The sequence below is a fragment of the Wolbachia endosymbiont of Kerria lacca genome, from assembly GCF_051602725.1.
In the GTDB taxonomy this organism is placed as follows: domain Bacteria; phylum Pseudomonadota; class Alphaproteobacteria; order Rickettsiales; family Anaplasmataceae; genus Wolbachia.
In genome coordinates, this window is the sequence record NZ_CP192272.1 from 576,713 (window position 1) to 634,383 (window position 57,671).

54 protein-coding genes, 1 tRNA gene and 1 pseudogene (2 of these 56 running past the window's edge) are annotated in these 57,671 nt (G+C 33.7%); 25 read left to right on the forward strand and 31 right to left on the reverse strand.

What is annotated here, in order from left to right; genetic code table 11:
* Positions 1-365 carry the 5' portion of a phosphoribosylglycinamide formyltransferase gene (purN, locus tag ACQ4M0_RS02580; RefSeq protein ID WP_007301943.1) on the reverse strand. 202 nt of this gene lie to the left of the window's left edge, so only the first 365 of its 567 coding nucleotides appear in the window; the start codon lies at positions 363-365; the stop codon falls past the left edge of the window.
* 266 nt (positions 366-631) lie between these two features.
* On the opposite strand from purN, the gene ACQ4M0_RS02585 reads away from it, so the two are divergent.
* On the forward strand, positions 632-1,048 hold the full coding sequence (locus ACQ4M0_RS02585) for a hypothetical protein (protein ID WP_007301944.1): 417 nt from the start codon (positions 632-634) through the stop codon (positions 1,046-1,048).
* On the opposite strand, the gene ACQ4M0_RS02590 is transcribed toward ACQ4M0_RS02585, so the two are convergent.
* Positions 1,041-1,562 (reverse strand): Na+/H+ antiporter subunit E, encoded by a 522-nt coding sequence (locus ACQ4M0_RS02590; RefSeq protein ID WP_006015458.1) that lies wholly within the window; start codon positions 1,560-1,562, stop codon positions 1,041-1,043. The two genes, ACQ4M0_RS02585 and ACQ4M0_RS02590, sit on opposite strands and share 8 nt — an antisense overlap.
* Before the next feature lie 103 nt (positions 1,563-1,665).
* On the opposite strand from ACQ4M0_RS02590, the gene ACQ4M0_RS02595 reads away from it, so the two are divergent.
* From ACQ4M0_RS02595 to lgt, 3 genes are all read left to right on the forward strand, one after another.
* Positions 1,666-2,577, forward strand: coding sequence for an ankyrin repeat domain-containing protein (locus ACQ4M0_RS02595; protein ID WP_007301945.1), 912 nt, complete (start codon positions 1,666-1,668; stop codon positions 2,575-2,577).
* A gap of 88 nt (positions 2,578-2,665) precedes the next feature.
* Positions 2,666-3,115, forward strand: coding sequence for an SsrA-binding protein SmpB (gene smpB / locus ACQ4M0_RS02600; RefSeq protein ID WP_007301946.1), 450 nt, complete (start codon positions 2,666-2,668; stop codon positions 3,113-3,115).
* Between the two features lie 6 nt (positions 3,116-3,121).
* A complete protein-coding gene (gene lgt, locus ACQ4M0_RS02605) occupies positions 3,122-3,913 on the forward strand; it encodes a prolipoprotein diacylglyceryl transferase (RefSeq protein WP_007301947.1) in 792 nt (263 codons plus the stop codon).
* 214 nt (positions 3,914-4,127) lie between these two features.
* Here lgt and ACQ4M0_RS02610 read toward each other — a convergent pair whose 3' ends face one another.
* The 5 genes from ACQ4M0_RS02610 to ACQ4M0_RS02630 form a co-directional block, all read right to left on the reverse strand.
* Positions 4,128-4,670, reverse strand: a complete 543-nt coding sequence (locus ACQ4M0_RS02610) for a hypothetical protein (RefSeq protein ID WP_007301948.1) — start codon at positions 4,668-4,670, stop codon at positions 4,128-4,130.
* Between the two features lie 84 nt (positions 4,671-4,754).
* Entirely contained in the window at positions 4,755-5,282 is a 528-nt protein-coding gene (locus ACQ4M0_RS02615) for a phospholipase D family protein (protein ID WP_007301949.1), read from the reverse strand.
* Between the two features lie 40 nt (positions 5,283-5,322).
* A complete protein-coding gene (locus tag ACQ4M0_RS02620) occupies positions 5,323-6,810 on the reverse strand; it encodes a UbiD family decarboxylase (RefSeq protein WP_438456622.1) in 1,488 nt (495 codons plus the stop codon).
* A gap of 47 nt (positions 6,811-6,857) precedes the next feature.
* Entirely contained in the window at positions 6,858-8,435 is a 1,578-nt protein-coding gene (locus ACQ4M0_RS02625; protein ID WP_438456623.1) for a DUF3857 domain-containing protein, read from the reverse strand.
* A complete protein-coding gene (locus tag ACQ4M0_RS02630) occupies positions 8,432-8,707 on the reverse strand; it encodes a hypothetical protein (RefSeq protein ID WP_438456624.1) in 276 nt (91 codons plus the stop codon). The genes ACQ4M0_RS02625 and ACQ4M0_RS02630 overlap by 4 nt, the downstream gene beginning before the upstream one ends.
* Before the next feature lie 372 nt (positions 8,708-9,079).
* Between ACQ4M0_RS02630 and ACQ4M0_RS02635 the strand changes: the two genes are divergently transcribed.
* The 3 genes from ACQ4M0_RS02635 to ACQ4M0_RS02645 all read left to right on the forward strand — a co-directional run bounded on the left by ACQ4M0_RS02635 (position 9,080) and on the right by ACQ4M0_RS02645 (position 12,260).
* Positions 9,080-9,820, forward strand: coding sequence for a DsbA family protein (locus tag ACQ4M0_RS02635; RefSeq protein WP_052264650.1), 741 nt, complete (start codon positions 9,080-9,082; stop codon positions 9,818-9,820).
* A 191-nt stretch (positions 9,821-10,011) separates the two neighbouring features.
* Positions 10,012-11,613, forward strand: coding sequence for a hypothetical protein (locus ACQ4M0_RS02640; RefSeq protein WP_438456625.1), 1,602 nt, complete (start codon positions 10,012-10,014; stop codon positions 11,611-11,613).
* Positions 11,614-11,666: 53 nt separating this feature from the next.
* Entirely contained in the window at positions 11,667-12,260 is a 594-nt protein-coding gene (locus ACQ4M0_RS02645; RefSeq protein WP_213863777.1) for a TIGR02217 family protein, read from the forward strand.
* A 73-nt stretch (positions 12,261-12,333) separates the two neighbouring features.
* Here the strand turns inward: ACQ4M0_RS02645 and ACQ4M0_RS02650 are convergent, their stop codons facing one another.
* The 3 genes from ACQ4M0_RS02650 to ACQ4M0_RS02660 all read right to left on the reverse strand — a co-directional run bounded on the left by ACQ4M0_RS02650 (position 12,334) and on the right by ACQ4M0_RS02660 (position 15,954).
* Complete coding sequence (locus ACQ4M0_RS02650; RefSeq protein ID WP_438456626.1) at positions 12,334-12,660, reverse strand: hypothetical protein; 327 nt, start codon at positions 12,658-12,660, stop codon at positions 12,334-12,336.
* Positions 12,653-13,096, reverse strand: coding sequence for a hypothetical protein (locus ACQ4M0_RS02655; protein ID WP_438456627.1), 444 nt, complete (start codon positions 13,094-13,096; stop codon positions 12,653-12,655). Before ACQ4M0_RS02655 ends, ACQ4M0_RS02650 begins: the two co-directional genes overlap by 8 nt.
* A 188-nt stretch (positions 13,097-13,284) precedes the next feature.
* A complete protein-coding gene (locus tag ACQ4M0_RS02660; protein WP_438456628.1) occupies positions 13,285-15,954 on the reverse strand; it encodes a 2-oxoglutarate dehydrogenase E1 component in 2,670 nt (889 codons plus the stop codon).
* 392 nt (positions 15,955-16,346) lie between these two features.
* Here ACQ4M0_RS02660 and ACQ4M0_RS02665 point away from each other — a divergent pair, with 392 nt between their 5' ends.
* On the forward strand, positions 16,347-17,714 hold the full coding sequence (locus ACQ4M0_RS02665) for a hypothetical protein (protein WP_438456629.1): 1,368 nt from the start codon (positions 16,347-16,349) through the stop codon (positions 17,712-17,714).
* Between the two features lie 7 nt (positions 17,715-17,721).
* Here the strand turns inward: ACQ4M0_RS02665 and trpS are convergent, their stop codons facing one another.
* The 5 genes from trpS to ACQ4M0_RS02690 form a co-directional block, all read right to left on the reverse strand.
* Complete coding sequence (gene trpS / locus ACQ4M0_RS02670) at positions 17,722-18,720, reverse strand: tryptophan--tRNA ligase (protein WP_438456630.1); 999 nt, start codon at positions 18,718-18,720, stop codon at positions 17,722-17,724.
* A gap of 15 nt (positions 18,721-18,735) precedes the next feature.
* Positions 18,736-19,296, reverse strand: coding sequence for a nucleotide exchange factor GrpE (locus ACQ4M0_RS02675; RefSeq protein ID WP_007301960.1), 561 nt, complete (start codon positions 19,294-19,296; stop codon positions 18,736-18,738).
* A gap of 62 nt (positions 19,297-19,358) precedes the next feature.
* Positions 19,359-20,345: a polyprenyl synthetase family protein gene (locus ACQ4M0_RS02680; RefSeq protein WP_052264648.1), complete on the reverse strand. Its 987-nt coding sequence runs from the start codon at positions 20,343-20,345 to the stop codon at positions 19,359-19,361.
* Between the two features lie 10 nt (positions 20,346-20,355).
* The gene (rpsP, locus tag ACQ4M0_RS02685) at positions 20,356-20,670 is read right to left on the reverse strand and encodes a 30S ribosomal protein S16 (protein ID WP_213863779.1); all 315 of its coding nucleotides are present in this window, start codon (positions 20,668-20,670) and stop codon (positions 20,356-20,358) included.
* A 134-nt stretch (positions 20,671-20,804) separates the two neighbouring features.
* A complete protein-coding gene (locus tag ACQ4M0_RS02690; RefSeq protein ID WP_438456631.1) occupies positions 20,805-22,604 on the reverse strand; it encodes a SurA N-terminal domain-containing protein in 1,800 nt (599 codons plus the stop codon).
* A 189-nt stretch (positions 22,605-22,793) separates the two neighbouring features.
* Between ACQ4M0_RS02690 and ACQ4M0_RS02695 the strand changes: the two are divergent.
* The 3 genes and pseudogenes from ACQ4M0_RS02695 to rho all read left to right on the forward strand — a co-directional run bounded on the left by ACQ4M0_RS02695 (position 22,794) and on the right by rho (position 25,876).
* Positions 22,794-23,566 (forward strand): annotated as a pseudogene (locus tag ACQ4M0_RS02695) (IS5 family transposase).
* Between the two features lie 103 nt (positions 23,567-23,669).
* A complete protein-coding gene (locus tag ACQ4M0_RS02700) occupies positions 23,670-24,275 on the forward strand; it encodes a cell cycle transcriptional regulator TrcR (protein ID WP_438456632.1) in 606 nt (201 codons plus the stop codon).
* A gap of 194 nt (positions 24,276-24,469) precedes the next feature.
* Positions 24,470-25,876: a transcription termination factor Rho gene (rho, locus tag ACQ4M0_RS02705; RefSeq protein WP_213863781.1), complete on the forward strand. Its 1,407-nt coding sequence runs from the start codon at positions 24,470-24,472 to the stop codon at positions 25,874-25,876.
* Positions 25,877-26,141: 265 nt separating this feature from the next.
* Here rho and guaB read toward each other — a convergent pair whose 3' ends face one another.
* Entirely contained in the window at positions 26,142-27,629 is a 1,488-nt protein-coding gene (gene guaB, locus ACQ4M0_RS02710; RefSeq protein WP_438456633.1) for an IMP dehydrogenase, read from the reverse strand.
* 123 nt (positions 27,630-27,752) lie between these two features.
* Positions 27,753-28,547 carry a 16S rRNA (adenine(1518)-N(6)/adenine(1519)-N(6))-dimethyltransferase RsmA gene (gene rsmA / locus ACQ4M0_RS02715; RefSeq protein ID WP_438456634.1) on the reverse strand — a complete coding sequence of 265 codons (795 nt, stop codon included), beginning with the start codon at positions 28,545-28,547 and terminating at the stop codon, positions 27,753-27,755.
* Positions 28,548-28,624: 77 nt separating this feature from the next.
* Between rsmA and ACQ4M0_RS02720 the strand changes: the two genes are divergently transcribed.
* From ACQ4M0_RS02720 to ACQ4M0_RS02735, 4 genes are all read left to right on the forward strand, one after another.
* Positions 28,625-28,697: transfer RNA gene (locus ACQ4M0_RS02720), tRNA-Thr, on the forward strand.
* A 24-nt stretch (positions 28,698-28,721) separates the two neighbouring features.
* Positions 28,722-29,432, forward strand: coding sequence for a triosephosphate isomerase (locus ACQ4M0_RS02725; RefSeq protein ID WP_213863783.1), 711 nt, complete (start codon positions 28,722-28,724; stop codon positions 29,430-29,432).
* Between the two features lie 150 nt (positions 29,433-29,582).
* A complete protein-coding gene (gene murD, locus ACQ4M0_RS02730) occupies positions 29,583-30,938 on the forward strand; it encodes a UDP-N-acetylmuramoyl-L-alanine--D-glutamate ligase (RefSeq protein WP_438456635.1) in 1,356 nt (451 codons plus the stop codon).
* 18 nt (positions 30,939-30,956) lie between these two features.
* The gene (locus tag ACQ4M0_RS02735) at positions 30,957-31,547 is read left to right on the forward strand and encodes a COQ9 family protein (RefSeq protein WP_438456636.1); all 591 of its coding nucleotides are present in this window, start codon (positions 30,957-30,959) and stop codon (positions 31,545-31,547) included.
* A 350-nt stretch (positions 31,548-31,897) separates the two neighbouring features.
* Here the strand turns inward: ACQ4M0_RS02735 and ACQ4M0_RS02740 are convergent, their stop codons facing one another.
* The gene (locus tag ACQ4M0_RS02740; protein WP_438456637.1) at positions 31,898-32,083 is read right to left on the reverse strand and encodes a hypothetical protein; all 186 of its coding nucleotides are present in this window, start codon (positions 32,081-32,083) and stop codon (positions 31,898-31,900) included.
* Between the two features lie 204 nt (positions 32,084-32,287).
* On the opposite strand from ACQ4M0_RS02740, the gene ACQ4M0_RS02745 reads away from it, so the two are divergent.
* From ACQ4M0_RS02745 to ACQ4M0_RS02755, 3 genes are all read left to right on the forward strand, one after another.
* Positions 32,288-33,244: an IS5 family transposase gene (locus ACQ4M0_RS02745; RefSeq protein WP_213863789.1), complete on the forward strand. Its 957-nt coding sequence runs from the start codon at positions 32,288-32,290 to the stop codon at positions 33,242-33,244.
* A 266-nt stretch (positions 33,245-33,510) separates the two neighbouring features.
* Complete coding sequence (locus ACQ4M0_RS02750) at positions 33,511-35,298, forward strand: AAA family ATPase (RefSeq protein ID WP_438456638.1); 1,788 nt, start codon at positions 33,511-33,513, stop codon at positions 35,296-35,298.
* 242 nt (positions 35,299-35,540) lie between these two features.
* Positions 35,541-36,881, forward strand: a complete 1,341-nt coding sequence (locus ACQ4M0_RS02755) for an ankyrin repeat domain-containing protein (protein WP_438456639.1) — start codon at positions 35,541-35,543, stop codon at positions 36,879-36,881.
* Between the two features lie 702 nt (positions 36,882-37,583).
* Here the strand turns inward: ACQ4M0_RS02755 and ACQ4M0_RS02760 are convergent.
* Both ACQ4M0_RS02760 and ACQ4M0_RS02765 read right to left on the reverse strand, forming a co-directional pair.
* Entirely contained in the window at positions 37,584-38,540 is a 957-nt protein-coding gene (locus ACQ4M0_RS02760; RefSeq protein ID WP_213863789.1) for an IS5 family transposase, read from the reverse strand.
* Between the two features lie 353 nt (positions 38,541-38,893).
* Entirely contained in the window at positions 38,894-39,922 is a 1,029-nt protein-coding gene (locus ACQ4M0_RS02765) for a class I SAM-dependent methyltransferase (protein ID WP_026097238.1), read from the reverse strand.
* Between the two features lie 82 nt (positions 39,923-40,004).
* On the opposite strand from ACQ4M0_RS02765, the gene ACQ4M0_RS02770 reads away from it, so the two are divergent.
* Positions 40,005-40,397 (forward strand): hypothetical protein, encoded by a 393-nt coding sequence (locus ACQ4M0_RS02770; RefSeq protein ID WP_007302103.1) that lies wholly within the window; start codon positions 40,005-40,007, stop codon positions 40,395-40,397.
* Entirely contained in the window at positions 40,398-40,679 is a 282-nt protein-coding gene (locus ACQ4M0_RS02775; protein WP_052264858.1) for a DUF2610 domain-containing protein, read from the forward strand.
* Here the strand turns inward: ACQ4M0_RS02775 and dapD are convergent, their stop codons facing one another.
* On the reverse strand, positions 40,680-41,513 hold the full coding sequence (gene dapD / locus ACQ4M0_RS02780) for a 2,3,4,5-tetrahydropyridine-2,6-dicarboxylate N-succinyltransferase (RefSeq protein WP_264378024.1): 834 nt from the start codon (positions 41,511-41,513) through the stop codon (positions 40,680-40,682).
* 38 nt (positions 41,514-41,551) lie between these two features.
* Between dapD and ACQ4M0_RS02785 the strand changes: the two genes are divergently transcribed.
* On the forward strand, positions 41,552-41,962 hold the full coding sequence (locus ACQ4M0_RS02785) for a zinc-ribbon domain-containing protein (protein WP_264374967.1): 411 nt from the start codon (positions 41,552-41,554) through the stop codon (positions 41,960-41,962).
* Between the two features lie 208 nt (positions 41,963-42,170).
* The gene (sdhA, locus tag ACQ4M0_RS02790) at positions 42,171-43,970 is read left to right on the forward strand and encodes a succinate dehydrogenase flavoprotein subunit (RefSeq protein WP_438456640.1); all 1,800 of its coding nucleotides are present in this window, start codon (positions 42,171-42,173) and stop codon (positions 43,968-43,970) included.
* On the opposite strand, the gene ACQ4M0_RS02795 is transcribed toward sdhA, so the two are convergent.
* The 4 genes from ACQ4M0_RS02795 to ACQ4M0_RS02810 all read right to left on the reverse strand — a co-directional run bounded on the left by ACQ4M0_RS02795 (position 43,942) and on the right by ACQ4M0_RS02810 (position 49,891).
* A complete protein-coding gene (locus tag ACQ4M0_RS02795; protein ID WP_438456641.1) occupies positions 43,942-46,278 on the reverse strand; it encodes an ankyrin repeat domain-containing protein in 2,337 nt (778 codons plus the stop codon). The two genes, sdhA and ACQ4M0_RS02795, sit on opposite strands and share 29 nt — an antisense overlap.
* A 244-nt stretch (positions 46,279-46,522) precedes the next feature.
* Positions 46,523-47,131, reverse strand: coding sequence for a guanylate kinase (gene gmk, locus ACQ4M0_RS02800; RefSeq protein WP_007302097.1), 609 nt, complete (start codon positions 47,129-47,131; stop codon positions 46,523-46,525).
* 35 nt (positions 47,132-47,166) lie between these two features.
* Complete coding sequence (locus ACQ4M0_RS02805; RefSeq protein WP_438456642.1) at positions 47,167-48,933, reverse strand: pentapeptide repeat-containing protein; 1,767 nt, start codon at positions 48,931-48,933, stop codon at positions 47,167-47,169.
* Complete coding sequence (locus tag ACQ4M0_RS02810; RefSeq protein ID WP_149168672.1) at positions 48,917-49,891, reverse strand: ankyrin repeat domain-containing protein; 975 nt, start codon at positions 49,889-49,891, stop codon at positions 48,917-48,919. Before ACQ4M0_RS02810 ends, ACQ4M0_RS02805 begins: the two co-directional genes overlap by 17 nt.
* A gap of 195 nt (positions 49,892-50,086) precedes the next feature.
* On the opposite strand from ACQ4M0_RS02810, the gene ACQ4M0_RS02815 reads away from it, so the two are divergent.
* Positions 50,087-50,281 (forward strand): ankyrin repeat domain-containing protein, encoded by a 195-nt coding sequence (locus ACQ4M0_RS02815; protein WP_438456643.1) that lies wholly within the window; start codon positions 50,087-50,089, stop codon positions 50,279-50,281.
* Entirely contained in the window at positions 50,278-51,168 is an 891-nt protein-coding gene (locus ACQ4M0_RS02820; protein WP_438456644.1) for an ankyrin repeat domain-containing protein, read from the forward strand. The genes ACQ4M0_RS02815 and ACQ4M0_RS02820 overlap by 4 nt, the downstream gene beginning before the upstream one ends.
* Before the next feature lie 497 nt (positions 51,169-51,665).
* On the opposite strand, the gene ACQ4M0_RS02825 is transcribed toward ACQ4M0_RS02820, so the two are convergent.
* From ACQ4M0_RS02825 to rpmE, 5 genes are all read right to left on the reverse strand, one after another.
* Positions 51,666-52,553: an aspartate carbamoyltransferase catalytic subunit gene (locus ACQ4M0_RS02825; RefSeq protein ID WP_149168670.1), complete on the reverse strand. Its 888-nt coding sequence runs from the start codon at positions 52,551-52,553 to the stop codon at positions 51,666-51,668.
* Positions 52,554-52,633: 80 nt separating this feature from the next.
* A complete protein-coding gene (locus ACQ4M0_RS02830) occupies positions 52,634-53,650 on the reverse strand; it encodes an extracellular solute-binding protein (RefSeq protein WP_438456645.1) in 1,017 nt (338 codons plus the stop codon).
* Positions 53,651-53,773: 123 nt separating this feature from the next.
* Positions 53,774-55,018: a hypothetical protein gene (locus tag ACQ4M0_RS02835; RefSeq protein WP_438456646.1), complete on the reverse strand. Its 1,245-nt coding sequence runs from the start codon at positions 55,016-55,018 to the stop codon at positions 53,774-53,776.
* A gap of 91 nt (positions 55,019-55,109) precedes the next feature.
* Entirely contained in the window at positions 55,110-55,895 is a 786-nt protein-coding gene (locus ACQ4M0_RS02840) for an NAD kinase (protein WP_096097181.1), read from the reverse strand.
* Between the two features lie 21 nt (positions 55,896-55,916).
* A complete protein-coding gene (gene rpmE / locus ACQ4M0_RS02845; protein ID WP_052264949.1) occupies positions 55,917-56,129 on the reverse strand; it encodes a 50S ribosomal protein L31 in 213 nt (70 codons plus the stop codon).
* A 125-nt stretch (positions 56,130-56,254) separates the two neighbouring features.
* Between rpmE and fabD the strand changes: the two genes are divergently transcribed.
* Positions 56,255-57,220, forward strand: a complete 966-nt coding sequence (gene fabD, locus ACQ4M0_RS02850) for an ACP S-malonyltransferase (RefSeq protein WP_264376965.1) — start codon at positions 56,255-56,257, stop codon at positions 57,218-57,220.
* A 242-nt stretch (positions 57,221-57,462) separates the two neighbouring features.
* Here fabD and ACQ4M0_RS02855 read toward each other — a convergent pair whose 3' ends face one another.
* Positions 57,463-57,671 carry the 3' portion of an IS5 family transposase gene (locus ACQ4M0_RS02855; RefSeq protein ID WP_213863789.1) on the reverse strand. Its footprint extends 748 nt past the window's final position, so the window shows 209 of its 957 coding nt (coding positions 749-957); its start codon lies beyond the right edge, outside the window; it ends in the stop codon at positions 57,463-57,465.

Genomic DNA, 57,671 nt, shown 5'->3' on the forward strand with positions numbered 1-57,671 from the left:
GCTTGCTCCTGAGCATTTAGGCCCTTAAATGACGGAAGTAAAGAGGGATGAATATTTATAACTTTGTTATGCCATTTATTCAGGAAATTGGCCTTTATAATTCTCATAAACCCTGCAAGGCAAATTAAATCAACCTTATGTTGAACAAGTATTTCATGAATTTTATCAGTATCAAGTGGCTTATCTTCAACAACAAACGCTGAAACTCCTGCTTGCTTTGCTATTTTAAGGCCTCCAGCTTCACTATTATTTGTGATAACACACACAGTTTCAGCAGGGAAATTCTGATCTTGACATGCTTCTATTAAAGCCTGCATGTTTGATCCTCTACCTGAAATTAGTATTCCGAGTTTTATCTTTTTCATTTTAGTGCAGCCGTAAGAATGGATATTAATAAAATAGCTCAAAAGGAAAGTTTATTTTAGAATAAATACTATTGTGTAGCAATATTTTACACTGCTGAATAACATGGAATTAAAGAAATCATTCAGTTTGAAGTAACTTTAACATTTCATTTTAGGAATATTATACAATTTATGGTAAATAAATGCATATTTTTATGGCTGCGTTATTATTTATTTAACAAAGTATTAGTATAATTTACTACACTGAATTAAATGGAGAAAATTCAATGAATAAATTACCAAGCAATGCAAAAACAAGCAAGTCTCAGGTTACTCAGTGGGAGGTAATAAAAAATTGTGAATATTCTGATAATTGTTTATCAAAAGTAGTAACTTTATACGTCATTAAAATGGCAGAATTATCAGATATTTATACGAGTAATGAACCTGAAATTAATACTATACTTACAAGAATAAGCATAACAAGTGAAAATGCATTTTTAAATAAGGTTGTTGATATTGAAATTATGGAGGGCATTTTTCCGTACAAATTCAACAGCAAGAAGAAAAATAACATATCAAGGCTAGAAGATTTGTACAATTATTTATGTTCTACTGTTATTGATAGCCTTCCAAAAGAAATGCTTGAAAGCCTAAGAAGAGAATACAGAGACGCTGTTAACTTATTTAAAGCAATTACTTAACTAGGTGTAACATTTTTAAGACTTTACCTTCTATTTCAGAAATGCCACTTTCAAGATCTTTATCTATCAAACATATGGTAGATAAATATGTTTTCTGCTTCTTTTCAACATTGATAGTTAAAGTTCCAGGAGTAATCGTAACCGAGTTAGCAAATAATGCAATGGTCTTATCATTATGTCCTATGCATTCTCTTACAATAACAATTGGCTCAACTGTAGATTTGAATCGTAGCACCTTTTTTGTTACATAAATACTTGAAAAAATAATTTGGTAAATTAGCCAAGGTATATAACTTATAAGCTGATAAAGTGACAGCCTACCACTATCATTTAGAATTTGACTAAGGGCACTTTCAGCATCAATTAACCTTTTAAAGATAATCAATGTGAACACAGAAGAAAATACTCCACAGAGAATAAAAAAAGGCTCAAAATAACCAGACAATGTAATCCATAGAGAAGACAAAATCACAAATGATAGAGAAAAAAACTTAATATTTTGCCTGACTTTCATGATTTGGAGTATAACTTAAATGATTTTTTAGAAAAATAAAAAGTTCTTGATTTTTGTGTCAAAGAACATAATAACCAAGTTATTTTAATAAGTAGTGGAGATTATGACGCTTGATGATTTTCTAAAAATGCTTGAAGAAATAAATGATACTTCAGGTTTAAGCAAGAACAACATAGTTGAACGAATAAAAATAAAATTAGAAAGAATTGATTTACGGAGGTGGGAAGATAGTGGATTTAATATCAATCATATATTCACTACACATAGTGATCTAGATCCTGTAGAAACTACATTGTTGCATTTTGCTGCTAAGAGTGGCTATGAGAACATAGTAATAGCTCTAATTGAATATGGAGCATATGTTGATGCATGGGACAGCGATGGATGCACTCCTTTACATTTTGCTGCTGAATGGAACCACAAAGGCATATTAGATATTTTAATTGAAAGTGGAGCAAATGTTAATGCGTGGGACAATGATGTATGTACACCTTTACATCTTGCTGCCGAAGGTGGGAATGAAAGTGTAGTAAGAGCTCTAATTGCATGTGGAGCAGATGTTAACGCGCAGAACAATGATGGACACACTCCTCTACATTTTGCTACTAAGAGTGGCTATGAGAACATAGTAATAGCTCTAATTGAACACGGAGCATACGTCGATGCGTGGGATAATTATAGAAGCACTCCCTTGCATTTTGCTGCTGAAAGTGATAATGAAAACATAGTAAGAACTCTGATTGAACATGGAGCATGTGTTAATGTGTGGGATAGTTGTGGACGCACTCCTTTACATTTTGCTAGCGATCATGAAAGTATAAGAGATATTTTAATTGAAAGTGGGGCATATGTTAGTAAACAGAACAATAATAGATATGCTCCTTTACACTTTGCTATTGAATGGGGCTGCAAAGATGTGATAAGTTCTTTGTCAGGTAATGCTAGTCCTAGGGCTGAAATGGCAGTAGGAAGAGTGGAACAAATTACACTTGCAGGAAGATTGGAGCTTTTTTAACCAAACTTGCATTTACTGAGATAATTGTTTTGTTATGAATTAAACCAAAAGTTCTGTAATATATTGAAGCTTAAAGATATCTTTAGATATGGAAGTTATTGCAGAAAATAGAAAAGCAAGGTTTGAATACTTTATCTTAGAAGAATTTGAAGCAGGTATGATCCTCTTAAGTAGTGAAGTGAAATCACTAAGGGAAAGAAAAGCAAACATTTCTGATGCTTACGTTACTGAAAAAAAAGGTGAAATATGGCTAAACAATATGCATATCGCAGAGTATAAAGCTGCAAACCAAAAGAATCACAAGCCAAAAAGAGAACGAAAATTGCTTTTGCATAAAAAAGAGATAAATAAGCTAATTGGTCAAATCAAAACCTCTGGAATAACTGTTGTGCCACTTTCTATCTATTTTAATGATAAAGGGTTGGCAAAAACTAAAATTGCCATTGTGAAAGGAAAAAAACTCTATGATAAGAGAGCAACCATAAAGCAGAGAGAGTGGGAACGTGAGAAAAGTAGATTGTCTAAGAATAATTTGTAGTAAAATATGTCTTTAAGTCCAGTTATTTTTAGCATCGGTCCTGTTTCTATATATTGGTACTCTTTAGCATATGTTTTGGGTATAGTTTTTGCATATTGGTATTTACATAAGCTAGACAATCAAAAAATATTTACTAAGAATTTTTACGATTCGTTATTAACAGCCGTTATTATAGGCATTATCCTTGGAGGTAGGCTTGGGTACGTATTGATATATGATCCAGTTCTCTATATAAGCAATCCTATCGAAATACTAAAGACCTGGGAAGGAGGTATGTCATTTCATGGCGGTGCTATAGGAGTTTTGCTTGCAGTAATAATCTCCTGTAGAAGACATAACATTCCTATATTTTACACACTGGATCTAATTTCTTGTGGAGTTCCGATAGGTTTACTTCTAGGCCGCATAGGTAATTTTATAAATGGAGAGTTATTTGGCAGGGTTACAACTATGCCGTGGGGTATGGTATTTCCAGAAAGTGGTGATAATTTATTGCGCCATCCAAGCCAACTTTATGAGGCATTTTTTGAAGGAGCGCTACTTTTCGTAGTTGTAAATTCACTATTTTACTTGAACAAAATGAGATTGTATTATGGTGCAACAACTGGAGTTGCAGTTATGTTGTATGGAGTAGCACGTTTTATGGTTGAATTTTTCCGCGAGCCAGACTATCAAATTGGCTATTTATGGTTCAATTTAACTATGGGACAGTTGCTTTCTATACCTATGATTTTGTTGGGAATGCTTATATATTTAGGTGCGTTGAATTTTAGGTTTAATACAAAATCTATTCAATAGACAAGAGGTAAGTTGAATAAAAAAATATAGTAGAAGTTTATCTACTACATAGCATGTACAACTGTACGAACTTTTCGTGTTGCAGAGAATAAACGTGAGGGCACAAACCTTTTGTTGCATAGCTATGAAACAAACTTAGTAGCTACTGACCAAATTCATTATTAAGTAGATATTCATTTTTCAACAAAATCCCCTTGATTTAGAAGCTACTCTATTAAAACATATTTTTAAACTTTTGCCAAAACCCTGGTTTATTATCATTAACCTTTGTGAAGGCTATGTTTAAACTGTATCTTGGATCGTTTGGCACATCATATCTAATATTCAGTATTGAAACTTCGTTTTTATTATGAACAGAAACATCGTCATATGATAACTTTGTCGTGTAGCACTTTATATGCTTTTGCTTATCATATACTATATCACCTGATTCCCCTTCTAGTTCTACAAATTTAGTTTTTTTCTGACATTCTTTTATTTTTATTAGATCCTTGTCTAGTGATATTGAAACCGGTAGTGTATTACCAGCATACTCTTTAGCTAAAAGCTCACTTTGAGGATACATTTTTATTTCCCTTCCAAAATGTGAGTCTATAAAATTATTGCTCCAAAATTTGTCTCCAGAATGTACATATTTGTCAGTAGCATACGGTACACCACCATAATTGCATTGAACTTTGTAATCTCCAACACCATTATTTTGAAAAAAATCATGAATGGCAGCGTAACTATCAGCAGCATCATTTATGTAATCCATTACCTACCCCTTAAAACCTTTTAATTTATTATATCACAAGAAATTAAATCTATCAATAAAAAGACTTTTTTTGATATCAAGTATCTAGGGAGCATATTGATAGGATTGTGACATTCGTATTTCCCAGTTCTTCACATACTGCTGGACTAATTCAGGATAATTTTCAATAATTAATAAATTTTCAGCGTTTCCCTTTTCAGCTGTCTTACTGAGGTTAAACGATCCTGTGATGACTTTTTGATTATCAACAATTATTACCTTATTATGAGCAATTTTTGGCTTATTATCGATCCAAATCGGTATTCCATTTGAAAACAATTCGCTTATGACACTATATTTTGAATGGAGTTGTGATTTATCTAAGACGACTTTAACATCAACACCACGCTCTTTGGCGTTAATCAAAGATTTTGCAACTGTTCCAAGAGTAAATGTATATTCTTGAACTAAGATAGATTCTTTAGATTGGTCTATCTCGCTGATTATCGGTACAGCACAGTCTTCTTCAGGTGAGAAGCAAACTGTTGCTTTTGGGCAAGGCGAGAATGTAGGACCCACATAGTAATACAGAGAAAAACATGCCGACAAAAATAAAAGATATAAAAGCCTCACAAACCACACCTAAATACACGGCGGTAGTCTACATCATAGTTTAATCATCTGTCAACCCATATTCCTTCCACTTCTCTGTAACTTTCTTTATTATTTCCTCGCTCATTTCAATTTTTCTTCCCCATTCTCGTTTGGTTTCAGGTGGAAGTTTGTTTGTTGCATCAAACCCTATTTTACCTCCGAGACCACTTTCAGGGGAAGCAAAATCTAAATAATCAATTGGGGCATTCTCTATCGTAATTGTATCACGCACAGGGTCCATTCTTGTTGACATTGCCCACATCACCTCTTTCCAATCACGTATATTTATATCATAATCAACAACTATAATAAATTTCGTGTATAAGAACTGTTTGAGAAAAGATAGTGTGCCCATAACAATTCTTTTTGCATGCCCTGGATAAGCCTTTTTTATCGACACTACCGCTATTCTATATGAACAACCTTCTGGGGGCAGATAAAAATCTACTATTTCCGGAAACTGATTGATAAGAATCGGCACAAAGATTTCGTTGAGTGCTTCACCAAGAATTGATGGTTCATCAGGTGGTTTGCCAGTAAAAGTGCTGAGATAAATTGGATCTTTGCGCATTGTAATTGCAGTGATGTTAAACTCAGGAAACTGTTCAACAGCATTATAGTAACCGGTATGGTCTCCATATGGCCCTTCATCTTGGTAATTATCCAAACTTACATATCCTTCCAAAACAATTTCTGCATGAGCTGGAACCTGAAGAGGAATAGTTTTACAATTTACAAGCTCAAGTGGTTTTTTTCGCAGCAGCCCGGCAAATTGGTATTCTGATAAAGTCTCCGGCACCGGAGTTACCGCAGCAATAATTGTTGCAGGATCGCTACCAATCACAGCAGCCGCAGGAAACTTCATATTTTGTCCCCTCTCCTTCCACCGTTTATGGTGACCTGCACCACCACGATGTGCAAGCCAGCGCATGAGAGTCGTTTTTTTATTCACAACCTGCATACGATATATTCCAAGATTGAAATTATCTTGCTTGTCTGCTGTTGGTCCTTTTGTTACCACAAGTGGCCAAGTGATAAGCGGTGCAGGCTCGTTTGGCCAGCATGTCTGAATAGGTAGCAAACTAAGATCCACCTCATCCCCAGTTAGCACCACCTCTTGACATGGGGCTTTGCTCACAACTTTGCTCCGCATCGACAATGCAACTTTTAGTAGAGGAAACATTTTCACAGCATCTTTGAAGGTTTTTGGTGGCTCAGGTGATCGCAAAAATGCTAGAAGTTTACCCAGATCCCTTAATTCATCAGAATTTATACCAAGTCCGAATGCAATTCTCTCAATAGTACCAAATAAATTCACTAAAACGGGAATTGAATTTTTGCCATTTTCTGTGACAACATTTTCAAAGATGATAGCTGGTCCCTTGTTTGACAAAACCCTACGATGAATTTCTGTCATTTCAAGAATAGTTGAAACTTCTTTTTTAATTCTAATTAGATCTTTTTTTTCTTCTAATGCTCTGATGAAGTCGCGTAAGTTATTGTACATATTTTAAAAATTTTAAGCCTTTTAAGAAGTGCTTTTCCCAGCACAACTCATTCACTTATTATTATAGAGGCTCTAGAAAAATTATTCTCCAATTCGCTTTTTAAGTTTTTATATTCAGCAGTCTTTAATTCTTCATTGGTAATAAAGCTTTTCTTTATGGTTATTAAATTGCTAAATTCGGTTCCATCATTTTGATATTTACAGAACCTATTTACATATAACCAAGGAGAATTTATTTCAAAATTCAAATTTTCACAATTTTTAATTTTGATATCTTTTATTATCATATGGCTTTCCTTAGTTTTAGGAACACCAATAAAAAGATCTGACACTTGGTCAGAAGCTGTATTGACAACATCATTAAGCCAATTATCTCCTAAATTCAAAGCAGGTCCTAGATTTGTCTTAAAAATCTTATTTTTTTGCTGAAACTCATATTTGATTGTAAGATCTTCTACATTACGTAAAGTAAGGTCAGGCAATTCTAAGAACTTCTTTTCTTCTTCATCAAGATATACTCCACTAATCATACGAAAAACAGAATCCCTTAATTGCTCATTTGAATAATACAATCCAACCCCTGTTAAGCCTAAGGCTGCTTCCCCTTGCACGGTAAGCTGGCCATATTCATTTACAACATTATCTTCTATAGTTAATTCACTATGGGATATCACTTTTGAATTTTCACCTTGTACAGCAGGAATTTTTATGTAATCCGCTTCCTCAGAATCGAGTACTAAAGCGTTTCTATCAGCAATGTCTGGAAAAATACCCTGTGCCATACTGACGGTATTAGTTGGATCGATCCAATATATTTTTCCATCTCTATTTGTTACTTTGAGCATCACATGATTAAAATTACCCATATTAGGTAATGCTTCAGGATTAGAAGTGCTAGTAGTTCCTCTCATAACTAAAATAGGTTGAACTTTATAACCAAGTTTTTGCAGAATAGCAGCCGTGCTAGCAGAAAAGTCCTTGCAATCCCCAACTTGAGAATCAGCAATTTTCTCTAAATCTCTCGGGAAATATTTTCCTGACACTGTACGCCAGTCTCCCATGTACTGAACTTTTTCATTCAATAAAGAAGTAACTGCATTAATTTTCTCCTCATCGGTACTCTCATTGGCAGCAAATTCTGCTATAGCTTCAAAAGTTGCAGGAAGCGGCTGATTGATGACGCTATGATATCCAGGAGCTAATTTTTTAGCTAAATCCTCCCATTCAGATAAGCTTGAAAGTGATACCCAAGTGTTGTGTTTTATGTTCAATATTCCATTATGTGGTTCATTTGTTGTGTTTTCATAAACTGCTCTCTTTAAAGCAATGCTTATAGAATGTACATCATCCTTTTTTTCCTCAGCAATTTCTAATACGCTTCTTGGATCATTAACTTTAATCTCTAGAGGCAATTCAGAATTGATTTTAGTATTTTCTGCTTGTAAATAATCCCCATAATACGAAAAGCTCAAGCCATAAAAATTATCAACGGGAACCTTTTTGTTAACTTGCTTATATCTTAAATATACTTCCGTACCAATTTCTATTTTAGGGAATGAGATGGTTACTTGCCTTAACTGATCGAAACCTTTGCTAGGGCTAGCCAGCGGTTTATCCTCCATCATGTTTCAGTTACTATATATTCTTCTCCGTTATAAGCTGTTTTAGCTTCTAAAACAGTCAAATCTGCACTATCATCATTGTAGATTAAACTATACAGAGAAAATCTATCACGCCCAGACTCCTTGAGTATTTTTGCTTGTAGTTCTACTTCCGTTTCGTAGGTACCATCTCTATTAACATTAATGTTAACATTAGAAAACTTAACCTCGACAGAAGCATCTTCGTACTTACTCCACCTTGCTTCAGCTGTCGAAGCTACAAAAAATGCTAACATTGCTAAGTTAAAGACAGCTTTTAAAAACCTCATTTTTTACTTACATTTATTGAAAAATCATTCTATTATATCCGAACAACACTATCGGAAATGTAAGACTTAGTGTGTTCATATTACTTAGCGACGCGCTTACCGATATTATATGCAGCGATTACAAGATAATCAACTTTTTTGCTTACAATTTGCTAGAAATAGCGGTAAAGACTATCTAAATCTTTATAAATGCCTTACTTTGCAAAATTTTTCATCACCAAATCTTATGATGAACTTTACAAAAATATCTTAAATTTCATTTTATAAAGTTTGCATTTCTTGATAAAAATGTTTTAACATTAAGCATTTCTTTAATATTTGTATTCTTTAAGTAAGTATATGTCTAAGATACCATTTTTATTGATTTTTATACTTGCAGTAGCAAGTTTACCAGTAATAAACAATTGGCTTTCACACCGCAGTCAGAACTTAAATGATGATTATATAGGTGAGAGATTGGATAATTACATCAGTAAAAATTTTGATAGAGTTCTAAAAGCTCTCCAGGAAGAGTCAGCTAAAAATAGTTATGCTAATGCAACCAAAAATAAAATTTCTCAGCATAAAAATGAAATATTCGACTCCACTTATCCTTACTCGGGAAATGAAAATAGCAATATCATAGCTGTAGGTTTTTTTGACTATTCTTGTGGATATTGCAAAGCTATAAAGAACGATGTAAAACAATTGATCAATGATGGCAAAATTAAGTATATCTTTAGAGATGCTCCAATACTTGGTAACAATTCTTTAAAGGCAGCAAAAGGTGCTTTAGCAACTTATTTTATCGATAAAGAAAAGTACTTAGATTTTCACTATGCTGCACTAGATCACAGAGGAGAATTTTCAGATAAAACTATATTAGGTATAGTGAAAAATATAGGGATTAACGAGAACGATTTTAATAACTCTATGAAAAATAATGCAGACAAAATTGAGCAAATGATAAACAACAGCAAACTTTTAGTAAGGAATTTAGGAGTAGGCGGTACACCTTTTTTGATAATTGGAGATAGTCTTTTTGTAGGAGCAACTGATTTAAATGTGCTACGCAAAAAAGTGGATGAGTTAAAAGATTAATAAATTCCCTGCTTGACAGCATAAGAGAGTTTAAGTATAGTTAAGATATACTAAGTAACAATATGTATAGGCTACATATTAGTTCAAGAAAAGTAGGTGATGTTTGCTTGCAACACAGCACGACCTTAAGTAATTAGCCTTCCTAGGCTGATTAATCTATTAAAATACAATCATTATTTTGGAGTTATAACATGAAAAATTTCAACAGAAAACCAATTGCTCTTTTTCGGCAAGTCGAAAAAAGCACAAAATTAAGTCAATTTTTATTTAAGAATCTAGACTCTTTTTATTCTCAAAGGCTAGAAAGACTAGTTGATAAATTTCGGGCACAAAAAACAAAAAGAAGTAGTTTATTGAATGAGCTAAAGAGAGCTTATCCTGAAAAGCTAAAAATAGGAGCTTCTATATCAGAAGGAGATTGCTTTTTTGACTCCGTGGCTCAAGGATTGAATGAGCTAAATATAAAACCTGGTCATCGTTTTACCGCAAAATCATTAAGAGAAGATTGTGAAAATTATGCTAGAGCAAATGCAAATTCGTGGGTTTATAAAAAAATAACAGGAGATGCTGAAGAAGGAGGATATTTTGTAGGTGAAGGAAATTTGGATAGCAAAGTAATAGCGAAGGAAAGAAATAGTGAAGATGAAAAAGGCATATCTGCACAAACAGACTGGTGTAAAGGTGAAGAAATAATAACCAAATATACAGAAGAGGAGTTTTTCAGCTGGTTACTAGAGGAATATCGTGAAGATAGAGAAGGGAAGATTTTAGAGATTTTGAAAAGTAGATATGGCACAGATAATGATTTGTTACTAGAAGACTATAACGAATATGAAACAAGTAAAGATAAAGAAGAAGAAATAAGCGAAGATGAAGAAGAAATAAGCGAAGATGGAAAAGAAAAAGGAGAAAAAGTTACTATTAAGCCAGATAATTCCAAGTCTTTTTCTAAATATCTAAACAACATTAAAAATATGTCTACAGAAACTAATTCTCTAGCTATATGGGGTCGTCCAGAGATTGAAGGGAGAATGATATGCGACAAGTACAAAGTGGAACTTTATATTTATTCAATAGAGGAAGATAGTCAAAAAGTTACGGTAACTAAAATTACAGGACATGATGATGATCCAGAAGTTTTTATACAAGATATAAATCTCAATCAACTAGAGATAGATAGTAGCAAAAAAACTGTAGGAGTAGTGAATTACATGAGGCATTTTGTGCCACTTCTTAGCAAAATCCCTTCTGATATAAAAGAAAATCAATCAGTTTCTAATGAAGAAATCTTTGGTGAGGTTACAGAAGCTTCTGCTTCTGATCAATCAGAGCAAGAAGAACAATATAATATCAGAACTAGCAAATCAGCAATTGTGCAAGATCATGAAACACAAAAAGAGAGAATTAATACCAGCGCTAGTGAGCCAATTCATACAGATACAGTAATTACTATTTCTCATCAACAAGGGCAAGAAACACAACAAGAGGAAATAGAAAAGAAATTAATCAATAGTTACAGAAGAGAAGCTATTTATAGCATAGCTGCTGTAATAACAGCTATAGCATTCACAGCATCTGCTATAGCTGCTGTTTTTACTCAACCAATGCCTTTAGCATGTCTTGCTGGAGTTGCTTTAGCCATTGCATGTGTTTGTGTATATCAGTTAACGCAGAGTCATCAAGACATTAACGAACTGAAAGGTAAGGTAGGAGAAAACAACACCTTTACTTTTCTAGAAGAAACGGGATTTAAAATTTATAGCCTGATTGATAAAGCAGCTTCAAAAATTTAAGATCTTTCCTACTTCATCTATATCAACTCAACTTTATTTTTACAGGAGGGCATATGTCATTTACAGAAATTAGATTTCCAGAAAATATATCTTATGGCTCTACTGGAGGACCTGAATTTTCCACTGACGTTGTAACAACTCATAATGGTTGTGAGCAGCGCAATATCAATTGGTCTCGTGCACGTGCCAGGTATAACATAGCTTATGGAGTTAGGTCAAACGAGCAGCTAACAGAACTCATAACATTTTTTCAGGCACGAAAAGGTAAAGCAATAGGATTTCGTTTTAAGGATTGGTCAGACTTTACCGTTATCAATCAAGAAATTGGCATAGGAGACGATAAAAAAACGATCTTTCAACTGATGAAAACTTACATAAGTGGAAAAGACAAGCATACACGAACTATTAAAAAGCCAGTGCATGATACAATAAAAATTTACCTAGATGGTGAAAAGACAGAAAAATATTCAGTGAATTATTCAACTGGAGAAATAGCATTTATGAAACCACCAGCAAAAGGCAGAATAATTACTGCAAGCTTCGAATTTGATGTACCAGTACGATTTGATACAGATTACCTAAACGCTTCTATTGATAACTATGGCAGCAATAGCTGGAACAATATTCCCTTGGTGGAAGTGAAATAAAGTTAAAGTATGCTCCATAAAAGTTAAGCGATACTGAGGCTCATATTTAAATGAGCCTTGCACATTTTAAAGTCTATCGCCCATTACAATGTTCCACACTCGAAATTTGAGGAAATTCTAATGTAGTGTTTTCTCTTTCTTGTAAAATAGAAAGTTTTAATAATTCTTTTAGAACTAACTTTACAAGTGTTGTACCATTTTCCTTAAAGAGGTAGTCCATCCTATTGGTTTTCTGTATGTGATTGACAAAATTTCTAGCTTCCTCATTAAAAGCCTCGATTGTGTTGATACAAGATAATACTAAATCCGAGCTATTTATTGCTAAAATTCCATTTACGAAAATATCTAATTTTGTTTTATCTTCAGCTAACCTATTTCTAATATCATCATTCTCAAACAAAATTGTACTCTAGGTACGAAGCAGACTCAATAAGTATAAAGTCTTCTAAAGGTACTGATTCTAAACATTCGTCAATATAAGTAAGTATTCCAAACTTAGTAATACACCCTTCTTTTCTCACAACATAGCACTTAGGAAGACCACGATACATTGATAGCAAAGAAAAAAGACGTATTATACTTGTACCTCTATCTTTCATTTCCTCGAGAAGCTTTCTATCATTTATTAGTTTGTGCAAAATGTAATCCGTAGCAGGACCTGGTTTACGAAAACGAAACATATTATTTTCTGCAAAAATAGCCTCAGCTAATTCGATAGACTTTTTATCCTCATCTATAAAAGCCTTTTTGTCTCTATTTAACCGTATGATTTTAGCCTTGCTATCGCTGCGTAGTCTAGTTTGCCCTATTAGCCTCTCAAATATTTCTGTCTTCATATATATCTTAATATAGTTAATATTAACTATATTAACTATATTAAGAAAAATAAATGAAAATGTTAATAAATATTATACTTTTATAAAAAAATAAAAGTCTTTTTATATTTGTATAAGTATATAAAAGGTTTGATTGTTGTAAGTTATCTAAGTGCTAGAGTCTAATTAATAAGTCTGCTTGAAGCCGCTCAGTGTTTGTACAGTTGTACCTGCGCAACTTGCTTCAAAATTTCTGCTTGTTGCTGAGCATGGATATTAGCATAACCACATGCAGGAGATGCAGCAGCAGGTCTTGCAATGCACTTAGGTCTTTTTGCTTGAGCATTGAGGCCAGACAATACCTCTTCTATCAATGGGTTGACAAAGAACCATCCTCCCATATTTTTTGGTTCCTCTTGACACCATATAATTTCAGCGTTCTTATATTTTTCGAGTTCATTGTTTAGTTTATCGGCCGGGAATGGATAAAATTGTTCTAAACGCACTACTGCTATATCGTTTATTTTTTGTGCTTCAAGCATTTCAATTATGTCGTAATAAACTTTACCACTACATATTACAACTTTACGTATTTTATCACTTGCAACTAAACCTGTTCTACACTCTGGAATTACCGTAAGAAATTTTCCTTCAAAGTCAGAAAGGTTAGAAACTGCGCTTTTATGACGCAATAGTGATTTAGGTGTAAACACCACTAAAGGCTTACGAAAATCTCGATTAATTTGTCGGCGTAAAGCATGAAAATAATTCGCAGGAGTAGAGCAATTAACCACCTGCATATTATCCTCTGCACAGAGCTGCAAAAACCTCTCTATACGAGCAGAACTATGCTCAGGCCCCTGCCCTTCATAACCATGAGGCAAAAGTAGAACTAGACCACTTGACCGCAACCACTTTGTTTCTGCAGATGAGATAAATTGGTCGATCATAATTTGCGCGCCATTTGCAAAATCACCAAACTGCCCTTCCCAGAGCACAAGTGAATAAGGAGAATCAAGGCTATATCCATATTCAAAACCCATCACAGCATACTCAGATAGTGCGCTATCTATAACTTCAAAGCGAGCTTGCTTCTCACTTATGTTGTTCAGTGGAATAAACGTTTCTTCTGTTACTTGATCAACAAGTCTTGAATGACGGTGCGAGAAGGTACCGCGACCAGAATCTTGTCCTGACAAGCGCACTCCTATTCCTTCTTTAAGCAATGACGCGAATGCAAGACTTTCACCAGTTGCCCAGTCTATGTTGCTACCGGAATTTATACTGTCTATTCTGCCATCAAGTATTCTTCTGACTTTATTATTGAGATTAAAACTACTTGGAATATTGCTATTTATGTGTACACCCAATTTTTTTAGCTCATCTGGTGAAACACCATAGTCCGTATAATATTCACTCAAATCGTTCAACTTTGCTCTCCTGAGTTTTAACCACACTCCATCAAACCAGTCAGCTTTCTTCGGAGTATAAGTCGTTGACTCAGTAAGGCTTTTATCCAATCTTGTTCTAAATTCGCTGCGTAATTTACTTACTTCATCGCTACCTAGCACTTTCTCTGCAGTCAGCTTCTCTTCGTACAGCGTGCCTGGAGTTTTATGCTTTGATATTGCTTTATACATAAGTGGCTGAGTAAAATTTGGCTCATCGCCTTCATTATGGCCATATTTGCGGTAGCATATTATGTCAATCACCACATCCTTTTTAAATTTCTGCACATACTCCATTGCCAAATTCGCAACAAAACTCACAGCTTCTGGATTATCTCCATTAACATGAAATATTGGAGCTTCTATTGATTTTGCTACATCAGTGCAATAAAAAGATGAGCGTGCACAATTAGGATTTGCAGTAAAACCAACTTGGTTATTAATGACAATATGCACGATACCACCAACTTTATAACCTTCAATGTTGCTCAAAGTCAGGGTTTCAGCAACCACTCCCTGCCCGATAAAAGCTGCATCACCATGAATTGATATGCCAAGCACAGATCTCGTATTTTGTTTTGCTCTTACTCTTCCAGCTAGAACCGGATTTACCGCCTCAAGGTGAGATGGGTTAGGACATAAACTTAAGTGTATTTTTTTACCACCAGCAAGTGCTCGATCAGAAGAGTAACCAAGGTGATATTTGACATCACCAGACACCTCAAGACCACTTGGATATGCAAGGTTGCCTTGAAATTCAGACAGCATTGCCGCATAATCTTTTCCCATCACTTTGGTTAGAACATTGAGCCGTCCTCGGTGGGCCATACCAAGAACTATTTCTTCAATACCAAAAGCTGCAGAATCACTAATAACTCTTTCAATTGCAACAATGGCTGACTCCCCACCTTCGATAGAAAAACGCTTATATCCAGGAAATTTCATATGGAGAAATTGCTCGAACATCTCAGATTCAATCAAGTGCCTTAGTATTTCTTTTTTATCCTGAGGGCTTAGCGTATAGACCTGATTTTCAATTTTCTCCTGCAGCCAAACTCTTTCCTCATAAGAGGAAATATGCATAAATTCAAAACCGATATTCTTGCAGTAAATATCTCTGTAGATTCTAGTGTCACTTGTAGGAGAAAGATTCAAGTATTTTTGATAATCTATTTCCTTATTTACATGCGGTGATAATGGATTTAAGTCTGCAAAAAAGTGACCATAAAATCTGAAAAAATTTGCTAAATCATCAACATCTACCTTAGCTTCATTCTGTGCCCTGCAGGGTTCTGCTTTATTAACTTCTAAATTGCTCGAAAAAATTCTGTGCCAATCTTCTCCAATTGATTTATCGCCTTGCAAGTAACGGCTATAAATTTCTTCCACAAATTCGACATTATCGCCATAAAGGCAGCTTAAATTCGACATAATCACTACAAAAGATATCAAATACTTATAAGTATAACTTAAGTTTTTTAAAAAAGAACTCCTTTAGTTTCTAATTATTAAGTTATACAAACACTGTAATCCAAGTTTTCCAGAAAGGGTGTCATTCTAGACTGACATCTAATCTTTCCATAAATGCTGTATTTCAACATAAAACAACTATACTCATCAACTTGTGCCCAATCATAATTCCTAGATTCCAGTGTTAGCTACTTGTTTTTTGGATTTCTATACTATTGCTGATTGAAGATTATTGAAATTTTTTGCACATTAAGGAACGCAAGCGTTTATGAGTCAGAGGATAAGTCATATAACATTTACTCGGTCTTAATACTTTGAATTTATATTTAAGTAAACGATAAACAGTAATTGGTATGAGTGATCTATTTAAAAGTGACAATTATGATAAAAATCTCAATTCTTTGATAAGAGTCATAAAGCTGAAGGATACAAAAAAAATTAATGAACAATATGATGAAACACTGAAAGATTTATCTCAAGCTCTGAAGAATTTTACAAACAACGCAAAAGATGTAGCCAAATTTGTTATATATAGCGACTTGAATAATTATGTAGAACCTTTGAGCACAAAGCCACTCGGTTTTATTGGAACATTAAAAGGGATATTAGATAGAGTCTTGGGAAAAGATATTCCAACTAATGATAATGACATAAAAAATTTTGTTGGTGATGAATTATCAGGTTTCACTATAGAAAAAGCAGCCGAATACACAAATATTTTAAGTACAATTAATCTATTCAAGAAAGGACTTAAAGAAATTTTAGATTTGAAACAGAGTGGAAAAGGCAATAAAGAACATAAATCATACGAAGTAAGCACGGAAAATAAAACGACATCAAAGCAGAAGGAAGATACTCCTAAGCTGCAAAAAGGAAAACAGCCGGCAGGAAAATCAGGTATGAAGAAAATAAAACGGCCAACAACGGCACCTCCGCCACCTCCTACTGCCTCAAAAAAGGTACACTTTAAACCAGAAATAGAGAATGTATCTCCTGAAGATTCAGGCTATGAAAGTTCATTAAGTGAAGAGTCTGGAAATGAGGAAATATCAAATTATCAAGAGAAAAGTAGTAAATCTTCAACAAAAGATTCGGAAGACTCAAAGTTAGCTAAAAAGGAGCCAACTCACAAAACGAAACCTAAGAAAAATGCAGGAACAAGAAGAGGATATAAAAAGAGACAGGCTCCAGAGCCACCAGCGCTAAACGCTACCAATCAAGAAATTAAGCAAGAAACTAAAGAAGATAAATCTGAAATACTGTCAAATCCTAAAAGGCTAGATATTGTTGATCAACAAGTGAGCACGAAACCAATAATAGTAGAAGTGACTTCGCAAAAATCAGCTGAAAGTAAACCAATCCTGAAAAAATCTGCTGATAAAGCATCATCAGAAGTAAAAGCGGTTATTATAAAAGAAAAAGTAAATAGCAAGAAGGACGGTAGAGTAAAGTCAATAGTAGGAAAGTTTGAGCAAAATCAAGTTGCTAAGAGCAAAGCCACCCCTGCAACACAAGCAGATATCGGTATGAAGAAAGATCCTGCACCATCGCAAGAAACTGCCTCCCAATCTCACTCATTTCCGGTAGGAAATAAAAGATCTAAAATGAACCCCATAACAGCAAAGTCCGATTCTAAACTTCCGGTTAGTAAAAAACCTCTTCTCACTCATGTTAGTGTAAAGAAAATAGCTGCACGATTTGAAAGCCATGGGAAGAAATAGTTGTAACCTATTGAACAAACCCTATAATATCCTTGATCTTTTTTATATTGTTATTTGCAATCTCTGCTGCTTTTTCTGTACCTTCTTTTAATATTTTATGTAAATGGAGCTGATCCCTCAAAAGACCGTTCAACTTCTCACGTATGGGTGATATAACACTGATGATTAAGTCAGCTAACTCTTTTTTAAAGTGTTTCATATCATGTTTATTCACTTCTTCACACACTTTTTCCACATTTAAATCACTAAGCACTGAATAAACGTTTACCAAATTGTTTACTTCTGGACGGCACTTTAAAGTAGCAAAATCAAAGCCTAGAATTGAATCTGTTTTTGCTTTTTCTATTTTCTTGACAATCAAGTCATCTGTATCGTCAAGGTTAATGCATGAGTATTCTGAAGAATCAGATTTGCTCATCTTGCTTGCTCCATCTCTTAAGCTCATTATCCTTGATGTACAATCCAAAGTTAAGATTTCAGGTATGATGAAATGACTACATTTATAATGATTGTTAAAAGCTGATGCAATATCACGTGCAAGTTCTAAATGCTGTTTTTGATCATCGCCAACAGGAACATATTTAGTTTGATACAGCAATATATCCGCAGCCATAAGTACTGGGTAGCTATATAACCCAAGAGAAGCTTTTTGTCTATCGCTTCCAGCCTTATCTTTAAATTGAGTCATACGATTAAGCCAACCAATTGGTGTATAGCACCCTAGCAGCAAGCCCAATTCTGCATGACCACTAACTGCGGATTGATTGAAAATAATCGACTTTTCCGGATCTATTCCACATGCAATATAAGTTGCTGCTGCTTTAAAAATATTATTTTTTAATTCATTTGCGGGAAGCTTATTTGCTGTGATTGCATGCAGATCAACAACGCAAAAAAGAGATTTATATTTATCCTGCAAGCCTATCCACTGCTTAATTGCACCAAGATAATTGCCCAAGTGTAATACTCCACTTGGCTGAATACCTGAGAAGACAACTTCTTCCATACCTTGAGTGTTTTATTAGTTACTTTCGCAATCAGCAGATTTTTTAGAAAGAATAACCATTGCAGGACGAAGCAACCTATTTTTAATGGTATAACCAGTTTGTAGTACTTCTACAATAGTGCCAGGCTCTTTTTCATTATCTTCTCTTTCCACAACAGCTTGATGTAAATTGCTGTCAAAAGAGTTACCTATTGGATCTATTTCTTCTATTCCATGTTTTTTTAGATCACTCACAATCTTTTGGTGCGCCACTTTTATTCCTTCATGAATAGGATCACCATCTTTCAAGTTTTCCATTGCTTTTTTTAAATTGTCACAAGAGTCGATCATATCACGTGCAAATTTTGTGACTGCATAATCACTTGCATCGCTAATTTGCTTTTGCATTATACGTTTAACGTTTTCATTATCCGCAACAGCGCGACGTAAATGATCTTCAAGCTGAACTGCACGTTCTTTTAATATATTAAGCTCTTCACTTAAATCACCTGTTTGCTGATCTTCTTGATCATCCCCTTTTCGTTTACTGACCATATCTGCAAATTTCTTTTTTTTCTCTTTATTACTATCTGACATATCATTCACCCTTACAAACTTAATAAATATATAACAATCAATCTAAAAATATCAAGCGTTAGCTATCCTTGTCTTTCTATGCTTGCATTTAAAAAGTCAATCAAAGCAGTTTTATAAAGAGAATCAGAAAAAGTATCAATATTACTTTGCGCCATATTAATATAGTGTTTAGCTTCTTCCATAGAAACATGAATGGCATTATGATGATTAATATATTGTAATGCTTGGTCAAAATTGTGTCTAGCTGAAGAAAAAGATTTCTCCCAGAATTTTTGTTCTGATGAGCTGCCTTTTTCATATGCTATAATAGAAGGTAAAGTGACTTTACCTTCAAAGAAATCTTTTCCAAGTTGCTTTCCTAAAGTGCATTGATTAGCAGTATAATCTAGCACGTCATCAATTATTTGGAATGCCATGCCAAAATTAAACCCGAAATTCCTTAGCCTCTCTGTTTCGTCACTTGTGGCTCCAGATACTACTGATGCAGCCTCGGAGCATGCAGAAAATAAAGATGCTGTCTTTTCTCCAATGATATTAAAATAATTTTTCCTAATTGTGTTAGGGTCAAAACGCGTTGTCATCTGCTTTATCTCACCCTTGACAAGCAAATTAGATGCCTTAGATAAAATAGAGAGAACACTTAAATTCCCACATTCTATAAGCCATCTAAATGCTAAGGTCAATAATAGATCACCAACTAAAATGCTTGATTTATTCCCCCAAATTTTATTTGCTGTTGCAACTCCATGGCGTGCCTTACTTTCATCAAGCACATCATCATGAAGTAAAGTAGCGTTGTGTATAAATTCTACCGATGCAGCAATGTTGACCCTACTCTCTCCAGAGTAATTCAGCATTTTACATATAATAAAAATGAGCTTAGGCCTTATCTTTTTTCCTCCTGAATTAATAAGATGAGATGTAATATCGGTAGCAAGCTTAGTACCTTCATCATTGACATTTTTGAAGATAAAGTCATTCATAGCCAATAAATCAGAAGATACAATATCATCTAATTTACTACTTTTTGTTAAATCAGTGTTTAGCATTCAAGAGGACTTATGCTTCTTGCCCTTGTACTTTCTCAACTTTTTTCTTTTCTGTTTTTTTCGATTCTGTTTCTAAATCTACTATGCCTTTTTTAATGAACCACATTACCCTTTCAGTTGCTTGCGCTCCTACACTTAGCCAATGTTTTAATCTATCAGCTTTTACCACAACACGATTTTTATTGTCTTTTGGCAACATTGGATCATATTGTCCTATTCTCTCAATAAAGCGCCCATCTCTTGGTGCTCGTGAGTCGGCTACAACTATCCTATAAAAAGGACGTTTCTTTGCCCCAAACCTTGCTAACCTTATTTTAACTGCCATGTCAACCTTTATTCATATATTAATTACAATTTAAATACAATAAACAGCTCAAGTCAAACTAATTGTACCTCTTTTACCTAAAAATACAATATAGCCCCCTCCAATCACTCATAAAAGGAAGGTAATAAACTTTTTTATATATCATCAATCATAGCATGATTAACTTCTACTCTATACTTTGATTTTAGATAGCTAATTAACTGTTCCTTTAACGATATCATCACACGTTTTCCGGTGTCAAGCATGTTTAATTTACCATTTGATGAATGCATTTGTTTTAGAACGCCTATTATAATTTCATTATTGTATTGAATAGGATCTGTTACCGAATTAGTTGTTTTCATATTGAAAATCTCTTCTATGAAAGAAAAAGGGTAGTTTTGTTCATTGCGTTGTATTTGCTGGCCTTTAACCAATTTTATACCTTGCATTTCTTCCAAATCTGTCTTTTCTCTTAGTTGAACTGCTACTTCTTGTCCCATTTTAAACATTCTTTCTTTTATAAATTCACTACGCCAAAGCTTTATGGCTGATTCCCTACTTTCTTCAAAATTTTGTAATTTAGGAGGAACGATATCACTGATTTTTACACCAACAACAGTATCTCCAACACCCTTAAAATAATTCTTCTGATCTTTCTCGCGTGAAAAAATGAAAGAAATGAAATCACTGGAATTTCCTACTTCATTACCACTTTGGTCTTTCCCACTAGCATCTACTGGACCAATGGTTTGTATAGGTAAATTGTAATTATTGGAGATTTCTTCAATCGTTGCACCATTGTATATCTTATAATTCACTTGATTTATGAAATCATTGACTTTTTCAAAAGACTTTTGATTGGTTAAAACTGACCTTATGTCTTTTTTTAAATCAACCAAGTCTTCATCAGAGATTTGATGTATGCTTTCTACCTTTATTACGTGCCATCCAAAATTGCTTGTTAAAACTTCACTTACTTCACCTGTTTTGAGAGCAAATACCTTTTCTCTCATATTTTCAGGTAAGAAATCCTTAGTTATATTATTTACTCTGGTTTCATCGAGTTTCACTTTATTAAACTCTTCTATTATTTGTTCAAAGCTTGCTTTACTTTCTTCAAGTGCTCTTCTTGCTATTTCAGCTTTTTCTTTGGTAGGAAATATCACATTGAATATGTCTCTTTGATTTTTAAGTTCCTGATGTTCTATTATACTCTCAACCTCTTCATCTGAAATTCTGATTTGATCTTCAAAATATTTTTGATCCAGAGAAATGTATTGCGCAGTTCGATACTCAGGGTAATAAAAATTGGACTTATTTCTTTCATACAAATCAAGTAAGGCTTGATCATCTGGTTCAGGAACGTCTGTAATTGCATTCTCAGTTATTTTAACAATATCAACTACTCTAGTTTGGTAGCGATTTTTGTATATCTGCTCATCAACACTCTCACCAAAAGTTACCGGATAATTATCTTTAAATAACGAAGTCATGAACATCATTGCAGGCAGGATTTTCTCTAGTTTTTCTATATATTCCTTTTCTGTTATATGCAGGCTATTTAGAGTTTGATGGAATTTATTATGGTCAAATTCTCCTTTATCGTCCTGAAAGTACTTGGTATTTTTTATGTGGCTTTTGATAGATTCTTCTCCAACTTTTAATCCAAGTTCGCTAATTAGGTTAAACAATAGTTTTTGCTCTATAAGTGCGTTAAGTAAATCATATTTCAGCTTTTTTACTTGTTCTTTACTTACATCAGATCCAGAAATTTGCTTTTTATAATTTTGATATAGTAATTTATATTCATCTGATGTTATAACTTCCTTTCCTACTTTAGCTAATTCTTTCCTTTCATCATCATTTGATAAAAGATTGCCAATCCCCATAAAGATTAATAAGCAAACTAAAAGGAGAACGATTGCCTTGGTAAAAAAATTTCTAATACTCATTGTAAACTTAGTTAACTAACACTTAAATTTAGAATAGCAATAATTTAATATTTGTAAATCTATTAACAAATTAGCTAATATATGTAATATTGTAGTGTATTAAATTGAATGGAAGCTTATATTAACCTAAGAGCCTGTAAGTGATCTCTGAATATGGTAAGATGAGGTATAGTTGACATGAGGTAAAGTATGAGGAATACATATCCAAGTGACATAAGTTGTGAAAAATTCGAAAAGATTAGACTAATTTTAGAAAGCGTGCGAAAGAAAACAAAGCCAAGAAGATTAGGTTTATATGAGTTATTTTGTGGTGTGCTTTATGTACTAAAAAGTGGCTGTCAATGGCGAATGCTTCCAAAAGAGTTTCCAAGATGGCGAAATTTTTACGATTACTTCAAGAAATGGAGTAAAAAAACGAATGAAGATAGAGAAAATGTTCTAGAAATTGTCTTTAAAAAAATTGGTTGGAGAGAACAGTGGTCGAAATACCAAAACAAGCTTCTGCATCATTGATGCCAAAAGTGTAAAAAATACCGATACTGCTGAAGAAAAAGGTTATGATGCTGGCAAGAAAATTTCAGTAATAAAGCGTCATATCGCAGTTGATACACAAGGTTTGACACACGCAATTCATATAACAACGGCAGAAATAACTGATCGTAGCAGTGCTTTGACAATGGTTAAAAATGCTAAAGAAAGTCTCTCTGAAGTTAAAAACATACTGGTTGATGCAGGCTACACTGGAGAAAATTTTGCAACACAGATAAAAGTAACTATTGGTGCAACTGTTGAGGTGAAGCACCTTTGCTGTATTGCCAAAAAGATGGGTTGTTGAGAGATCTTCTTTTGCCTGGTTGGAAAAATGTAGGCGACTTTGGAAAAATTGCGAGCGTAAATTTAATACTAGCCTACAAATTTGCTTTTGCTTCTTTCCTCTTCAAAAGATTATGAACAGGTTCTAAGAGATAAGAAATATAAACCAAAAAGCCATTGGATGACAAAGTTAATGCTTTTTTAGTTTTAATGGTTTATATTTTATTTCTATAACAGCAAAGGAATATTAAAATGGGAGATGTTTTTTCGATGTCAATGGAATCTTCTAAAGACAATAAAGATAGAAATGAACAATTTCTCATGCAAGTAGCTGCTTGGTTGGTTGATAACACTAGCTTAACTTTTGATCAAATAGCACAATGTTGCAAGTTATCCCTTGAAAAAGTACAAGACATAGCTGATGAGGAAATAGAAGTTGAAAAGTATGACCCTATTATTTCTGAAATAATTACTGAAAAAGAAATCGATAATTGCAAAAAAAATCCAAATCGTGTACCAAATTTGATGATAAAAAATATAAAAAAAAGGGAAAAGACGATTAGCTTTCTTGCCTTTGCTTCCACAGCAAGGCGTAGAGATAAACCTAATGCGATTTATTATTTGGTAAAAAAATTTCCTATCTTGAACAATAATGTAATAGCTAAGCTAGTTGGTACAACAAATTACACAGTTGAGCAGGTAAGAGATAGATCTCATCATAACATACTCAATATCAAACCTCAAGATCCTGTACTACTTGGTTTATGTAGCCAGGAAAATTTAGAAGCGGAAGTAGAAAAAGCGAAAGTAGAAGAAGAGAAGAAACAAAGATTAAAAAATATAAATAATAGCTATTGATGATTCTCAAATTCTTGTACTTTGTTAATATTAAATTGACTTGACTTGTTAGTTTTTATCAGTATAATGCAAGTAAAGTATCTAGTTTAATAATAATTAAGTCTAAATACGCACTGAAAACTAGCTCAGCCTAATTTATTGTTTTATATTCACGTTTTAGGTTAGTAAGCATCAATTAAAATTTTTGGAGGATTATGACAACAATCAATGAAGATGTCTTAGCAAAAGAAGGGGTTGTAGGTCAACCTGAAAAAAGCGAACAAATTCATAATGCTGACGCAGTAAAACAAATGACCAGTGAAGGTGCTGAAAAAAACAAGAAAACATTGGACCTGAGCGAATTGAAAGAGAAAACAGCAGAAGAATTGTTAGAGCTAGCTGAAGAAAGAAAAATTTCAACTAGTGGTAAAGGCAATGGCAGGATGCTAAAACAGGAAATGATATTCAGTTTAATGAAGAAAATGAGTGAAGAAGGAGGCATAACCACAGGAAGTGGAGTAGTGGAAATATTGCCTGATGGTTTTGGTTTCTTACGTTCATCAAGTGCAAATTATGCTCCAAGTACCGATGATGTTTATATTTCCAATGGCCAAATAAAGAAGTTTAATTTACGTACAGGAGATATGGCATGTGGAGAAATAAGGCCACCTGGTGATAAGGAAAGATATTTTACTTTAACTAAGGTTCACAGTATAAACTCTACTGAAATCAGTGAATTAAGAAAGTACGTACATTTTGATAATTTGCTTCCACTTTATCCTGAAAAAAGCCTCATCCTTGAAAACAACAGTAGCGGAGATAATAAAAAAGATATAAACATGCGTGCTGTAGATATAGTTACACCTCTTGGAAAAGGACAAAGAGCATTGATAGTTGCTCCACCTCGTACAGGAAAAACGATATTGCTTCAGCAAATGGCTCACTCTATAGCTACAAATCATCCTGAAATAGAACTAATAGTATTACTTATAGATGAAAGACCCGAAGAGGTGACAGATATGATACGCTCTGTAAAGGGTGAAGTGGTAAGCTCTACATTTGATGAACCTGCCTACCGTCATGTCCAACTTGCTGAAATAGTAATAGAAAAAGCTAAAAGAATGGTTGAACACAAAAAAGATGTAGTGATTTTGCTTGATTCTATAACTCGCCTTGCACGTGCTTATAATGCAGTCATTCCTTCGTCTGGAAAGGTTCTAACCGGTGGTGTAGATTCAAATGCGCTGCAAAGACCAAAACGCTTTTTTGGAGCAGCTCGTAATATTGAAAATGGTGGTTCTTTGACAATCATCGCTACAGCCCTTATAGAAACTGGTTCAAAAATGGATGATGTTATTTTTGAAGAGTTTAAAGGCACAGGTAATGCTGAAATTATACTAGATAGAAAACTTGCTGATAAACGTATATTCCCTGCTATTGATATTACAAAATCCGGAACAAGGAAGGAAGAGCTATTAGTTGATAAGGCCATACTAAATAAAATATGGGTATTGCGTAGGATACTTAACCCTATGGGATCTGTTGAAGCAATGGAGTTTTTACGTGACAAATTACTTTTAACAAAGAGCAATGCTGACTTTTTTAACTCCATGAATCACTAAAAGTAAGCCAATTCTGATGGAGCAAAAAAGCAAAGCTCTCTTATAGCTAAAATAATTTGGATTTATCAAAATATATTAAGCTGGCAATCTACCTTAAGTTGCTATTCCAACTTATAGCACTGATTTTGATCAAAAATTTTATGTAGTCAGTTTATTTACAATCGATTTTCCAGTGTCAGCCACTTAGATGACATCTTTTTGACTCTTAATATTAATATCAATTGTGTACCAGTGTTGAAATGACCCACTCAAAAGGGGATTGTATTTACTCTGAATCAGATGATAAATTAGATGCTTGGTAAGCGTAATTTGGAGCTTCCTGTGTAATGATTATATCATGAGCATGACTTTCTCTTAACCCTGATGAAGTAATAGTGACAAATTTGCAGTTTTTTTTCATCTCTTCTATATTACGGTTGCCAGTGTAACCCATTGCAGCTTGCAACCCACCAATTAACTGACAGATCACTCCTGAAGCTGGACCTTTAAAAGGAACTCTTGCTTCTACTCCTTGTGGGACTAAATCAAGTTTTGAATCTTGAAAATAACGGCTAGCTGACCCTCGTTTCATTGCACTAATAGATCCCATTCCTCGATATTCCTTATATGCTCTACCCTTATACATGATAATCTCACCTGGGCTTTCCTCAGTACCAGCAAAGATTGAACCTATCATCACAGTATCAGCACCAGCTGCAATAGCTTTTGCAACATCTCCCGAATATTTTATTCCACCATCAGCAATTAGTCTGACGTTTTTTGTTTTACAAACCTCTGCAATATTCTTGATCGCAGAGAATTGTGGCATACCAACGCCTGTAACTATTCTGGTAGTACAAATTGATCCTGGCCCTATTCCAACTTTCACTGCATCAACACCAGCATCAATCAACGCTTCAGCAGCCTCCTTTGTTGTAATATTTCCGCCGATTAATTGCGTATTCGGATACATCTTTTTTATTTCCTTAATAGTGCTGACAACGTTCTCGGAATGACCGTGAGCGGTATCTACAATAACCACATCAACTTCTTCTTCGACCAAAGCTTCACATCTTTCTATACCGTCTTTTTTACCAGTACCAATTGCAGCGGCAACTCTGAGTCGACCTTTACTGTCTTTACATGAATTTGGATATCTATTGTATTTTTCGATGTCTTTAACTGTGATTAGACCTATGCAACAAGAATTTTCATCAACAACCAAAAGCTTCTCTATTCTATTTGCATGCAACAATTTCATTGCTGAGGCGCTGTTTACTGCCTGCTCTCGAACTGTTACTAACTTATCTTTTGTCATTACCTCGGAAACTTTTATATTCATGTTCTGGTCTTCAATAAACCTCACATCTCGATTAGTTAAAATTCCCACTAACTTGCGTTGATCAACTACAGGAATGCCGGAATAATTATACTCTCTCATTAATGAAACTGCTTCTGCAACCGTTTTATCTGGGGAAATTGTAATTGGGTTATACACGATCCAGCTTTCATATTTTTTCACCCTTCTTACTTCTACAACTTGTTCATCTATTGATAAATTCTTATGTATGCAACCTATTCCACCATGTTGGGCAATAGCTATTGCAAAGCCTGATTCAGTGACAGTGTCCATTGCAGAGGATATGAGAGGGATATTTAGTTCTATATTATTTGTTAAATAAGTTTTTGTATCTGCATCACGAGGCAATACATCAGAATAGGCCGGCAAGAGAAGTACATCGTCAAACGAATAACAAGCTTCCATTTTTTTCATATGCTTTATTTAAAGCTTATACGCCAATTAATGAAATTGCAATAGAGCTTTTGCAAAATTAGCCTGGCTCCAGCTATTTTTAGATCAAAATAGGATAGAAGAGGGATGTAGCTCCTAATATATTTATCGCAAAATTACATTATTTGCTAGCAAACAGAACTGCTCAATAGTTAAGCTTTCTGGACGTTCGTCTCCACTCAGTTTAGCATTCTCAAGAATAGTTGAGACATCACTAGTTATACTTTGCAAGCTATTTCTCAGCATCTTTCTTCTTTGAGCGAACACAGCACGTGTTAGCTTTGTTAAGGTTTCTAAATTTACTGCAAATCTTGGAGTGGGTAAAGGTTTTACTGTAATTACTGAAGAATATACTTTTGGTCTTGGAAAAAATTCCTTAGGTTCAATATCAAATTCCTTTTTTATGTCGCATAGTAACTGGCTTAGCACTGATAGGGAACCATAATCCTTAGAATTAGGTTCTGCTGTAATACGCTCTGCTACCTCCTTTTGGAACATTAACGTCAAATTCGTAAAAAATTTTATATTATTTAACCACTTTAAAAATAACGCTACTGAGATATTGTAAGGCAAGTTAGCAATGACTTTGACTGGACATTCTACCAGCTCTTTTTCTACAACATTAAGTGCATCTGCTTCTATAATTCTATATTTTCCCTGATGCTCATTTAGCAATTGTTCGTGATGTTTCACTAAACTACTATCTTTTTCTATAGAAAGTAGAAACTTTGGATTATATGCCAATATTTCTCTTGTTAACGCACCATACCCAGGACCAATTTCAATAACATTAAAATCTTTCAGGCTACCAGCTAAGGCAACTATTCTTTTTATTATCTCATTCGATAAAATAAAATTTTGCCCTAGACTCTTTTTTGGCTTCAGTAAAAATTTTTTCATATGATCTTAGTATGCAGTATTTTAAAAATTAGTTGACGAAAATTCATCAATAATTGTATATTGTCAGTGTATTTAATGCCGGCTTAGCTCAATTGGTAGAGCAACTGACTTGTAATCAGTAGGTTGTCAGTTCAAGTCCGACAGCCGGCACTCTCATTCATATAAGAAAAATTGATGTCTTTTTTAATAGTAGCAAATTGGAAAATGAATGGAACACGTTCTTCATTTGTTGACTTTATAGGCAAACTTAACAACAAGAGCAACGAAATTACCTCTAAATTAGTAATTTGCCCTCCTTTTACATCATTTCAAAGCAATATAGAGTTGAACAACAATATTAAAATAGGAGGACAGAATTGCCATCATAAAGAGTTCGGTTCTTACACAGGTGAAATTAGTGCAGGAATGTTGAAGGAACTAGGATGTAGTTACGTAATACTTGGACATTCTGAAAGGGCTCATGAAAAAGATAGTGAAATAAAACTTAAATCGAAAACAGCAATAGAATCAGGATTACACCCAATCATCTGTGTAGGTGAAAACTCAGAAGATTATAAAAATAAAAAAACAAAAGAAGTAATAGAATATCAATGCAAAAACCGTTTGCCAACACAAGGTGAATATACCATAGCATACGAACCGATATGGGCAATAGGAACAGGAAATGTGCCAAATAATGACGCAATTGCTGAGGTGATAGAGATAATAAAATTGTGTACTGGTAAAAAACACATTATATATGGTGGCTCAGTCAGCTCAGAAAATATAGGAAACTTGCTCAGTATTCCAAATCTGTTGGGAGTTTTAATTGGTAGTGCAAGCTTAGATTTTGATCACTTTTATCAAATTATACAACAAGTCAAGAAAAAATTTTCTCTTAATTAATTCTAAAGGATAAATACTCTTATTGTCATGGCAAGGGAGTTGGCAAAATGTGTCAAGGAGTTTTCTATTGGCTAAGGTTGTGACAATAAAGTTAAGCACTGCCAAAAACTATGGAAGAAGTCATTATAATTTGTATTATATCTTTATAAAATGGTTCGCATAAGTTATCTAGAAGTGCAACTAAACAAATACAAAAATCAAAGTGTTGCGGTTTTCGGCCTTGGTAAAACTGGTTTGTCCGTTATTAATGCTCTAACAAAAAGCAGTGCAAAAATATATGCATGGGATGATAATAAAGAGCAAATAGCAAATGCAAAAAAGATATATAAAGAGTGTAACTTTACTCATCCCAATGAGTATAATTGGCATGAGATAAGCACACTAATTTTGAGCCCTGGAGTGCCAACAGAGCCACATTGGATAGTAAAACTTGCAAGAAACTTTAACTGCAAAATAAAATCAGACATTGAGCTATTTCTTGAAACTAAAACTACAAGCCAGAAGGTTGTAGGCATCACTGGAACAAATGGCAAATCAACCACCACGTCACTAATAGGGCACATATTAAAATCCACAGGGAAAAAAGTAGCTATTGGCGGGAATTTAGGTGTGCCTATTTTGGATTTAGAAAGAGATGCAGAAATTTATGTAATTGAATTCTCCTCTTTTCAATTGGAGCTAATAAATAAAATTAATGTAGACATTTCTGTATTGCTCAACATCACACCAGACCACATAGATAGACATGGAAGTATGAATAACTACATAGCAACTAAATTAAAACTGATAAACAGTAGCAAGATTGCCGTGATAGGATGTGATAACAAAATTACCGCTGATGTATTCAATAAATTCACTGGGAACAAAATTCCAATCTCAGCTTCGATGTCACCCTCTTTGTCATCCCAGTGCCTAGGCACTGGGAAACTAGAGAATCATAGCTTATCAGTAAGCGACGTGAAAATAAACCTAGTATCCAATGTAGAAAATATAGTAGCTGCACACGCTGTGTGCAAGTTACTTGGAGTAGATAGCAGCACTATTGTCAATGAAATCAAATCCTTTCCAGGGCTAAGACACAGAAATGAATTTCTTGGCAAAATACATAATGTACTTTTTATCAACGATAGCAAAGCAACCAATGCAGAATCGACCGAAAAGGCAATTTTATCTTATAAAAACATATATTGGATTGTTGGCGGAAAAAGCAAAAAAGGCGGAATAGAATCATTAAGCAAGCATTTCACCAAGATTAGAAAAGCTTTTCTTATTGGAGAATCAACTGAAGTTTTTGCAAACATTATGGAGAACAAAATAGATTATATGAAGTGCTATAATCTAGAAAACGCATTTAAACTGGCTTTTGAAGAGGCCATAAATAGCAAAGAAGAAGTAGCGATATTACTTTCTCCTGCATGTTCTTCTTTTGATCAGTGGAAAAATTTTGAAGAGCGCGGTGAAGCATTTTGCAGAATGTTTGAAAATCTCAGGTATAATTATATGTGATGTTTAGTATAATATTGTATGGAACAAAAGTTAATAGTAGATGAGCTGATTAAGGTTGTTCCATTTGAAGGAATAAGTGATGCAACCTTATTGAAAGCGTGCACGAACCTTAACTTAGCCAATAGTTTTTGTAAATTTCAAAATGGAATATATAGTGCTTTGGAGTACATAGCAGAAAACTTAAATAGCTCAATGGAAGCTGAACTAAGAAATTCCAATTTAGAAGATATGAAAGTGCGAGAGCGGGTAAAGTTAGCTATTCAAATACGCCTTTCAAACTATGCTAAGTTACAAAATTACAGAGAGTTTTTAAAAAATGTTTTATCATTCTCTATATTACCCCAAAATACATATTTTTCTAGTAAACTCTTGTACAGAACTGTTAGCGCGATTTGGTATGGCATTCATGATCAATCAACAGATTTTAACTACTATACAAAAAGAGCAATATTAGCTGGAGTGTACTTAAGTACGATACTTTTTTTTATCAATGATTATTCAGAAGATTTTGCAGATACCCTGTCGTTTCTTGACAAACGTATCAACAATGTCATGACATTTCAAAAGTTTAAAACCCGTTTGAATAGAATGGTAAGAAGCTTCTTATAGCCTCTTTACTTATACGAATTACTCGTATTTATACCTAAAGCTGCCTTGATTTTTATGTTAAGATAATTGAACATCCACTAACAGTGAGCTTAACAAAGAACTTGATTGAAAGCAATACATTAGAAAGTAGTTTTGCTGGAAACTTGAAGTAGACAGAATTGATACACATAAAGCTGATCCATGTACAAAAGTATCTGTTCAGATACACGACTAATGCTGTGTGATCCATAGAGGTTATTACAATAAGAATGTAAGATCAAATAGAAATTTGGATTTGCAGTAGTTTATAGACCTTATTACAATTGCAAAGGATAAATTCTAGGGTTAAACTACGTCTGAGTTGGATAAAACTATACAAAATGACTACTTTTAGCAGCAAACATTAGAGCAGTTTTTTCATAGTCAAAATGAGGTAGACTAAGAGTACTAACTACATAATTAACACCTGCGTTTGCTATTTCTACTAAGTATTTTACTACATCCAAGTAACCTGCTTGAGTAGCATCAAGTAAAAAGAGTGGAGCAACTATCTCCATGAGGCTTCTTTTGCCTTTTTTTGCTTGCTTAATATTTATAGCTAAAGCTTCAGGGTGTCATTTCAGTGCATGACGCAGAGATGTAGGGAGATTGAAGATCAGTGCTTGACACTGGAATGGCTTTGTTGCACCACTCAAGGAAAGAACAGGCAGTTACTGATGGAATTTGTTATAAAATAGATATTTAGCCGACAAAGGAAAAATATGCCAATAAGAATGAAAGTCAGTAACTGCAATGAATATAACAAATTTCTTCAAGAAAGGGGAAATGTTTTTCATTATATCAACGATGCCATTGAAAATTGGTACGAAAATAGTCCAAAAGTAGCAGGTGGCAACAATGTCTACAGCGACAAAGTAGTGATTCTAATTCACATAATAACCTATCTATTCAGGATTGGTCTTAGGCAAACAGTGGGATTTATAGAGAAATATCTTGAGCAAATAGGGAAAATTTTGCAAATTATCAGCTATTCGCAGGCTTCAAGAAGGTTTAAAAAGCTTAATATCAAAATCAACGACTGCAGAGTTGATAAGAACGATATGGAAGATATTGAAATTGCTATAGATAGTACAGGTATCAGCATCTACAATAATATTCCAGGCCATAGTAAGGCAAATGGTACAGATAGAAAGTATCGCCGCTATGAGCAAACAAGAAAGCTACATGTAATGCTAGAGATAGGTAGTAAAAAAGTTATAGCTGCAAAATACAGTAGTGGAGTTTATTCCGACCACTATGGAGCCTGTGATCTTATTGAAAGAGTGGATACCAAGTATAACATAAGCACGATATATGCAGATAGGGCATATAATCGAAAGAAGTTATACAAACTGTGCGATGAGCTTGACATAAAGACAAGGATTCCTCCGCAAAATAATGCAGTAGAGCATCCAAAGTTGGATTATATGAATGAGAGAAATTCTACAATCAAGCTCATAAAGTCATATGATGAAGATGGTATGAAGAGGTGGAAAAAAGAGATAAATTATTGGAAGAGATCTTATATAGAAAGTTTTTTCTCGCGACTGAAGCAAATATTTGGATTTAGTTTTAGGAATAAATCTGAGATTAATCGTGAGAAGGAACTGCTACTCAAGTGTTATTTGCTTAACAAATTTACTGAAATAGGCATGGCTAAGTTTGATATAGCTTCATGAATTTATTATACATTACCCACTATCCGAAGAGCTGTGCAACAAAGCCCACTGGAATCCAGAAATTTTTTGAGAACAAAAGTTATGCTAAGTTTTTGTTGGTAAGAAAGGCTGGTGTCTGGGCACTGGGATGACAGTAGTGTGAGATGGGGCTACTTGGATCTAATTTGCTATTCACAATCCAATTATTAACTTGTTTAAATAAATATTGAATTTTTATTTTAATTATATAATAATTAAATATATTATTTAAGATTAAAGATGAGATTATGACAAGTGATCAATTACTAGCAGAAGTACTGAGTATAATTAACGATAAGACAGATTTAAATGAAGATAATATAATCCAGGAAATACAAGAAGAACTAGAGAAACAGAATCAAGATCTACATGAAGAGTGGAAGAAAGTTAAATTTGATGTAAATCATTTATTTAGTCAAGAACTTACATTGTTGCACGTAGCTGCTAGAGGTGGCTTTGAAAACGTAGCAAAAGTCCTGGTAACAGGAGGAGCTGATGTTAATAAGAAAGATAGTAAGCGCGAGAAGATTCCTTTACATTTAGCTGCTGAAAATGGTCATGTTGAAGTAGTAGAATTTTTCTTAAATAAAGGAATAAGTGTTAATGTAATGGATAAAGAGGGCAATACCCCTTTGCATTATGCTGCAGATAATGGAAGTAGAAAAACAATATCAATTCTAATAAGAAAAAATGCAGATCCTTGGTTAAAGAATTTTCATGGTAAAACTCCAGTGAATATTTATGCATTCAAGCATCCTAATGGCTCTGGATACTTAATGCAGCTGAAAAAAGCGAAAATTCAAGGTTATATCGTTTGTGGCTCAATGTTGTTGTTAGGTGCTGCTATGGCAACATCAATTGTTGCGGTTAATTTAATTGTACCTGATGTGCCTGTATTAAAGGTGTTATTGTGTGTAAGTATTTTGTATGCATTTGCATCTATAGCTAAATATATTACGTACAAAGCGGCTGAATTGGATGCTAAAAATGAGATTAAAAACGAGCAAGATTCAAACATAATAAATATTGAAGAAGTGAGTGATGAAAAAAAATCGGTTAATAAAGCAACGCGCTCAAAAAAATTAAATGATCTTGTTTGTGCAATAAAAGGCTCTTCTAGAATAGAGATAGTTGATCCAGACAAGCAGAAAAAAGTAACACTTGATGATGTTATTGTTTCAGAGGAAGTAAGAAAAGAGTTAAAAATGATTTGTGGTCATATATCAGAGAAGAAGAAGAAAGCTCTTGAAATGCTAAGTTGCAAAATGCCAACAGGCTATATTTTATATGGTCCACCTGGAAATGGTAAAACTCTTATTGCTCGTGCAATTGCATGTGAAGCTAGTGCTAAATTTATTAGCGTTTCTGGATCTGAATGTATGCAAAAATATGCTGGACACAGCGCGCATTACATAAAAGATCTTTTTGCAAAAGCGAGAGAAAATGCTCCTTGCATAGTCTTTATAGATGAAATAGATGCTGTTTGTACAAAACGTAGTAATAGTGGACGAAGTGATGAAGAACACAACCGAATTGTAAATCAGTTTTTATGCGAGCTTGATGGTTTTAATCCTATAGAAGGCGTGACAATCATTGCTGCAACTAATCGTCTAGAAAGTTTAGATGAAGCAGTAATTAGATCAGGTCGCCTCTCTAAACATATTGAAATTCTTTTACCAGATAAAAGCCTACGTGAAAAAATATTGGGTCTTTATACGGAAAAAGTGTCAATGGCACCAGATGTAAATCTAGCAAAACTTGCAGAAGAAACTAATGGTTTTTCAGGAGCTGATCTAGAAAATTTGGTAAATGAAGCAAAACTTCATGCTGTAGATCAGATTTGCGAAGAAGAGTCAGAAGATGAAGAGCTAAAAGTGACAGTGACCATGGATGATTTCAATAATGTACTTAAACGTCTTAAATCTAAAAAGATTGAAGTTGGGGATGAGAATAAAAAAATGAGTAGCTTGATAGAGGATTGGGGAAATATTTTGAGTTTTAGAGAATTAAAAAAATATTGTGGCTTAGCTAAATAAAAAACATATGGATCTCCTTATTGTAAAGCAGGAAAGTGATTCAGCAAATGTAAATGCAAAAGTAGAGATAGAGTGCAAAAAAAGCAGGTAAAATTTAGTTGTGTTAGATAGATTTTGACTTTCTGTTCTTTTTCTTACTATTTATCACAAATCTCCCTAACGTTTATATCTCTCTTACAGATTCATTCAAACTTAATTAAGTGGGAGTATTGTTAATGCGAAAAGGGTTTAATTAAAATGGTATGGCGTGTGAGGAAGACATACATCAATTGGTAGAAAGTGGATTTGATATTAACTCAAAAGATGTAAGCGGAGTCACTCTCTTGCATAAGTTTACAAAAGAAGGCGATTTAGTTGGAGTAAAATCATTATTAGAGCACGAAGCTGACTTTAATGTTGTGGACAACGAAAATAGAAATCCACTGCATTATGCTATTATGCATGGACACAAAAAAATTGCTAAACTTCTTGTTAATCAACTGACAATTAATTCTAGAGATAAAAATGGATTTACTCCACTTCACCTTGCTACACTACAAGATGACACAGAATTAATGGATTTTTTAATAACAAAAGGCGCAAAAATTAATGAAAAAGATGCTGAGGAAGGCTATACTCCTCTTCACATAGCTTCATTATACGGTTCTAAAAAGAGCGTCCAGATTTTAATTGATAGCGGAGCAAATCTTGAATGTGAAGATAACAACTTTCGTACTCCTTTATTTTTGACCATTTATCAATGTACTACACATTATGAAAGTAGAGCAGAGATTATAGAATATCTGATAAAGAAAGGTGCAAACATAGAAGCAAAAGATGCAGAAAATAATACTACGCTTTTTCTAGCAGCATATAACAACAAAATGCAACTGGTAAAGCTTATTGTAAAGCAAGCAAAAGCTAAGTTAAAAGAGTTTATTTGCACAAAAAATAAACATGGTTTTGATGCACTGGATTGCGCTATTAAGCATAATAATAGGCAAATGGTAACATTTCTTGTTTCAAAGGGAATAGAAGCAGATGACCAAGATTGTAGCGGTAACACTAGGTTACATAAAGCTAGCTATAATGGTGATACTAAAGCAGTTAAGTTCTTATTGGAGCTTAAGGTAAACGTTAATGCCGTCACTAGATGCAACAGAACTCCTCTGCTACTTGCAGCTAAAAAAGGCCATGTAGAAATTGTAAGAATGTTGTTAGCAGTAAAAGCCAATATGAATATTTGTGATCAACAAGGTTTTACACCTCTGCATCTTACTATTCAAAAGGATTATTTTGATATAGCTCAGCTATTAATGGAAAAAGGGGCAATTAATTGTAGTAATGATTATACTGCAATAGATATGTTTATTGAAAAGGCTCATAGCAAAAAAAATATTGAAGAAAATTACAAAAAATTTTGTAGGTTTTTGATGCTTTACTTGAAAGAGCTACATAGTAAACACAAAGCCTTTTGTGTACTTTCAATCCTAGCTCTAAGCTTAACAATTATAGGTTTACCATTTATTTTCAAGCCTATTATTAAATATAGAGAAAGAAGTAAAATATATAAAAAAATTAGGGCTATGCTGATTTATATTTAAGTATAACAGGAGAACTAAGCTAATATATGACAATTATCTGCTCGATAAAAATGGAATTAAATGTATCCGTTTAGCAGAGTGGCAAAATAAAATAGACAAAACCATAAAAATAAATGGTGTCATGCAATTTGAGCTTCGGCATAGATCCCACATAAATTTTTTGGTACATATTTTTTCAACATTAATTTCGTATTCCATTCAAAGAATATTAATATTGGCATATAAGTATGAATATTATGCTAATATAATTACTTTTTAGGTATACATGGCAAATTTATGCCTGGAAACAGTTTTTCCTACACTTTCTTTATAAAAATCACAGGCGCCTGTTATTAGCTAAAGTAAAGGTCAAGTATCTGGAATTCTGGACATAAAATCCTCCTGTATAAAAAGATTAGAAAAAAATGCAGCGCACATATGACAGACCGCTGAAAAAGATACGCTACGTTTTTTATTGAAAAGTTAACTGAAAGTCTGCAGACAAAGATAGATTTTGAGCTCTTAAAATATCTCTAATTGTCATTATAATCAGATTCAAAATATGCGGAAGTAATTTTTTTTGACAATAGATTTCTTGCATAACCAAGTGTCATTCCAGCTGGGATCCAACTAAACACTTTACAACGTTTTTTGCGCGAAAAGGCTGGATTCCAGTGGGCTTTGTTGCACAGCTCTTCGGATAGTGGGTAATGTATAATAAATTCATGAAGCTATATCAAACTTAGCCATGCCTATTTCAGTAAATTTGTTAAGCAAATAACACTTGAGTAGCAGTTCCTTCTCACGATTAATCTCAGATTTATTCCTAAAACTAAATCCAAATATTTGCTTCAGTCGCGAGAAAAAACTTTCTATATAAGATCTCTTCCAATAATTTATCTCTTTTTTCCACCTCTTCATACCATCTTCATCATATGACTTTATGAGCTTGATTGTAGAATTTCTCTCATTCATATAATCCAACTTTGGATGCTCTACTGCATTATTTTGCGGAGGAATCCTTGTCTTTATGTCAAGCTCATCGCACAGTTTGTATAACTTCTTTCGATTATATGCCCTATCTGCATATATCGTGCTTATGTTATACTTGGTATCCACTCTTTCAATAAGATCACAGGCTCCATAGTGGTCGGAATAAACTCCACTACTGTATTTTGCAGCTATAACTTTTTTACTACCTATCTCTAGCATTACATGTAGCTTTCTTGTTTGCTCATAGCGGCGATACTTTCTATCTGTACCATTTGCCTTACTATGGCCTGGAATATTATTGTAGATGCTGATACCTGTACTATCTATAGCAATTTCAATATCTTCCATATCGTTCTTATCAACTCTGCAGTCGTTGATTTTGATATTAAGCTTTTTAAACCTTCTTGAAGCCTGCGAATAGCTGATAATTTGCAAAATTTTCCCTATTTGCTCAAGATATTTCTCTATAAATCCCACTGTTTGCCTAAGACCAATCCTGAATAGATAGGTTATTATGTGAATTAGAATCACTACTTTGTCGCTGTAGACATTGTTGCCACCTGCTACTTTTGGACTATTTTCGTACCAATTTTCAATGGCATCGTTGATATAATGAAAAACATTTCCCCTTTCTTGAAGAAATTTGTTATATTCATTGCAGTTACTGACTTTCATTCTTATTGGCATATTTTTCCTTTGTCGGCTAAATATCTATTTTATAACAAATTCCATCAGTAACTGCCTGTTCTTTCCTTGAGTGGTGCAACAAAGCCATTCCAGTGTCAGCTACTTGCATGACATCGTTTTGGATGAAAATCAGTACGTGATGCACCAAAAATTGTGCATCAAAAGGGTGTCATTTGAGTAACTTTTTTGTTGTCGTGCCAGTGTCAGCTACTTTCATGACACCTATTTGTTCCTATGATAGTCTTATCTGTCTATCTTATTTTGCTACTCTGCTGAACAGATACGTTTTTTTTACCTTTTTTATTCTGTAAATTTTTTAGTATTTGTATGTTTAACATAAGAACTACACAAGACTACAAATGGTGAATCAGCATTACCTTAAAGAGAGTACCCATATTTTCAGTTAACCTTAAAAATTCACTGAAGATCTTATTCTTCTGTTCATTACTTGCATTTTCCATTAAAGCTTGCGCTCTTTCCTTTATACCAAACAAATATAAAAATTCTCTTTGAGTTAAAATCTCACAATTTAAGTATTTTAATGAATCTTTTAACGCTTGAAAGTTTACAAGTGCAGTAATATCACTGTTACCAATATTTTCAAGAAAATTAGCATACTGATGCTGCCTTATCGATTGCAAAGTGCTCTTATATTCAGGATATACATAACCATAATCTATAATCAGTGCAGCTCCTCCGTTATTGACTATCTTATTCTCAAGTTTCTTTAATATTTCGATTCCGGCTAGGCATACTTCCACTACTGCACCATTGAAACCCCCTGTCATTCCAGTCTGGAATCCAGTTTTTGGTCTAGTTAAGCACTGGAGTGACAATGAAAGACTGCCATCATCTTGTTTTATTACTCTATTTTCATACCACTGCCCATCACGATAAATAAATTGGTCAATTGGAAGGGCGTCAAATAACTCATTTGCAAAAAAAATAGTTGGCTGATTTGGTAAGTTGTCGACATCTGTGTGCCAATTAATATCTAATCCCTTTAATTTTTCCTTTTGTATTTTCTGTAAAATAGGGCTTATCTCAACTAGATGAATGTCCATTGAGCTAAAAAAACAGCTATATTTTTTGGTGACTCTTATTACATCATGAATGAGTGTTCCTTTACCTGGTCCAAGTTCAACTAGAGAAAATTTTGATGGCTTTCCTAATTTTTCCCATGTATTCATTATCCACACTGCAATTGTTTCACCAAATAGCTGACTAATTTCAGGTGCAGTAATGAAGTCACCATCTTTGCCAAGTGGTAATTTATTCATGTAATAGCCGTACTCTTTATGATATAGAGCAGCGTTCATAAAATCACTGATAGATATTGATCCTTGGCTTTTATCAATTAATTCGTGTATATAAGTGAGCATATTATTAATAAACATTTAACTATAGCGTGCCATACTATAAAATAGTGGAGTATTTATATATATAATATAAGTTTAAAAACATATGAGTAGTATTCCTTTGGTTATGGACAATCAAGATACGGATTATGTTACCCTTATACCTCAAGATGATGGTATTGAATATAAATTTAAAGAAGCTATCAATTTTGTAGAAAATAAGGTTGTAAGTGCTGATGGATTAACTTTAGCGGAGGTATTTCAAGCATTGGTTCAAATGTTGAATGGTGATCTAGAGTTAGTAAAAAAAGTGTTAGCATATACTAATATTATGGTAAAGCATGGAATGAGGGTAGCAAAAGAGTCACAGCTAAGCAGAGCCGATGTTCGTCGAGCTTTAGAAGGCAAAGAAAGTGTGTTTAATAGGCAAGATTTTATCAAAAAACCACCTCTTGTATCTTCTATAAAATCGGTTAAAAAGAAAAGTAGAGGTCTTTAAATGGTTGAGTCTATAAAAAAATTTACTGTACAGTGTGATTTCAAAGGACAGAATGCACCTTTTGCAGTATATATAGGAAATCCAAAGGGTGATACTCATCCAATTCACCATCAAGATTCATGGCTTGCAAAGGAGCGTGGAGGAAACATTCCTAATAAAGTTAAAGAAAGTTTGCAAAAATTATACAAGCTGTCTCAAGAAAACGGGATCTCTTTTCCAGAATTATGCGCATATGCCATTACTATAGTTAGTAATAATGATAAAAAAAGTGACGGTAAGTAGTTAGATTCTCAATATTTCATTTATAGAAGTTTTTGATCTCGTCTTCTCGTCCACTTTTTTTACTATAACTGCGCAATAGGTTGAAATGTTGTTTTTAGGTGGAGTAGATCCTGGTACAACTACAGAGTAAGGTGGTACTTCACCATAAAATATCTTGCTTGTTTCTCTGTCAATAATTTTTGTTGATGCTCCAATAAACACCCCCATACTAAGGACTGATCCTTCTCTTATTATAACACCTTCGGCTACCTCACTGCGCGCTCCAATGAAGCAATTATCTTCTATAATGACTGGAGAAGCTTGAATGGGCTCAAGAACTCCGCCTATTCCCACTCCACCGGAAATATGGCAATTTTTTCCTATTTGTGCACAACTACCAACTGTTGACCAAGTGTCTATTATTGTGCCAGAATCAATGTATGCACCAACGTTGATAAAGCTTGGCATTAGAACAACATTTTTACCTATGTAAGCAGATTGGCGGACAAAACATCCAGGAACTGCTCTAATTTTTGAATGGTAAAATTTTTCTTCATTCCATTCACTAAACTTACTACCGATTTTGTCAAACCAGCAATTGGTGTTGTCTATTATTTTGCTTTCCTCAGTGAGGAAATGTAATAATATTGACTGCTTTATCCACTTATGTACTATCCATTCTCCACTTGATAGCTTTTCTGCTACTCTAATTTTACCACTGTCAAGTAACTCAATTACCTCTTTGATTATTAATCTTGCTTCGTGTTTTAGGTTAAGTTTTTCTTTATCTTTCCAAATATTTTCTATCTCATCTTGTAATTTTTTAGTTGCAAATTTTTCATTTATTATATACATATTGATATCAAATTTATATTATTTTATACGTAAGCACTATGAAAATACAATGTCATAATTGTACTAAAACTTACTTAGTATCTCGTGGGCAAATAGGTGAATCTGGAAGAAAAGTGAAATGTACAAACTGCAATCACATGTGGCATGAGTATCTAAAAGAAATGTCAAGTGAATTGTGCCCTGCTGGTATACAAGAAAAAAAAGCTAGCTGGAGGCAAAGTTTAACTCTAGCTTTTGCAACAGTTGCAGGGTTATGCGTTATAATTGTTGGTGGTATCTTTCCAGGAGAGGTAAGTAAGATATATAAAGCAGTTAGTTCATATAAAGATTCAATAAGCCATAAATTAGGATACAAAAAAGTGCAAACGGAAAATTCAAGTGCGAGAGAACTTGTTGTAAATGAGTTTTATCAAGATTACCTTTTTCTATCTAATTTTAGATCTAATTAAATAGGCATAAGTCATCAATGTTATGCAAATAACTACACTTATTCCTTTATGATAGTGTCATTCCAATGTCAGCTACTTTCATAACACCCTATGGTTGTTATTACATCGTTTACTATAGATTTGTTTCAGAAGCTTACATCCAGAAAACTTGTATAGATTTTTTCTACTTCTGTGATATTATAAGCCTGTGATGATAAAATAAGTGGATATGGATAAGTCAGCGTATGAAATCATAGAGCATGAGTATGATGTGGTGATAGTAGGTGCAGGTGGAGCAGGGCTTAGAGCAACACTTGGAATGGCTGCAACTAATTTTTCAGTTGCCTGCATTTCTAAAATTTTCCCTACACGAAGTCATACAGTTGCAGCACAAGGCGGAATTAGTGCAGCCTTGAGCAACATTGCTGAAGATGATTGGCGCTGGCATGCGTATGACACAATAAAAGGTTCAGACTGGCTTGGCGATCAAGATGCAATAGAGTATATGTGTAAAAATGCTGCAAAAGCTGTGATTGAACTTGAAAATTTTGGTGTACCCTTTTCTCGTACGGAAGATGGAAAAATATATCAGCGTGCCTTTGGTGGAATGACAACTCACTTTGGTAAAGGAAAATCGGCTCAGCGTACTTGTGCAGCAGCAGATAAAACTGGGCATGCAATTCTTCATACTCTATATCAGCAATGTCTTAAATTTAACGCTGAATTTTTTGTCGAATATTTTGTAATCGATTTGATTATGGACAAAGGGACATGCTGTGGGGTGATAGCTTGGTCGCTGTGTGATGGTACGTTGCATAGATTTCGTGCACATTCTGTGGTAATAGCAACAGGTGGTTATGGACGTGTTTATTTCTCTGCAACAAGTGCACACACCTGCACAGGTGATGGTAATGGCATGGTGGTGAGAGCTGGGTTGCCACTTGAAGATATGGAATTTGTGCAATTTCATCCAACAGGAATATATGGCTCAGGGTGCTTGATGACGGAAGGATGCCGCGGTGAAGGTGGGTACCTCGTTAATTCTCAGGGTGAGAAGTTTATGGAACGTTATGCGCCAAAGGCAAAAGATTTGGCTTCTCGTGATGTAGTAAGTCGAGCAATGACAATTGAAATTAGAGAGGGAAGGGGAGTTGGGACAAAGAAAGATCACATGTACTTGAATATATCGCATCTTGATCCGGAAGTGATCAAACTCAGATTGCCAGGTATTAGTGAAACAGCAAAAACCTTTGCAGGAGTTGATGTTACTAAAGATCCGATACCTGTTATTCCAACTGTTCACTACAACATGGGCGGTATTCCAACCAACTATCATGGAGAAGTGATAACACTGAAGGAAGGTAAGGAAGAAGTAGTGGATGGATTGTTTGCAATTGGAGAAGCGGCATGTGTTTCTGTACATGGTGCAAATCGACTTGGCTCTAACTCGCTTCTTGATCTTGTGGTTTTTGGTAGAGCTGCAGCGCTCAGAGCAAAAGAAAAATTGAAACCTGATGCACCACATAAAAAATTGCATTTAGACTGCACAGACTGGATAGTAGATAGATTTAATAAAATGCGATTTGCTTCTGGAGAGCTCAAAGTAGCAAAAATACGCAGTGAAATGCAGCACACTATGCAGAAATATGCATCAGTATTTCGTGTTGCTGAAGTTTTAGAAGAAGGTAAAAAAGCTATAAAAGAAGTAGCAAAAATGATGCCTAAAATTGCAGTTGAAGATCGCAGTATGATATGGAATAGTGATTTGGTTGAAGCACTGGAGCTTGCAAATATGATTCCACAAGCGGTTATTACCATGGAATGCGCAGCTAATCGTAAGGAAAGCAGAGGTGCCCATGCTCGTGAAGATTTTCCCGAGCGTGATGATAAAAATTGGATGAAACATACTATGGCATGGCTTAAAGAAGAGAAAAGCCAAGTCAGTGTAGAAATTGACTATAAAAAAGTTGCTAAAAAAACTCTGAGCGATGAGATTAATTTCATCGCCCCGGAAAAGAGAATTTATTAGTCAATCCATCTAGCATATTTGTAAATTGACGTGATATTGATATATTGCTCATTTGAGTAGCTGGACTTTCTGTATGCTCTGATTGATCTGACGATCTTTGTACTTCTTGCTCTGCTGAGTTGTTAGCTAAATTTTGTTGTTCAGTAATATTTTCAGGTTGTTTTGCAGCTAGGTGATCATCTTTACGGCTTTGCTTATCGTTGGTTAATTCCTTAACAGACTTCCTAATGTCGCTAAGTCCCAAAGTGAATATCAGACACACCACTCCTGTTATAGCTATGATGGGTAACGCTGCTCCAATTGCAATTTGTCCTTGGAAGCAAGAAAGTGTTACCATTGTAATAATAGTAGTTGCTACTGTGATTGCTAACAATACACTAGCTCTCCTGCCCGGATCAATGCATTTCCATGCAGCTTTTAGGCCATCTCCTGTTTTGTGTAGAATATGCTGACATTTTTTTGAAAAAGTTCTAACGTTATATTTTTTTTCAAGTTTTTTCCTTAGTTCTTTAGCTTTTACCTTTCCTTCTTGTGGAGTTTTTGAGTAATTTTCTAAATTACGTAAAGTGCAATAATATTTTTCAGTATGAAATTCTCGATCTTTTAGTTTCAGAGAACGGTAATCAGCACCTATTTCTAGCAGCTTTGCACAAAACTTTGTTGTATTGTCGTACTTTTTCCCTAGATCAAAAATTGTTTTCATTTGCGAAAGGTGGTTGCCTTTTTCTGCTTTTTTTGTTAATGATACTTGTAGCGGTGTTCTTCCTTCTTCGTTAATGGCCTTTATGGCCTTACCTAACTGATCTTCAGATATTTCTTTTTCTTTTACTAAACTGGAAATCAACTCCAAGCATGCAACCTTTTGTTCTCCTTTTAGCGAAGCAATATAGTGCAAAGCATTATTACCCTCTTTGTCTTGAGCAGTAATGTCTGCACTATTTTGGAGAAATAACTCTAAGGCTTTATATCTATTTGTTTTTTCAAATTTTTTATCTGTACATGATCGATCCTCATTTTTTTCTTTTATATGCTGGAATAAATAATAAAGAGGTGTTTGTTTTGCTGTATTTTCAGCATTTATAGCTTTTTTAAACTGTGCTTTAAGATACTCTTTTTCTTCCTCCTTACTTATATTTAATATTATATTTGAAAATTCAAACTTTCGTTTTTGCTTTAATTCTAAAACTATTAGATGTAAAGCATTATTACCATCTGTATCTTTCAGGCTAATATCTGCTCCTTTTTGCAATAACTCCTTAAAGGATTTCTCATCTTTATTTTTAATTGCTAAATGTAATTGATAATTATCATTACTATCTGGAGTATTTATGGTATGGGCTATAACTTCTTCAACTTTTGTTTTTATTTCTGGTTTTCGCTCAGCCAATTTCTCTAAAAATTTAAGATAGTATTCATTTTGCTTTTTAGATAATTTTTCTAAATCCTCTGTAGGTAAGCTTAGCTTGGCTCCATACTTTAACAATTTTGCAAGAAACTTAAGTGTGTTATCGTTATCTTGGATTGTGTGAGAATCATGTTTCCCTTTTATTATCTTGTTAATTAGTGCTACCTGAAAAGGAGTCTTTCCTTCTTGATTTTCACTATCAACAAGTTGTACTAAATTTCTCTCGTTAGCTATTTTTATCAAGGTATCTAGAAACTTAAGCTTTTGTTTCTTTTTGAGCGATGCAATAAGGTGTAAAATATTATTTCCTTTTTCATCTGTTATGCCACTGATATTTGTGCAATCTTTTAGGTATTTTCTAAATTTCCTGTTGTTTCCATTTTGGATTGCATTTAGTAATTGAACGTCATTATCAGAATCCGATATTCCGTTTATTCCATCTTCAAAATCGCTATCAGAATCTGATATTCCGTTTATTTCATCTTCAAAATCGCTACCGTAGCCACTGTCTTGTTCGCTGTACCTACTAAAACAACTTTTAGTGACTTCAGAAATTACTTGTTTTTTTGTTTCATTTGATATTCTTTTCGATCGTTCTATTACTTCACCTAGCACTGGAAGGAAACATTGAACATAATATCTGTGATATTTTTCCTGTTCTCTAAGCGATTCTTCTAATTTAGTTAATACTTCAGGACTAGCGCCTTCCTTAAATAACCTTTTACATTCCTTGAGTGTTCCATCTCGACTTCTTGGTTTTTCATGCTTATGTTTTTCTTTTTTTACCTTTCTCTCTATAATATTATACAATTGCTTGTCTTTTTTATCTTGTTTTTCATTTTTGTTTATACATTTGTCTAGTTTATTTGCATTACTAACTAATACACTTGAATCTATACTCATATTAAAACCTCAATATTAAAAGCTATTTGGCGTTAACGAATTGTATTAAACTTTTAAATTGAGCTAGATGTTATCGAAATATAGGTGAAAAGGCAGAAAACTAGTTTCTATTAGAAAATCTATTGTCATAGTCAAATCCCCACTTTAGCACTTGTCTACTATTTTAACTATTTTATCTTAAAAAATAATAAATGTGGCTAAACTGTGAAACGTGAATGCTGCTAAAAGAGATAAACAAATATTTTTATAGATCTTTCAAACTTGATTTTTCTTCTAATTTTTTAAGCATTCCTTTACTTAGTATTGATTTTATCTCTTCTACGCTTTTATCAAGATTATCATTAATTATTACGTAATCATATTTATTACTTTTACTTATCTCTTTTTGCGCTTCGGCTAATCTACGCTCTATTTCAATTTCATCATCACTATTACGCCTTTGTAGACGCAGTCTAAGCTCTTCCATTGAGGGAGGTAGTATAAAAACACTTACAACTTTTTCTCTTAAGATTTCAAACAAATGAAATGCTCCTTGCCAATCTATATTCAGTAAAACACTTATTCCACTGCTCAGGTTTTGTTCTATAAAATCTTTTGGTATACCGTAAAAATTCTCAAAAACTTTGGCATATTCAAGCATTTGACCAGCCTTACATAGTTCGTGAAACTTTTCTTCAGTAACGAAAAAATAGTCTTTTCCGTTTACTTCACCGGGACGAGGTTTGCGTGTAGTCATAGAAACAGACATAACTAAATCAGTTGATTGCTCAAGTAATTTTTCTGATATAGTAGTTTTTCCAGCTCCAGAAGGAGAGGATAGAATCAGTAGTATGCCCTCATTTTTTACGGTCATTTTTCTTTATTTAACAAGTACATTATAGAGCTTTTTTAAGACTTTGTATTTTTTAAATCAAAGTTTAAAAGACTAGAGCCCTCTAAATTAGAATTTGATAAATTGGCATCAATAAGAGAGGAATTATCAAAGACAGTATAACGTAAATCGGCTTTTTCAAGATTTGCCTTATTCAAATTAACGTTTACAAACTTTGCTCTGCTTAATATTGAATTAGAAAAAATAGCATTTTCTAAATTCATATCTTTAAACTCAAAGTAAGAATAATTTACATCAAATTTTTCACCCTGCGATATTTTCTCTTGCAGATCTTTAATTGAAGTTATAGCACTCTCTAGACCTGTAATTTTGCTCTGTCCCTGATTGTCAATCATAATTGAATTATCAAATTTGCAATCTGTTAAATGAATATCAGCAATTGAACTTTTATATATGCTTGAAGAGAGGAAAGAGACATCACTCACTGTTGAATTATTCAAATTGCTAAGAAAAAAACTAGTCTTTCTAAAGGCATTATCATAAAACACGGAGGATTTGAAATCACTTTCAATAAAGTTTGAATTAGTGACTTTTGACTTAGAACAGCTCGAATTATCAGCTAATAATTTGAAGAATATTGAATTTTCTATCTCACTCGAATCCATATTATGGTGGGAAAGAGTACTATTATAAATTTGAGAGTCTTTAATTTTTGTCTTATAAATTGAAGTTCTAGAAAGATCTGAATCTTCTATTTTTGCAGAGGTAAACAATGAATGATCAAAGAACGAACCACTCATGTCAGAATTCACAACTTTAGTATTATGAAACTTTCCATGACAAATGTTAGCGTTATAGGTATTAACTTTATACAATTCACTAAAACTAAAATCAATATTAGATAAATCAGCATCCTGAAGGTCTGCTTCGAAAACATATGCATGTTTTATCTTGGAACCATTTAGTATAGATTTAATGAAGTTTGAATTATCCCCTTTCACATAGGAAATTTGTGAATTGCTTAAATTGGCTTTTTCGAAATTACTGTTGACTATAATGGAAGAATTAAAATAGGCGTTTGAAAGATTGCTACCTGTAAAATCCGATTTTTTTATTTCTGCACCATATATGTTAGCATTTTTTAATGAAGAAAATTGTACCTTGAGCTTATGTGCATCCACTCCAAAGAAACTTGCGTTGTCGAAATTATTTTTCTGCATAACAGTGTCGTTTATTTCACTATCACTAAAATTGATGTAGCTTGCACTTGAGTTTGATAAATTGGAGAAATTCATTTTTACATTCAAAAACTTGGTATGCAAACCAATTATATTACGCATACTTACTTTGTTGAGATTAGAATTGATAAAATCAGCATAACTGATATTAGACTGATCAAATATGATATCTGTTAAATTTGTAGAAGCAAATTTTGAAAAACTTAAATTTGTGCCTTTGATTTTAACGCCATGTAAATTAGCATTGGAAAAATTGGCACCACGCAAATCAACATCGATAAAAGACACATCTGATAAATCGGTGTTAGAAAAATCGGCACCAATTAAACTTACTCCATCAAAAATAGATTTGCTTAAATACAATTGACTAAAATTAGCACCATTTAAATTAGGACCAAAACCTTTCTTAAAATCTTGTGGTATGCTGGCTTTATTACACTGTACTAAAAATTTAGCAAAATCTTTTGTATTGTAAGATATGTATTTTACATCGTGCAGAGCACTTAAAAAATCATTGATTGCATCATCTCCATAGCATAAATGACCAACTAAAATTAATATCAAAAGTCTAATTATCTTTTTCATCGCAGGTACTTTCTTTTGTTTTTATAGCAAAGTTATACATCTCTGAGTCTTCTTCATTGTTTATTTCTTTATCCTCTAAAAGGTATGGCATCATTTCAGCAATTGCATTTATTATATCGATCTTCTTTTTCTCAATTGCTATGTCGATAGGGGACTTAAAATTATTATCAACTACTCTAGGATCAGCACCTTGTAATAAGAGAAAGCGAACTGTGTCTATTTGACCTTGTTTCACTGCATAAATTAGAGGAGTATCACCCAATTTATTTCTAAATCTTAGTATTTCTTGAATTGTTAATCCAATTTTTTCTAGCTTATTTATTACTCCTCTTAGACAAATTAAGTTGCCCTTCTTGATGCAGTAAAAAAATTGCTTACTGTAATCATCAGTAAATATAGTTTTAGGAAGGTGCTCATTTAGGCTATCATATTGTCTTTTATATATAGACTTGCTTTTATGTTTTTTTATTTCTTTGTTTAGCTTTGTCCATTTTTCGCTTTTTTCATTTTTTTTGTTCACAGGTGTTATATTGTCAGGCTGTTCTTCTTTCTTTTTCTCTGTTAATTGGCTTGTTGAAAGTTCGGTGTCTTTTTTGCTAATCTCCTCTTCAGGCTGTAGGTTTGTTTGATTATTGTGACTGATTTTCTTCTCTTCAGGTTCTTCTTTTTTTTCTTCTGATAAAGGACTTGTTAGAGCTTTGGTATCTTTTATATTAGTCTCCTCTTCAGACTGTAGGTTTGTTTGATTACTTGAAGGTACTTCTTCATTGATTACATTTGTTGGGTCTGTGATTTCTTTGAGTTCGCTCAGAAGCGGCGAAGTTTTTTCAGCATCAGTGTTGCTTTTCGATACGTCTTCTTGATTTATACTGCTTTCATTTTTATTTTCTTCAGGCTGTTCTGCAGCAAGCAGGTTAGATATAACAATTAATAGTATGAAGAATGCTTTATATTTCATAAACATTGCAAATATAGGCTTAATTAAAATGATACTATAATCAAATGATTAATCTACAGTAAAAAATGCCTTAGGGTTTTATTTATATTTGCTAATAGAAAATAAAATGCTAAAATTAGATAGGCTATTTCGAGTGAAATTAATACTTTTTCTTACTCAAGCTTTTTAAAATTATATAATTTTTTTAGGGGGTATATGTTACCACAAAATAAACAATTACTAGATGCTGCTGAAAGCGGTCAGCTAAATCTTGTTAAGCAGGCTATACAGGGCGGAGCAGATATTAATGCTGCAGATGAACATGGAAGTACTGCATTAATGTTAGCTGCTATATTTGGTTATCCAGATGTAGTGAAGTTTCTGATAGGAGTAAAACAGATGTTAATATGAAAGATAAAGAGGGAAACACTGCTCTAATTTGGGCTGCTAAATCGGGTAATTTAGGTATAGTAAAGTATCTGATAGGAATAAAAGCAGATGTTAATATGAAAGATAAAGAGGGAAACACTGCTCTAATGTGGGCTATTAGATTAGGTGAGGTGAATATAGCAAAGTGGCTGATACACGCAGGAAAAGCAAGGATTGATGAAAAAGATACCTGTGAATACACTGCATTAATGTTTGCTGCTGGATTCGGTCATTTAGGTATAGTAAAGTATCTGATAGGAGCAAAAGCAGATGTTAATGTTATAAGTCGAAATAAAGGAAGAACAGCACTAATGCTTGCTGCTGTAGGAGGTCATTTAGATATAGTAGAGTGCCTAGTAGAAGCAAAAGCAGATGTTAATATGAAAGATAAAGAGGGAAACACTGCTCTAATATGTGCTACTAAAGAGGGTCATTTAGAGGTAGTGAAGTACCTGGTAGAAACGGCAAAAGCAGATATTAATACAAAAGACAATAATGGAAACACAGCACTAATTTGGGCTGCTAAAAATGGAAAACCAGATATAGAAGAATATCTTAAAAATTATATACAAAAAAAAAGTTACATAAAAAAAAAAGAACTTTTGCAGGAATATATCTATGTTGGTGTTGGTAGTGCAATAGGCTTAGCTTTAGGTATGGCAATAGCATATTATGCAGGAGCAGCTATTGGAGTTTGTATAGCATCAGCTGTCGTTGGTCTAGCGCTAGGTGGAGTAGCTGGTTACGTAATTGCAGAAGTGAAAAAAGAAAAGGATAGAGATCCAAATATAGACGTAGCTACCGCACTTAAAAATGTTTTCACTACTCAACCTTTAAGTGAAAATGTGATAGCTTTAAAGTGGAAGTAGTAAACTAAAGCTGGCTTTGTGTTTATAGTACTTTTTGCAAATAAATGCTCAGTGGTAATTTGCGTACTAAACGGTGTCATCTAAGTAGCTGACACTGGTTTCTATCATTATCAGAAACGTTATATTTTAGCATAACTTTTAACTCACAAATTTAACTGGATGCCAGTGCTGGCTACTTTTATGACATCTATCATTTTATGTTTATAGTATTTTTTGCAAATAAACGTTCGTAGTTGTAAATTAAATGCAAAAAAATACTTGACACATTTGGTAAGTTGATTATTATCAGTAAAAATGAGGGTATTTTAGAGCTCGAAATCCACCTTATTCAAGTCTGCAGACTTTTCAATTAATTTTTCAATAAAAAATATAGCACAGTCTACTTCAGTGCGTACACGTACGCTTAATTTCTGTCATAAGGTGTGTTATATTTTTCTAAATCTTTTCTTTATAGGAGGGTCATTATGTCTAAAATTCCTTAAACATTAATTTTTAACTTAAACATTTATTAAATAGTGCAGTACTGCCTTACGCGTTGCTAATCCAAACTTTACTTGCTGTAAAATAACACAATCTGCTATATCATTGCTAATTTCGATACCTCTATTTATTGGTCCTGGGTGCATAACAATTGCATCTGGTTTTGCGTGCGATAGTTTTTGTGCATCAAGTCCATACAAATGAAAATATTCTTTTTCTGAAGAATTATTATTCATGCGCTCTTTCTGCAACCTCAAGAGCATAATTACATCAGCATCCTTTATACCTTCAGTTAATGAATAATGAAGTGAATCTACTTCAGGAAGATGCTTACAAATCAAAGCTGGTGGTGCAACTAAGCTTATTTTTGCTCCAAACATTTTTAGCAATCTTATATTTGATCTTGCAACTCTACTGTGCAAAATATCTCCACATATCACAATTTTGAGGTTTTTTATTTGCTTTTTATGACTGATAATTACGAGATAATCTGCAAGAGCTTGAGTTGGGTGTTCACTGCTTCCATCGCCTGCGTTGATTAGCGAGCAGTTGACATGCTTTGCCAATGTATTAATAATACCACTACTTTTATGCCTGATTATCATATAGTCAGGATTCATTGCATTTAGTGTTTTTATCATATCTTTTAGATCTTCCCCTTTGTTAATAGAAGAAGATTTTATTGGTAAAGTTATAACATTTGCTCCAAGGCTCTTTGCTGCTATTTCAAAAGATGCGAGCGTACGTGTTGAATCTTCAAAGAATAGGTTTATGACTATTTTATTTTTCAGAACATGACTATTTTCAACTTTTTCTTCAAGGTATTGATTGGCTAATTTAGTTATATTTTCTACATCACCGATTGTGAGGTCTGAGATATTTAATAAATTCCTTCTCTTGTCCATAGCTCCTTTTTTGAGCTTATTCTACTTTCTTAATTTCAATTACACAACTGTAAAGTAAAGTAGAAGGAAGCTATAAAATTTTATTTCCACTTACATTCATCTGCTATCATAACAGCCTCAAAGAGATGCTTCTCAAGCTCACTTATAGGCAGAGTACTTTGTAGGTAATTTCCCCAAGATTTTAACACATCAGAAGTTTCAATACCTTCAACAATAGGATATTCTTGATTTTTTTTAGCATATAGCTCTTGAGCCTGTTTGCTTACAAAAAACTCCAATAAAGCTATGGCATTTTTTCTGTGTTTTGCGTTTTTTGTTACTGCTGCACCACTAATATTCACCATTACACCATCACTCGGAAAGAAAGCTCCTAACTTTTCTGTGATATTCTTTTTATTTTCTGATGAAAGGATTCTTGCAAAGTAGTAGCTATTTACTATTGCAACATTGCCTTCACCAGCGGCTACAGCATAAATTTGATCTGTGTCACCACCGCTTGGTTTTCTTGCCATGTTGCTTACAATTCCACTCACCCATTCTTTTGTTTTTTCAAAACCATTTTTTGCAATCATAAAAGCGATCAATGATCGGTTATATGGACTTGTGGAAGAGCGTACTAATATTTTCCCTTTCCATTTTTCATTCGCTAAATCTTCATAGGTACTTAATTCCTTAGGATCTACTGATTCTTTATTGTAAACCAATATTCTAGCTCTTTTTGTGAGACCAAACCAATAATCTTCATTATCTCTAAATTTTGCAGGTATGGCATTTTTTAGAGTCTCTGAATCCACTTGAGATAAGAGCCCTCTTTTTTTGGCTAAAATCAAATTCACTGCATCTGCAGTTAAAAACAAATCAGCTTCACCACCATTTTCCATGCGTGAAAGCAATTGGGAATAATCGTCAATGATATAACGTACCTTGATGCCAGTGGTTTTTGTAAAATCATCAAACAAACTATGTACTAATTCTTCTTTACGAGATGAATAAACGTTTACTACTTGTGAATCATCAATTCCGCTATTTTTATATAAAAAATTAACGACTATCAATAAAGCCGCTACTAAAGATATAAATATTAAACCTTTTTTCATAAACAAATCCCTTCCTTGTCATCATCTCAAGCTATCAAAATAGCAAGGTCTTAGCAAGTGTAAATCTTCAAAACGTTGCAGTTACAGTACTGGAATAGCGATAAAAAGAAGTACGAGCCAGATTTAATTAATAATATAAGTAATATCTGGATGGCCACATCGTTCAGCAACTACTTGTAACAATTTTGAACTAATCTTTTCTTCACTCTTTTTGATAGTTCTAATAGCTGTTTCATTGGGCTTTCCACTACTAGCATCTTTTGTATCTAATAACAAGTAATCTTTAAAATCAGTTTTGCTCCAATGATGAATTGTGCAAGCTAAAGTGAAAAGCAGTAGAGTGCCTGAAATTGCAACGATTGGCCAGTAAATAGTAGGATTTGTGTATGAACTTACTATGTTGCTCAAACCACCTGTTGAATAAAGTGCTAAAGGGAAGGTTATGTTTCCAGTAATAAGAACTGTTCCTAAGATAGGAAGCCATATTCTATCATTGATTAATGAATTTACTTTACTCTTGTAATAGATTGGCTGGCCTGTAAGTTCTACGATGTTCGGATTACTTTTTGCTTTTTCTGGAAGAGAGTGAAACGTAAAGTAAACACGATTACCGTTGCTATATTTTAATACCAAAGATTTGATGCATTCCTCGTCTTTTGAAAGTGTATTTGATATCTCATCTAAAACTTCTTGAGTATCTCTTTTTGTGATCTTGTGCTCCTTAGTACGTACTGCTTGCATAAATTCCCACATAATTCCCAAGGCTAAACAAGACGCTAATACTCCGACAAATATAGTAACAGGATTTACGCTGCCGATGAATCCAATGAATTCTCTTTGCTTCACAGCTAAAACGATTGCTGTAATACAACACGCCGTAACAAGGCCTACAAAAGGCATTGTAACTTTCTTCTTTTGCATCGTATATTTTACTTTCTGTAAAAATCTGTTTGTTTTTTTATTATCTCCAAGCAAAGATTTTTCAGAGCCATCTGTTTGATATGATGGTGGAGGAGTTGGATGTGCCTTCATTAATTTTTCTAAAGTTTCTGATGTTTTTTGACTATTCCAAGATTCGCTATATACTGTTTCTTGAGAAGGTGATCTGCTTAGGCTTGGATTACCTTCTCGACTATCTGAACTCTTTTTTGAAGATTTTGTATTTGGACCTATGGATGCATAAATAGGTTCTGTATTTGCACCATTCGATTCTTCTTGCCTTTCTTCATAAGAACTTGATTCGCTAGCCGAATTTGTTTGTAACGCTGTGTTTCTAGGTGCTGGTGTTGGTGGAGTTGCTGCACTATTTTCACTCACCGTTGTATGAGAAACCAGTGTGACGTTATCTTTATTTCCTGATCCAGGCATATTCGCTCCAAAATTAATTACTATATTGTGTTGATTACGTTATAATTATTAAGATATGGTAAATACTAATTTAAAGATAAATATGAAGAATTTAGTATAAAAATTGCTTATCAAAAATCCTCTCGTCTAATGAGCAATCTTTATCAAAAAGCAGAGTGACTGTGTTTTCATGATCTTTCTGCATTTTTATCTGCGATATATCAGGAAATTCCTTGTAATCTGATACTACAAGTGCTGGACGATTTTCCACGTCGTTGATATCAATTTGCACTATTGTATCATTTGAGATTAGTGCTCCATTCCAACGCCTTGGGTAGTAGCTATTAATGGAAGTCAGTGCAAGTAAATTTGAATTAAGTGGTAAGATTGGCCCGCCGGCAGAGAAGTTATATGCAGTGCTGCCTGTGGGAGTAGACAATATTATGCCATCCCCTCTGAATTTTTCTACTTTTAGCTTATCATTAATGGTAATATTCATCTCTACTATTTGATTTGCATTTCTAAAGACATACACTTCATTTACTGCGATGTAACGGTGTTTTTTGCCACTTATGTCTGTGGCTTCCATTTTTAGTAAAGTTAGCTGAGTAGGAACTGCATGTTCTATATGATCAATTAGATCTTCAAAGCATTTATTCATCAAAAATCCGACGTTACCGGTATTTATTCCATACACATGTATATCTTTATTTCCTATGACGTAGTTGTGTAGGGTGCGTAGCATAAAACCATCGCCACCAACAACTATCAGCAGATCAACTTCATGCTTACCTGCTTCTGCTATATTGATAAAATTGAGTTTCTGTATTAGTTTAGATACTTCCTGAGACTTGGGTAGCGAAGAAGCAATATAGCCTACATTTTTATATTTATACATGTTAAATAAAGAGGAGAGGAACTAAAAAAAACTCCCGTATTTATCATTAAACTTAGCTATTTTACTATCCTTCTCCCCTGAACCGCTTGTCAAACTTCCAGTCCATGCAGGATGAGTAAGAGGATCTCTATCAAGCTTTATTCTTTGACCTTCTTTTCCATAAGTGGAATAAGTTTCAAACTCTTGACCATCTGTCATAACTATAGTAACTTTGTGATAATCGATTTCTGCCATTGTTCTTACAAATTTCTTACCAGCTAAGATTTTAGTGAATCTGGTTCATTTGGTCAATCATTATTGTGAAATATTGACAAAAAATAAATAAAGTAGTATTATCAATGAAGAATGAAAAACTTTTTATGATTTTTGCTTTTCCTGGTCAGGGCTCCCAATTTGTAGGAATGGGAAAGAGCTTATATGATGAATTTTCAGTTGCAAGGAACGTATTTGATGAAGTAGATGACATATTGGGTAGAAAGCTGTCTCATTTGATTTTCAATGGCCCTATTGAGAAATTAACCATCACGGAAAACGCTCAGCCAGCTATAATGGCAGTGTCAATTGCAACGCTACGTGTTATGAAGCACGTATTTGGTGAATCTCTTTACAGCGTTCAGTATGTTTGTGGGCATTCAGTTGGCGAGTATACAGCGCTGTGTGCTGCAGGGGCATTGACGCTTGAGTCTGCAGTCAAATTGCTAAAAGTTCGTAGCGAAGCAATGCATGAAGCTTCACTAAAATGCAAAGGTGGAATGTTTGCTCTACTTGGAGCAGAAATAAGTGAAGTAGAAGGTATATTAAAATCAGCTCAAATTGATTGTGAAATTGCAAACGATAATGGTGGTGGGCAGGTAGTGGTGAGTGGTACTGCAGAGGCTCTTGAGGTCTTACCTGATTTATTCAAAAACTCAAGTGTCAAGAAAATGATAAAATTACAAGTTAGTGGGCCTTTTCACTCATCTTTTATGAAACCTGCTGATGAAAAACTTCTGGAATTTTTAAAAAGCATCAACATAACTCGCCCTTCGATTCCTTTTGTATCAAACGTTACAGCTAAGGAAGAAAGTGATCCAGAGATCATAAGAGCTTTGCTCGCTAAGCAAGTTGTAAGTAGAGTAAGATGGAGAGAGATGGTTTTATATATGACAAGCCATGGCACTAATAAGTTTGTTGAAGTTGGTCCTAACAAAGTTTTATCTAATCTAGTTAAAAGAATTGACCAATCTATCAGTGTGAAAAATATAGATAGTATTGGTGATATTAATAGCTTCTTTGATGAATCATTAATGTTGACAGCAAAAAATTTAAAAATTGGGTTAAGTTAGCATATCTGATTGGTGTCATTCAAGTAGCTGACACTGGCTCCTTTATGATGGTGTTATTCCAGTTACAACTGTACGAACATTATCTGTAGGAAGATGTCATTCCAGTGCTTGACACTGGTTTTTCATAATCATCAAAACATTGTATTTAACATAAAGCAGCTACTTTTATACTCGTAAATTTAACTGGATCCCAGTGGGCTTTGTTGCACAGCTCTTCGGATAGTGGGTAATGTATAATAAATTCATGAAGCTATATCAAACTTAGCCATGCCTATTTCAGTAAATTTGTTAAGCAAATAACACTTGAGTAGCAGTTCCTTCTCACGATTAATCTCAGATTTATTCCTAAAACTAAATCCAAATATTTGCTTCAGTCGCGAGAAAAAACTTTCTATATAAGATCTCTTCCAATAATTTATCTCTTTTTTCCACCTCTTCATACCATCTTCAT

Bases quoted from the DNA above. Each gene is read 5' to 3' on its own strand.
- ACQ4M0_RS02585 (WP_007301944.1), top strand. From the start codon at position 632: ATGAATAAATTACCAAGCAATGCAAAAACAAGCAAGTCTCAGGTTACT.
- ACQ4M0_RS02590 (WP_006015458.1), bottom strand. From the start codon at position 1,562: ATGAAAGTCAGGCAAAATATTAAGTTTTTTTCTCTATCATTTGTGATT.
- ACQ4M0_RS02595 (WP_007301945.1), top strand. From the start codon at position 1,666: ATGACGCTTGATGATTTTCTAAAAATGCTTGAAGAAATAAATGATACT.
- smpB (WP_007301946.1), top strand. From the start codon at position 2,666: ATGGAAGTTATTGCAGAAAATAGAAAAGCAAGGTTTGAATACTTTATC.
- lgt (WP_007301947.1), top strand. From the start codon at position 3,122: ATGTCTTTAAGTCCAGTTATTTTTAGCATCGGTCCTGTTTCTATATAT.
- ACQ4M0_RS02610 (WP_007301948.1), bottom strand. From the start codon at position 4,670: ATGGATTACATAAATGATGCTGCTGATAGTTACGCTGCCATTCATGAT.
- ACQ4M0_RS02620 (WP_438456622.1), bottom strand. From the start codon at position 6,810: ATGTACAATAACTTACGCGACTTCATCAGAGCATTAGAAGAAAAAAAA.
- ACQ4M0_RS02625 (WP_438456623.1), bottom strand. From the start codon at position 8,435: ATGATGGAGGATAAACCGCTGGCTAGCCCTAGCAAAGGTTTCGATCAG.
- ACQ4M0_RS02630 (WP_438456624.1), bottom strand. From the start codon at position 8,707: ATGTTAGCATTTTTTGTAGCTTCGACAGCTGAAGCAAGGTGGAGTAAG.
- ACQ4M0_RS02635 (WP_052264650.1), top strand. From the start codon at position 9,080: ATGTCTAAGATACCATTTTTATTGATTTTTATACTTGCAGTAGCAAGT.
- ACQ4M0_RS02640 (WP_438456625.1), top strand. From the start codon at position 10,012: ATGAAAAATTTCAACAGAAAACCAATTGCTCTTTTTCGGCAAGTCGAA.
- ACQ4M0_RS02645 (WP_213863777.1), top strand. From the start codon at position 11,667: ATGTCATTTACAGAAATTAGATTTCCAGAAAATATATCTTATGGCTCT.
- ACQ4M0_RS02655 (WP_438456627.1), bottom strand. From the start codon at position 13,096: ATGAAGACAGAAATATTTGAGAGGCTAATAGGGCAAACTAGACTACGC.
- ACQ4M0_RS02660 (WP_438456628.1), bottom strand. From the start codon at position 15,954: ATGTCGAATTTAAGCTGCCTTTATGGCGATAATGTCGAATTTGTGGAA.
- ACQ4M0_RS02665 (WP_438456629.1), top strand. From the start codon at position 16,347: ATGAGTGATCTATTTAAAAGTGACAATTATGATAAAAATCTCAATTCT.
- trpS (WP_438456630.1), bottom strand. From the start codon at position 18,720: ATGGAAGAAGTTGTCTTCTCAGGTATTCAGCCAAGTGGAGTATTACAC.
- ACQ4M0_RS02675 (WP_007301960.1), bottom strand. From the start codon at position 19,296: ATGTCAGATAGTAATAAAGAGAAAAAAAAGAAATTTGCAGATATGGTC.
- ACQ4M0_RS02680 (WP_052264648.1), bottom strand. From the start codon at position 20,345: ATGCTAAACACTGATTTAACAAAAAGTAGTAAATTAGATGATATTGTA.
- rpsP (WP_213863779.1), bottom strand. From the start codon at position 20,670: ATGGCAGTTAAAATAAGGTTAGCAAGGTTTGGGGCAAAGAAACGTCCT.
- ACQ4M0_RS02690 (WP_438456631.1), bottom strand. From the start codon at position 22,604: ATGAGTATTAGAAATTTTTTTACCAAGGCAATCGTTCTCCTTTTAGTT.
- ACQ4M0_RS02700 (WP_438456632.1), top strand. From the start codon at position 23,670: ATGGGAGATGTTTTTTCGATGTCAATGGAATCTTCTAAAGACAATAAA.
- rho (WP_213863781.1), top strand. From the start codon at position 24,470: ATGACAACAATCAATGAAGATGTCTTAGCAAAAGAAGGGGTTGTAGGT.
- guaB (WP_438456633.1), bottom strand. From the start codon at position 27,629: ATGAAAAAAATGGAAGCTTGTTATTCGTTTGACGATGTACTTCTCTTG.
- rsmA (WP_438456634.1), bottom strand. From the start codon at position 28,547: ATGAAAAAATTTTTACTGAAGCCAAAAAAGAGTCTAGGGCAAAATTTT.
- ACQ4M0_RS02725 (WP_213863783.1), top strand. From the start codon at position 28,722: ATGTCTTTTTTAATAGTAGCAAATTGGAAAATGAATGGAACACGTTCT.
- murD (WP_438456635.1), top strand. From the start codon at position 29,583: ATGGTTCGCATAAGTTATCTAGAAGTGCAACTAAACAAATACAAAAAT.
- ACQ4M0_RS02735 (WP_438456636.1), top strand. From the start codon at position 30,957: ATGGAACAAAAGTTAATAGTAGATGAGCTGATTAAGGTTGTTCCATTT.
- ACQ4M0_RS02740 (WP_438456637.1), bottom strand. From the start codon at position 32,083: ATGGAGATAGTTGCTCCACTCTTTTTACTTGATGCTACTCAAGCAGGT.
- ACQ4M0_RS02745 (WP_213863789.1), top strand. From the start codon at position 32,288: ATGCCAATAAGAATGAAAGTCAGTAACTGCAATGAATATAACAAATTT.
- ACQ4M0_RS02750 (WP_438456638.1), top strand. From the start codon at position 33,511: ATGACAAGTGATCAATTACTAGCAGAAGTACTGAGTATAATTAACGAT.
- ACQ4M0_RS02755 (WP_438456639.1), top strand. From the start codon at position 35,541: ATGGCGTGTGAGGAAGACATACATCAATTGGTAGAAAGTGGATTTGAT.
- ACQ4M0_RS02760 (WP_213863789.1), bottom strand. From the start codon at position 38,540: ATGCCAATAAGAATGAAAGTCAGTAACTGCAATGAATATAACAAATTT.
- ACQ4M0_RS02765 (WP_026097238.1), bottom strand. From the start codon at position 39,922: ATGCTCACTTATATACACGAATTAATTGATAAAAGCCAAGGATCAATA.
- ACQ4M0_RS02770 (WP_007302103.1), top strand. From the start codon at position 40,005: ATGAGTAGTATTCCTTTGGTTATGGACAATCAAGATACGGATTATGTT.
- ACQ4M0_RS02775 (WP_052264858.1), top strand. From the start codon at position 40,398: ATGGTTGAGTCTATAAAAAAATTTACTGTACAGTGTGATTTCAAAGGA.
- dapD (WP_264378024.1), bottom strand. From the start codon at position 41,513: ATGTATATAATAAATGAAAAATTTGCAACTAAAAAATTACAAGATGAG.
- ACQ4M0_RS02785 (WP_264374967.1), top strand. From the start codon at position 41,552: ATGAAAATACAATGTCATAATTGTACTAAAACTTACTTAGTATCTCGT.
- sdhA (WP_438456640.1), top strand. From the start codon at position 42,171: ATGGATAAGTCAGCGTATGAAATCATAGAGCATGAGTATGATGTGGTG.
- ACQ4M0_RS02795 (WP_438456641.1), bottom strand. From the start codon at position 46,278: ATGAGTATAGATTCAAGTGTATTAGTTAGTAATGCAAATAAACTAGAC.
- gmk (WP_007302097.1), bottom strand. From the start codon at position 47,131: ATGACCGTAAAAAATGAGGGCATACTACTGATTCTATCCTCTCCTTCT.
- ACQ4M0_RS02805 (WP_438456642.1), bottom strand. From the start codon at position 48,933: ATGAAAAAGATAATTAGACTTTTGATATTAATTTTAGTTGGTCATTTA.
- ACQ4M0_RS02810 (WP_149168672.1), bottom strand. From the start codon at position 49,891: ATGAAATATAAAGCATTCTTCATACTATTAATTGTTATATCTAACCTG.
- ACQ4M0_RS02815 (WP_438456643.1), top strand. From the start codon at position 50,087: ATGTTACCACAAAATAAACAATTACTAGATGCTGCTGAAAGCGGTCAG.
- ACQ4M0_RS02820 (WP_438456644.1), top strand. From the start codon at position 50,278: ATGAAAGATAAAGAGGGAAACACTGCTCTAATTTGGGCTGCTAAATCG.
- ACQ4M0_RS02825 (WP_149168670.1), bottom strand. From the start codon at position 52,553: ATGGACAAGAGAAGGAATTTATTAAATATCTCAGACCTCACAATCGGT.
- ACQ4M0_RS02830 (WP_438456645.1), bottom strand. From the start codon at position 53,650: ATGAAAAAAGGTTTAATATTTATATCTTTAGTAGCGGCTTTATTGATA.
- ACQ4M0_RS02835 (WP_438456646.1), bottom strand. From the start codon at position 55,018: ATGCCTGGATCAGGAAATAAAGATAACGTCACACTGGTTTCTCATACA.
- ACQ4M0_RS02840 (WP_096097181.1), bottom strand. From the start codon at position 55,895: ATGTATAAATATAAAAATGTAGGCTATATTGCTTCTTCGCTACCCAAG.
- rpmE (WP_052264949.1), bottom strand. From the start codon at position 56,129: ATGGCAGAAATCGATTATCACAAAGTTACTATAGTTATGACAGATGGT.
- fabD (WP_264376965.1), top strand. From the start codon at position 56,255: ATGATTTTTGCTTTTCCTGGTCAGGGCTCCCAATTTGTAGGAATGGGA.